This is a genomic window from Paracoccus methylarcula, from assembly GCF_003007735.2.
GTDB classification, from domain to species: domain Bacteria; phylum Pseudomonadota; class Alphaproteobacteria; order Rhodobacterales; family Rhodobacteraceae; genus Paracoccus; species Paracoccus methylarcula.
Window position 1 is genome coordinate 1 of the sequence record NZ_PXNQ02000010.1, and the last position, 57671, is coordinate 57671.

Annotated in this window: 49 protein-coding genes, 1 tRNA gene, 1 other RNA gene and 6 pseudogenes (1 of these 57 running past the window's edge); 33 read left to right on the forward strand and 24 right to left on the reverse strand. The window is 63.6% G+C overall.

Annotated features, from left to right (window positions below; translation table 11 throughout):
- A partial coding sequence (locus A7A09_RS21110) for an OmpA family protein (protein WP_211341146.1) occupies positions 1-1898 on the forward strand: 1898 nt, incomplete at its 5' end.
- A gap of 134 nt (positions 1899-2032) precedes the next feature.
- On the opposite strand, the gene A7A09_RS15315 is transcribed toward A7A09_RS21110, so the two are convergent.
- From A7A09_RS15315 to ffs, 3 genes are all read right to left on the reverse strand, one after another.
- A complete protein-coding gene (locus A7A09_RS15315; protein ID WP_106692226.1) occupies positions 2033-2905 on the reverse strand; it encodes a phosphoribulokinase in 873 nt (290 codons plus the stop codon).
- 15 nt (positions 2906-2920) lie between these two features.
- Complete coding sequence (locus A7A09_RS15320; protein WP_106692373.1) at positions 2921-3928, reverse strand: class 1 fructose-bisphosphatase; 1008 nt, start codon at positions 3926-3928, stop codon at positions 2921-2923.
- Between the two features lie 540 nt (positions 3929-4468).
- Positions 4469-4565, reverse strand: an RNA gene (gene ffs / locus A7A09_RS15325) — signal recognition particle sRNA small type.
- A 357-nt stretch (positions 4566-4922) separates the two neighbouring features.
- Here ffs and A7A09_RS15330 point away from each other — a divergent pair.
- Positions 4923-5378, forward strand: coding sequence for an SRPBCC family protein (locus tag A7A09_RS15330; RefSeq protein WP_106692227.1), 456 nt, complete (start codon positions 4923-4925; stop codon positions 5376-5378).
- 21 nt (positions 5379-5399) lie between these two features.
- On the opposite strand, the gene A7A09_RS15335 is transcribed toward A7A09_RS15330, so the two are convergent.
- Positions 5400-6245, reverse strand: a complete 846-nt coding sequence (locus A7A09_RS15335) for a prephenate dehydratase (protein WP_106692228.1) — start codon at positions 6243-6245, stop codon at positions 5400-5402.
- Between the two features lie 120 nt (positions 6246-6365).
- Here A7A09_RS15335 and A7A09_RS15340 point away from each other — a divergent pair, with 120 nt between their 5' ends.
- The 9 genes and pseudogenes from A7A09_RS15340 to A7A09_RS15375 all read left to right on the forward strand — a co-directional run bounded on the left by A7A09_RS15340 (position 6366) and on the right by A7A09_RS15375 (position 16236).
- Entirely contained in the window at positions 6366-6902 is a 537-nt protein-coding gene (locus A7A09_RS15340; protein ID WP_106692229.1) for a c-type cytochrome, read from the forward strand.
- Positions 6903-7049: 147 nt separating this feature from the next.
- Positions 7050-8138 (forward strand): extracellular solute-binding protein, encoded by a 1089-nt coding sequence (locus A7A09_RS21875; RefSeq protein WP_281277607.1) that lies wholly within the window; start codon positions 7050-7052, stop codon positions 8136-8138.
- On the forward strand, positions 8135-8905 hold the full coding sequence (locus A7A09_RS21880) for an ABC transporter substrate-binding protein (protein WP_281277608.1): 771 nt from the start codon (positions 8135-8137) through the stop codon (positions 8903-8905). The genes A7A09_RS21875 and A7A09_RS21880 overlap by 4 nt, the downstream gene beginning before the upstream one ends.
- 107 nt (positions 8906-9012) lie before the next feature.
- The gene (locus A7A09_RS15350; protein ID WP_106692230.1) at positions 9013-10089 is read left to right on the forward strand and encodes a microcin C ABC transporter permease YejB; all 1077 of its coding nucleotides are present in this window, start codon (positions 9013-9015) and stop codon (positions 10087-10089) included.
- Complete coding sequence (locus A7A09_RS15355) at positions 10089-11192, forward strand: ABC transporter permease (RefSeq protein ID WP_106692231.1); 1104 nt, start codon at positions 10089-10091, stop codon at positions 11190-11192. The genes A7A09_RS15350 and A7A09_RS15355 overlap by 1 nt, the downstream gene beginning before the upstream one ends.
- A pseudogene (locus tag A7A09_RS15360) lies at positions 11189-12837 on the forward strand (ABC transporter ATP-binding protein). Before A7A09_RS15355 ends, A7A09_RS15360 begins: the two are co-directional and overlap by 4 nt.
- Entirely contained in the window at positions 12834-14057 is a 1224-nt protein-coding gene (locus A7A09_RS15365; protein ID WP_106692232.1) for a glycosyltransferase, read from the forward strand. The pseudogene A7A09_RS15360 and the gene A7A09_RS15365 overlap by 4 nt, the downstream one beginning before the upstream one ends.
- A gap of 29 nt (positions 14058-14086) precedes the next feature.
- A complete protein-coding gene (gene cysS / locus A7A09_RS15370; protein WP_106692233.1) occupies positions 14087-15469 on the forward strand; it encodes a cysteine--tRNA ligase in 1383 nt (460 codons plus the stop codon).
- A complete protein-coding gene (locus tag A7A09_RS15375) occupies positions 15466-16236 on the forward strand; it encodes a squalene/phytoene synthase family protein (protein WP_106692234.1) in 771 nt (256 codons plus the stop codon). The genes cysS and A7A09_RS15375 overlap by 4 nt, the downstream gene beginning before the upstream one ends.
- Before the next feature lie 229 nt (positions 16237-16465).
- Here A7A09_RS15375 and A7A09_RS15380 read toward each other — a convergent pair whose 3' ends face one another.
- Positions 16466-16906: a GNAT family N-acetyltransferase gene (locus A7A09_RS15380; RefSeq protein ID WP_106692235.1), complete on the reverse strand. Its 441-nt coding sequence runs from the start codon at positions 16904-16906 to the stop codon at positions 16466-16468.
- Positions 16907-17065: 159 nt separating this feature from the next.
- On the opposite strand from A7A09_RS15380, the gene A7A09_RS15385 reads away from it, so the two are divergent.
- The 4 genes and pseudogenes from A7A09_RS15385 (at position 17066) to A7A09_RS15400 (ending at position 20298) form a co-directional block, all read left to right on the forward strand.
- A complete protein-coding gene (locus tag A7A09_RS15385) occupies positions 17066-17938 on the forward strand; it encodes an ABC transporter permease (RefSeq protein ID WP_106692236.1) in 873 nt (290 codons plus the stop codon).
- Positions 17935-18754 (forward strand): annotated as a pseudogene (locus tag A7A09_RS15390) (ABC transporter permease). Before A7A09_RS15385 ends, A7A09_RS15390 begins: the two are co-directional and overlap by 4 nt.
- Before the next feature lie 17 nt (positions 18755-18771).
- Positions 18772-19872: an ABC transporter ATP-binding protein gene (locus tag A7A09_RS15395; RefSeq protein WP_106692237.1), complete on the forward strand. Its 1101-nt coding sequence runs from the start codon at positions 18772-18774 to the stop codon at positions 19870-19872.
- A 69-nt stretch (positions 19873-19941) separates the two neighbouring features.
- Entirely contained in the window at positions 19942-20298 is a 357-nt protein-coding gene (locus tag A7A09_RS15400; RefSeq protein WP_211341147.1) for a DUF1640 domain-containing protein, read from the forward strand.
- A gap of 1 nt (position 20299) precedes the next feature.
- Here the strand turns inward: A7A09_RS15400 and A7A09_RS15405 are convergent, their stop codons facing one another.
- From A7A09_RS15405 to A7A09_RS15415, 3 genes and pseudogenes are all read right to left on the reverse strand, one after another.
- The gene (locus tag A7A09_RS15405) at positions 20300-20635 is read right to left on the reverse strand and encodes an MmcQ/YjbR family DNA-binding protein (protein WP_106692239.1); all 336 of its coding nucleotides are present in this window, start codon (positions 20633-20635) and stop codon (positions 20300-20302) included.
- Positions 20632-21978, reverse strand: coding sequence for a cytochrome P450 (locus A7A09_RS15410; RefSeq protein ID WP_106692240.1), 1347 nt, complete (start codon positions 21976-21978; stop codon positions 20632-20634). The genes A7A09_RS15405 and A7A09_RS15410 overlap by 4 nt, the downstream gene beginning before the upstream one ends.
- Positions 21975-23167 (reverse strand): annotated as a pseudogene (locus tag A7A09_RS15415) (hypothetical protein). The gene A7A09_RS15410 and the pseudogene A7A09_RS15415 overlap by 4 nt, the downstream one beginning before the upstream one ends.
- 243 nt (positions 23168-23410) lie before the next feature.
- Here A7A09_RS15415 and A7A09_RS15420 point away from each other — a divergent pair.
- Genes A7A09_RS15420 through A7A09_RS15435 form a run of 4 tightly spaced genes read left to right on the forward strand, consistent with a single transcriptional unit; the run spans position 23411 to position 24966 of the window.
- On the forward strand, positions 23411-23731 hold the full coding sequence (locus tag A7A09_RS15420; protein ID WP_106692241.1) for an ArsR/SmtB family transcription factor: 321 nt from the start codon (positions 23411-23413) through the stop codon (positions 23729-23731).
- Positions 23728-24135: an SRPBCC family protein gene (locus A7A09_RS15425; protein ID WP_106692242.1), complete on the forward strand. Its 408-nt coding sequence runs from the start codon at positions 23728-23730 to the stop codon at positions 24133-24135. Before A7A09_RS15420 ends, A7A09_RS15425 begins: the two co-directional genes overlap by 4 nt.
- Before the next feature lie 10 nt (positions 24136-24145).
- A complete protein-coding gene (locus A7A09_RS15430; protein WP_106692243.1) occupies positions 24146-24349 on the forward strand; it encodes a hypothetical protein in 204 nt (67 codons plus the stop codon).
- Positions 24346-24966: a YdeI/OmpD-associated family protein gene (locus A7A09_RS15435; RefSeq protein ID WP_106692244.1), complete on the forward strand. Its 621-nt coding sequence runs from the start codon at positions 24346-24348 to the stop codon at positions 24964-24966. The genes A7A09_RS15430 and A7A09_RS15435 overlap by 4 nt, the downstream gene beginning before the upstream one ends.
- A gap of 153 nt (positions 24967-25119) precedes the next feature.
- Here the strand turns inward: A7A09_RS15435 and A7A09_RS15440 are convergent.
- The 4 genes from A7A09_RS15440 to pdxH form a co-directional block, all read right to left on the reverse strand.
- Positions 25120-25196, reverse strand: a tRNA-Pro gene (locus tag A7A09_RS15440).
- A gap of 134 nt (positions 25197-25330) precedes the next feature.
- Entirely contained in the window at positions 25331-25852 is a 522-nt protein-coding gene (locus tag A7A09_RS15445; RefSeq protein WP_245999388.1) for a DUF192 domain-containing protein, read from the reverse strand.
- The gene (locus A7A09_RS15450) at positions 25839-26444 is read right to left on the reverse strand and encodes a cold-shock protein (RefSeq protein WP_106692246.1); all 606 of its coding nucleotides are present in this window, start codon (positions 26442-26444) and stop codon (positions 25839-25841) included. Before A7A09_RS15450 ends, A7A09_RS15445 begins: the two co-directional genes overlap by 14 nt.
- Before the next feature lie 191 nt (positions 26445-26635).
- Positions 26636-27247, reverse strand: a complete 612-nt coding sequence (gene pdxH, locus A7A09_RS15455) for a pyridoxamine 5'-phosphate oxidase (protein ID WP_106692247.1) — start codon at positions 27245-27247, stop codon at positions 26636-26638.
- A 78-nt stretch (positions 27248-27325) separates the two neighbouring features.
- Here pdxH and fabI point away from each other — a divergent pair, with 78 nt between their 5' ends.
- Positions 27326-28153 carry an enoyl-ACP reductase FabI gene (gene fabI, locus A7A09_RS15460; RefSeq protein ID WP_106692248.1) on the forward strand — a complete coding sequence of 276 codons (828 nt, stop codon included), beginning with the start codon at positions 27326-27328 and terminating at the stop codon, positions 28151-28153.
- A gap of 169 nt (positions 28154-28322) precedes the next feature.
- Here fabI and A7A09_RS15465 read toward each other — a convergent pair whose 3' ends face one another.
- The gene (locus A7A09_RS15465; RefSeq protein WP_106692249.1) at positions 28323-29591 is read right to left on the reverse strand and encodes an acetylornithine deacetylase/succinyl-diaminopimelate desuccinylase family protein; all 1269 of its coding nucleotides are present in this window, start codon (positions 29589-29591) and stop codon (positions 28323-28325) included.
- 123 nt (positions 29592-29714) lie between these two features.
- Here A7A09_RS15465 and A7A09_RS15470 point away from each other — a divergent pair, with 123 nt between their 5' ends.
- From A7A09_RS15470 to A7A09_RS15495, 6 genes and pseudogenes are all read left to right on the forward strand, one after another.
- The gene (locus tag A7A09_RS15470; protein WP_106692250.1) at positions 29715-30788 is read left to right on the forward strand and encodes a hypothetical protein; all 1074 of its coding nucleotides are present in this window, start codon (positions 29715-29717) and stop codon (positions 30786-30788) included.
- A gap of 3 nt (positions 30789-30791) precedes the next feature.
- Positions 30792-31925 (forward strand): hypothetical protein, encoded by a 1134-nt coding sequence (locus A7A09_RS15475; RefSeq protein ID WP_106692251.1) that lies wholly within the window; start codon positions 30792-30794, stop codon positions 31923-31925.
- Positions 31926-31973: 48 nt separating this feature from the next.
- Positions 31974-33898 (forward strand): annotated as a pseudogene (locus tag A7A09_RS15480) (AAA family ATPase).
- Positions 33899-33919: 21 nt separating this feature from the next.
- On the forward strand, positions 33920-35299 hold the full coding sequence (locus A7A09_RS15485; RefSeq protein ID WP_106692252.1) for a DUF6638 family protein: 1380 nt from the start codon (positions 33920-33922) through the stop codon (positions 35297-35299).
- Positions 35296-35577, forward strand: coding sequence for a hypothetical protein (locus A7A09_RS15490; protein WP_106692253.1), 282 nt, complete (start codon positions 35296-35298; stop codon positions 35575-35577). Before A7A09_RS15485 ends, A7A09_RS15490 begins: the two co-directional genes overlap by 4 nt.
- Before the next feature lie 10 nt (positions 35578-35587).
- Positions 35588-36259: a DUF1523 family protein gene (locus A7A09_RS15495; protein WP_106692254.1), complete on the forward strand. Its 672-nt coding sequence runs from the start codon at positions 35588-35590 to the stop codon at positions 36257-36259.
- Positions 36260-36351: 92 nt separating this feature from the next.
- Here A7A09_RS15495 and A7A09_RS15500 read toward each other — a convergent pair whose 3' ends face one another.
- From A7A09_RS15500 to A7A09_RS15515, 4 genes are all read right to left on the reverse strand, one after another.
- Entirely contained in the window at positions 36352-37347 is a 996-nt protein-coding gene (locus A7A09_RS15500; protein ID WP_106692255.1) for an ABC transporter permease, read from the reverse strand.
- The gene (locus tag A7A09_RS15505) at positions 37340-38347 is read right to left on the reverse strand and encodes an ABC transporter permease (RefSeq protein WP_106692256.1); all 1008 of its coding nucleotides are present in this window, start codon (positions 38345-38347) and stop codon (positions 37340-37342) included. Before A7A09_RS15505 ends, A7A09_RS15500 begins: the two co-directional genes overlap by 8 nt.
- Positions 38348-38412: 65 nt before the next feature.
- A complete protein-coding gene (locus A7A09_RS15510; protein ID WP_106692257.1) occupies positions 38413-40131 on the reverse strand; it encodes a peptide ABC transporter substrate-binding protein in 1719 nt (572 codons plus the stop codon).
- A 109-nt stretch (positions 40132-40240) separates the two neighbouring features.
- Entirely contained in the window at positions 40241-41944 is a 1704-nt protein-coding gene (locus tag A7A09_RS15515) for a peptide ABC transporter substrate-binding protein (RefSeq protein ID WP_106692374.1), read from the reverse strand.
- A 265-nt stretch (positions 41945-42209) separates the two neighbouring features.
- On the opposite strand from A7A09_RS15515, the gene A7A09_RS15520 reads away from it, so the two are divergent.
- The 3 genes and pseudogenes from A7A09_RS15520 (at position 42210) to A7A09_RS15530 (ending at position 46620) form a co-directional block, all read left to right on the forward strand.
- A complete protein-coding gene (locus tag A7A09_RS15520) occupies positions 42210-44042 on the forward strand; it encodes an ABC transporter ATP-binding protein (RefSeq protein WP_106692375.1) in 1833 nt (610 codons plus the stop codon).
- The gene (locus A7A09_RS15525) at positions 44039-45382 is read left to right on the forward strand and encodes an NAD(P)/FAD-dependent oxidoreductase (protein ID WP_106692258.1); all 1344 of its coding nucleotides are present in this window, start codon (positions 44039-44041) and stop codon (positions 45380-45382) included. Before A7A09_RS15520 ends, A7A09_RS15525 begins: the two co-directional genes overlap by 4 nt.
- Positions 45383-45454: 72 nt before the next feature.
- Positions 45455-46620: pseudogene (locus A7A09_RS15530) on the forward strand (M20 aminoacylase family protein).
- A gap of 179 nt (positions 46621-46799) precedes the next feature.
- Here the strand turns inward: A7A09_RS15530 and A7A09_RS15535 are convergent.
- The 4 genes and pseudogenes from A7A09_RS15535 to A7A09_RS15550 all read right to left on the reverse strand — a co-directional run bounded on the left by A7A09_RS15535 (position 46800) and on the right by A7A09_RS15550 (position 51328).
- Entirely contained in the window at positions 46800-48014 is a 1215-nt protein-coding gene (locus A7A09_RS15535) for a winged helix-turn-helix domain-containing protein (RefSeq protein WP_106692376.1), read from the reverse strand.
- 50 nt (positions 48015-48064) lie between these two features.
- Complete coding sequence (gene aroQ, locus A7A09_RS15540) at positions 48065-48496, reverse strand: type II 3-dehydroquinate dehydratase (RefSeq protein ID WP_106692259.1); 432 nt, start codon at positions 48494-48496, stop codon at positions 48065-48067.
- Positions 48497-48527: 31 nt separating this feature from the next.
- Positions 48528-49693, reverse strand: a pseudogene (locus A7A09_RS15545) (nucleotide sugar dehydrogenase).
- A gap of 96 nt (positions 49694-49789) precedes the next feature.
- Positions 49790-51328, reverse strand: coding sequence for an asparaginase (locus tag A7A09_RS15550; RefSeq protein ID WP_170167127.1), 1539 nt, complete (start codon positions 51326-51328; stop codon positions 49790-49792).
- Between the two features lie 191 nt (positions 51329-51519).
- Here A7A09_RS15550 and A7A09_RS15555 point away from each other — a divergent pair, with 191 nt between their 5' ends.
- The 3 genes from A7A09_RS15555 to A7A09_RS15565 are packed head-to-tail and all read left to right on the forward strand — an operon-like array spanning position 51520 to position 54734.
- Entirely contained in the window at positions 51520-51981 is a 462-nt protein-coding gene (locus tag A7A09_RS15555; protein WP_106692261.1) for a (2Fe-2S)-binding protein, read from the forward strand.
- 3 nt (positions 51982-51984) lie between these two features.
- Positions 51985-54123, forward strand: a complete 2139-nt coding sequence (locus A7A09_RS15560; protein WP_106692262.1) for a xanthine dehydrogenase family protein molybdopterin-binding subunit — start codon at positions 51985-51987, stop codon at positions 54121-54123.
- A gap of 14 nt (positions 54124-54137) precedes the next feature.
- Positions 54138-54734, forward strand: coding sequence for an Isoquinoline 1-oxidoreductase subunit (locus tag A7A09_RS15565; RefSeq protein ID WP_106692377.1), 597 nt, complete (start codon positions 54138-54140; stop codon positions 54732-54734).
- A gap of 46 nt (positions 54735-54780) precedes the next feature.
- Here the strand turns inward: A7A09_RS15565 and A7A09_RS15570 are convergent, their stop codons facing one another.
- From A7A09_RS15570 to A7A09_RS15580, 3 genes are all read right to left on the reverse strand, one after another.
- Positions 54781-55128, reverse strand: a complete 348-nt coding sequence (locus tag A7A09_RS15570; protein WP_106692263.1) for a hypothetical protein — start codon at positions 55126-55128, stop codon at positions 54781-54783.
- Between the two features lie 107 nt (positions 55129-55235).
- Positions 55236-55565, reverse strand: a complete 330-nt coding sequence (locus A7A09_RS15575; protein WP_106692264.1) for a GNAT family N-acetyltransferase — start codon at positions 55563-55565, stop codon at positions 55236-55238.
- A 1-nt stretch (position 55566) separates the two neighbouring features.
- Positions 55567-57084, reverse strand: a complete 1518-nt coding sequence (locus tag A7A09_RS15580) for a VOC family protein (protein WP_106692378.1) — start codon at positions 57082-57084, stop codon at positions 55567-55569.
- A gap of 168 nt (positions 57085-57252) precedes the next feature.
- Between A7A09_RS15580 and A7A09_RS15585 the strand changes: the two genes are divergently transcribed.
- Positions 57253-57671, forward strand: partial view of a pirin family protein gene (locus A7A09_RS15585; RefSeq protein ID WP_106692265.1) — the 5' end (the start) only. It continues 517 nt past the right edge of the window; 419 of the gene's 936 nt are visible here — the first part of the coding sequence; the start codon lies at positions 57253-57255; the stop codon falls past the right edge of the window.

Consider the following 57671-nt stretch of genomic DNA (forward strand, 5'->3'; position numbering starts at 1 on the left):
ATCAGGAGGATGCCGAAGCCGCAGCGCCGGTCGAAGGTGAGACCGCGGATCAGGCGGATGCCGAGACCGCAGCGCCGGTTGACGCCGAGGCGCAGGCGGAAGAGCCGATTGCTGGCGAAGAGGCTCCGGTGGAACAACCGGTCGACGCGACCGAGCAGCCGGTCGAACAGGAAACCACGCAAGATGATACCCTCCCCGCACCCGGGGACGACCAGGCCCAGGAGACCGCGCCGGAGAGCCAGCCGAAGCAAGAGGTGATGGAGCAGGACGCGCAGGCACCGGCCGAGGATGCCGCTCCGGCACCGGAAACTGGCGAGACCGCCGATGCCGGGGCCGCCGATGCCGAGGCCACCGATGAGGATGCGCTGGCCAAGGCCCTGGCCGAGCAGGAGGAAACTTCCGACGATGCCCCGGAATCCGGCTCGCAGCAGGAGGTCGGCACGGAGGCCGAAACCGAGGTCGAAGCGGAAACCAAAACAGAGGCCGAAACGGGTGCCAGCGATGGCGTCCGCCTGACCGATTCGGAAACTGCGGCGCAAAGAGCCGGGAACATGAGTGGTCTCAGCAAGGTCCTGCAAGGTGAACTCGATGCGGGGATCCGTGCGGATCAACTGACCTGCCTCTCCGGTGCGGCCTATCCCTGCACTGATGGCGGGCCGGTGATGACCCCGAAAGGTGTCGTGCTGGAAGCGCAGGCCGACGGAAGCTTCATGCTGGCCCCGGCAAGCGACCAGATGTATCGCGTGAACGGGGAGGGCGAGCTGGTCGAGCGTGCCGCCGAAGAGGGCAGCACGGAAACCGAGGCCGCCAAGGAAGCGGCCACCGTCACCGAGGCACCCACCGCCGCGGCCCTGACCGCGGAAAGCGGCGAGGGTGAGGTCGTTGAACAGGAGGTGACCGAAGAGAACCGCCGGTCTTCCGCAGAGGATTTCGAAACCAGCCTGCACGACGCATTGTCGGGGATGGCCGGTCAGGACTCGCAGGAACAGGCGGCCAGCGCCGATGAGGACGATGACGACAATGACCTGACCAAGGCCCTGCTGCTGGGATTGGGGGCGGTTGCGGTCGGCTCGATGCTGAACAACAACCGCGAAGTGGCGCTCAGCTCGCCGGACCGGGTTGTCGTGACCCGCGCCGATGGCAGCCAGGAAGTCATCAAGGACGAGGTTGCCTTGCTGCGCCAGCCCGGTTCGACCGTCACCACCGAGAATTTCGACGACGGCTCATCGCGCACGATCGTGACGCGGGCCGATGGCAGCAAGGTGGTGACGATCCGCGATGCCGATCTGCGCGTCCTGCGCCGGACGCTGGTTTCGGCCGATGGCAGCTCGACGCAGCTGATCGACGATACCACCGGGGTGGAGCCGGTCAATATCGCGGAACTGCCGGAACCGGCGGCCCCGGTCCGGAGCGGCGACAGCCCGCTGAACGAAGAGCAGCTTCGTGCCGCCCTGGAGCGGGAAGCCAATATCGATCGCCGCTTCACCCTGGGCCAGATCCGCAATATCCCCGAGGTGCGGGCTTTGGTCGCGCCGGTCAATATCGACGCGATCACCTTCGAGACCGGCTCGGCGGCGATCAAGCCGGATCAGGCCAAGCAATTGTCGACGCTTGGCGATGTCATCCAGGACGCGATCAACGAGAACCCGCGCGAGATTTTCCTGATCGAGGGGCATACCGACACGGTGGGGGATGGGGCGATGAACCTTGCCCTCTCGGATCGGCGCGCCGAATCGGTGGCGCTGGCGCTGAGCGAATATTTCGACGTGCCACCCGAGAATCTCGTCGTCCAGGGATATGGCGAGCAATATCTGAAGATCCGCGCAGAGGGTGATATTCGCGCCAACCGGCGCGCCTCGGTCCGGCGGATCACGGATCTGCTGCAGACGTCCCAGTAAGCCGTTCGGACAGGTATCGCAGTGAAAGCGTCCCGGGCAATCCTGCCCGGGCGAGACCGCCCAACCCCGGCCCAATAGCACCCGGCACCTGCGACCATCTTGTCGTTCGGGGCTCTCCCCTCTTTTCGGTGACTTCAGGCGCGCCTGGCGTCGTTGACGAGGCGCAGGATCATCGGCGTCAGGATCAGTTGCATGGCCAGGTCCATCCGCGGCCCCGGGATGACGATCGAATTGGCCCGGCTCATCCACGACCCCTGGATCATCGAGATCAGGTAGGGAAAATCGATTCCCTTCGGATCGCGGAACCGGATCACCACGAGGCTTTCATCCGGCGTCGGGATCCAGCGGGCGATGAACGGGTTCGAGGTATCGACCACCGGAACGCGCTGGAAGTTGATGTCGGTCTGGGTGAATTGCGGGCAGATGCAATGCGCATAGGCATGCATGCGGCGCAGGATCGTGTCGGTGACGGCCTCGGTCGTATAGCCCCGGCTGGCCTTGTCGCGATGGATTTTCTGGATCCATTCCAGGTTGATCACCGGGACCACGCCGATTTTCAGATCGGCCAGTTTTGCCAGGTTGACCCGATCGTTGACGACCGCGCCATGCAGCCCCTCGTAGAACAGCAGGTCCGATCCGTCCTCGAAAGGCGCCCATTCGGTGAAACTGCCCGGAGGGGCGCCCCATTTCTCGGCCTGGGCATCGTTATGGACATAGTGCCGGGTCTTGCCGCGGCCGGTCTGGCCATAGATGCGGAACACCTCTTCCAGTTTTTCCAGCTCATTGGCGTCATAGCTGAAATGGCTGAAGGTCTGGTCGCCCTCGGCCTGGCGGCGGGCGAGTTCCTCTGTCATCGCCGCGCGGTCATAGCGGTGAAAGGCGTCTCCCTCGATGCTGACCGCATTGATGCCCTCGCGGCGGAAGATCTGGTCGAAGGTGCTCTTGACCGTGGTGGTCCCCGCGCCGGAAGAGCCGGTGACCGAGATGATGGGATGTTTCCTGGACATGGATGTTCCTTTGGATCAGACGCGGAACAACCCGCGATTGCCGAAAAGGGCGGACACTTCCGGTTCGGGAAGATCGTGATAGGTGGCCACGCGGCCGACCTTGTCGGGCGTGCCGAAGACGAAGGGGGCCGGGGCATGCAGGCTGGCCGGCACCCGGTCGAGTATCCGGTTGATGCCGTCGGTGGCCCTGCCGCCCGATTGCTCGACCAGGAAGGCGATGGGCGCGCATTCATGGACCAGCCGCAGCCGCCCCTCGGCATGGCCGATCCGCGCATCGCCGGGGTCGAGGAAAATCCCCCCGCGCAAGATTATGCGATGCGTCTCGGCCACCAGCGAGGCGGTCCAGCGCATGTTGAAATTCTTGCCATGCGGCCCGTCTATGCCCGCAAGGCAGTCGTCGATATAGGCCCGGATCGGCTGCGACCAGTGCCGGTAATTCGAGACATTGATGGCGAATTCCCCCATCTCGCACCGATCCGGAAGCGGGGGGGCGGGGAACTCGCGGAAAATCCCGGCCTCGCGGTCAAGGATGAATTTGCGCAACCCGTCGCCAAGGCTGACCATCAGGAGGGTCTGCGGCCCATAGATGAAATACCCTGCCGCCTCGATATGACGGCCTGCCCGCAGGAAAGTGGCCCCGGGGGCGTCCTGAGCCTGCTGGATGCTGAAGATCGTGCCGGTCGGGATATTCATGTCGATATCGGAGAAGCCATCCAGCGGATCGATGGCAAGGGCGAGACCACCCGCCGGATCGATCTCGACCGCGCTGCCGCGCGCCTTCGAGGCGTACCAGCGGATTCCCGCATGTTTCACGGCGGCACGGAATTCGGCATCGGCGATCAGGTCCGGGGCTTTCCGTGCCCCGCCATCCACGACCGTTCCGGCAGTTCCCGGGAAATTCCCGGTCAGCCCGCCCATCGAGATGCGCGAGGACAGGGCATGGGCCACCCGGCACAGCGCAACGACCGGCTTTTCCAGATGCGCGGGAAAGGCGCGCCCGGCCAGTTGCTGGATCTGCGTCATGGACTGAACCTCCCCTTTCATGCCCGCTTCGCAACTCGCTATTTCATTCCGGGATGATAGGAAATTTTAAAATTTTGTCGCTACCGGAAAGAAAACAACGCGTCTTCTGGACAGGATCACGCCGAAACAGCCGCGCGCGCTTTGGGAGCAGGATGATCGCGGAACGGTTGTGGCCGTCGCCAGGGCGATCGGACTTGCGTGCCGGCGGCGCATATCCAGCTGGAAAATCTTTAGGGAACAGTTGGCTGCGCGCTTGCTGACCGTGATATGGCGGGGACTGGCAGACGTCGCGGGGCAAGACCTTGCTGCGCGCCCATGACCGGATCGACGCCGCGACGATCCTGCCTTGGCCGACCTGGATTCGCTGAACCGCGGGGCCTGCGGCAATTTGACGCTAGGGCAGTGGCCACCAGCAAATATCTCGCGCCCGGATCGATACCTCGTCACCATTCACGGTTCCGGCACCCCCTCGGGACATCCGGTGAACATGATACGGAGCCGCTTTCGGCGGCCGGGCGCGATGAAATCGGGGGAGATGCAAGTGAGAGGCTGGACAACGACCCAAGCGGGACTCGTTACGGCTGCTTCCTTCCGGACCTGACCGGGTTGGCGAGGCGCCTGCCCGCGCCAACCTCTCGCCCTCTATCTAAGCGGCGATGCGTCGCGATGCAACCCCGCCGGAGACCGGCGGAAAGGTGGATTTCCTGCCCGGCCGGAGGGCAGTCCCGCCTCCTAGTGCCGGTTGTTCCGGCATCGGGAATATCCGCGCCGGGGATCGGCGGGAAATTGCGATGGAACCAAAGAACCCCGTGAAACATGCCGTAAAGGACAGGCTCCCAAGGGGGCTGAAACGAGTCATAAACGGATTATTAACATATCGTGGATTGTGGCTATGCTGACGACGTGGTTGAACAGTTCGCCGGGAATGGATTATCAGCACTCGGACGCGGCATATATGCCGCTATATTCCGGTAGGCGATCTGGACGGTTCCTTATGAAATTTTCTACGCGCATCGATGCGGAGATGCCCGCTTCGCGATTGTTTGACAAGGTCAATGATTTCAATCGGCTGGAGCAACTGCTGATCCAACGCGGCGCCAGCGTGACGCGGATCGACCCCGCCGATGAGCCCGGAACCGGGATGGGTTGGAACATCGCCTTCGACTGGCGCGGGAGGGAACGGGCCCTGCGCCTGGAAGTGGTGCGGTTCGACCGGCCCGAGCATGTGACCATGACAGGGCTGTCCGAGGCCCTGGAACTGACGATCGATTCGAGCGTCGTCGCACTGAGTCAGACCCGCTCGCGCCTTGTTTTCGAAGCGGATATCCGTCCGCGCAACATGCGCGCCCGGCTGATGCTGCAGACCGCCAAGCTGGGCAAGGCGCGGCTGGATCGCCGCTTCGAGACGCGAATCAGGGAACTCGTGGGTGAATTGGGAGGGTTGGGCTGACGCCCGGCCTCGGCTTCGCGATCACTGTTCCTGTGTCTTCCGCAATGGATCGGCCGGGTAGACGCCCAGAATTTCCAGCATCGACGTGAAATAGCTCAACTCGTCCAGGGCGCGCCGGACGGCCGGATCCTCGGGATGTCCCTGGATATCGGCATAGAACTGCGTCGCGGTAAACACGCCATCGACCATGTAGCTTTCCAGCTTGGTCATGTTGACGCCATTCGTCGCGAACCCGCCCATGGCCTTGTAGAGCGCGGCGGGAATGTTGCGGACCCGGAAGACGAAACTGGTCAGCATCTCTTCGGCGCGGCGGCTGTGGTCGGGTTCGCGCGACATGAGCAGGAAACGGGTGGTGTTGTTCTGCCGGTCCTCGATCTCGTCCGCCAGACGGTCCAGCCCGTAGATCTCGCTGGCCAATGGGGCGGCAAGCGCTGCCAGCGACCGATTGTCGCGGGCGGCCACCTCCTTTGCCGATCCGGCGGTGTCGGCGCCGGTGATCCCGTGAATCCCTTGTTCGCGCAGGAAATTGCGGCACTGTCCCAGCAGGACGGGATGGCTCATCGCCTCGCGGATCGCGGTAAGCGGCGTGCCGGGCAGGGCGAGCAGGCTGATATGGACCCGGACGAATGCCTCGTCGATGATATGCAGGCCGGATTCGGGCAGCAAATGGTGGATATCCGCAACGCGGCCATAGGTCGAATTCTCGACCGGCAGCATGGCCAGATCGGCCTTTCCGGCGCGCACCGCCTCGATCACGTCCTCGAAGGTCCGGCAGGGCAGCGCCTCCATCTCGGGGCGCGCCTTGCGGCAGGCCTCGTGGCTATAGGCGCCCGGTTCGCCCTGGAATGCGATGCGGTTGGTGGTCATGTCGGCGCTCCGATGTCCGAATTTTAGCTGTCGGCAGGGTAACTATACCTTGATCCCGGAAAGCGAAAGCGGATAGACAAAGCCGGAATTGACGAGCTTACCAATCGGGGACCGCACGCGATGTTCGATACCATGACCGTGACGAAGGCAGCCGGGGCGCTGATCGGCGCACTTCTGTTTCTGCTTCTGGCTAACTGGGCGGCGAGCAGCCTTTATCACGTCGGTTCCGGCGGTCACGGCGAAGGGGAGGAGCATGCGCAGGCATATTCCATCGAGGTGCCGGAAACCGAAGAGGGCGGCGGGGCCGCCGAGGAAGAGCAGATCGATTTCGCCGCGCTGATGGAGGCTGCCGATCCCGCCGCCGGTGAAAAGGGATTCGGCAAATGCAAGGCCTGCCACAAGCTTGACGGCACCGACGGCACCGGCCCGCATCTGAACGGCGTGGTCGGGCGCGACGTGGCCTCGGTCGGAGGCTTCGGCTATTCCGATGCGATGGTCGCCCATGCCGAAGAGGCGCCGCAATGGACGCCCGAGGCGCTGCAGGAGTTCCTGGCCAATCCCAAGGGCGTCGTCAAAGGCACCAAGATGTCCTTCGCCGGCCTGAAAAAGCCCGAGGACCGCGCCGATCTGATCGCCTATCTGCAAAGCGTCCAGTAAGCTTTTCCATTGCATGTATCGAAGGCGCGGCTTTGCCCGCGCCTTTTTTCTTTGCGCTCGCGGAATGTGTTCACGAAAACGCGGCTTGATTACCGGGAGGCTACTCGCCTAGCGTGACGCTCAACCATTCGTTGTTGGAGTCCGTCTATGCGCCATCTCGCCCTGATTGCCGCCTTCCTGCTTGGAGCAGCTCCGGCTGCGTTGTCTCAGGAGGCTTCTGCCAATGGCGAGAAGATCATCAAGTCCCACGGCATCACCTATTTCGGCGAGCCGCAACTGCCGGCGGATTTCAAGCATCTTCCCTATGTGAACCCCGATGCGCCCAAAGGGGGCGAATTGTCGCAATACGGGATAGGCGGTTATGACAGTTTCAATCCATATACCTTTCGCGGCCGGGCGACCGCACCAAGCGTCATGGCGATCGAAGACCTGATGATATCGGTGGCGGACGATCCCCTGGCCAGCTATTGCCTGCTATGCGAGACCATCGAATATCCCGAAAGCCGCGATTGGGTGATTTTCAACCTGCGGCCCGAGGCGAAGTTCAGTGACGGCACACCGCTTACCGCGGAGGATGTCAAGTTCACCCATGACTTGCTGCGGGAGAAGGCCTTCTCATCCTATCGCACCATGCTGCAGGAATATGTCGAGAAGGTCGAGGTTCTCGATCCGCATCGTGTCCGGTTCTCCTTCACGCCAGAGGCTCCGCGCCGCGACGTGATCTCGCAGATGGGGGGCATGAGCGTCTTCTCGAAGAAGGATTTCGAGGAAAACGAATATGATCTGACGCAGCCGACGAAGAAACCTTTCCTTGGTTCCGGCCCTTATGTTCTTGAACGGCAGGATTTCGGGCGCTCGATCACCTTGCGGCGCAATCCGGATTATTGGGGCAAGGATTTGCCGATCAATATCGGGCGGCATAATTTCGACAGGTTGCGCTTTGAATATTTCGACGATTACGATGCCGCCTTCGAGGCCTTCAAGGCGGGCGTCTACACGTTCCGGGTCGAACAATCCGATCAGCATTGGGCAACGCGCTACAATTTTCCCGCCTTCAATAACGGAGATGTCGTCAAGGCTGCGCTGCCCAATGGCAGTATCGCCGATGCCGATGCCTGGGTGTTCAACCTGCGGCGCGAGAAATTCCAGGATCCGCGCGTGCGCGAAGCCATCGGGTTGATGTTCAATTTCGAGTGGAGCAACTCTTCGCTGTTCTACGATTTGAACAGCGGGTGACCTCGCTGTGGGAAAACACCGATCTGAAGGCCACAGGTGTGCCGTCAGAGGCGGAACTGGCCCTTTTGGAACCCTTGGCGGATGATTTGCCCGAAGGGGTGCTGACCGGTGAGCCGGTGATGCCACCGAAATCCGGCGACCGTCAGTTGGACCGCAGGAACATGCGCAAGGCAGCGGCCCTGCTGGATGAGGCCGGATGGAAAACCGGCAGCGACGGGATGCGCCGCAATGACAAGGGCCAGACATTGAAGGTCGGGTTCCTCTATCACAACCAGAGCATCGAGCGTTACACGACTCCGTTCGTCCAGAACCTGCGCACGCTTGGCGTTGACGCGGTGGCGGAACGGGTCGATCCGTCCGAGGTGACGACCCGCACCCGCTCCCATGATTTCGACGTGATCGAGACGACACTGGGCGGCGCCTATGTCTTTGCGGGTGGCATGGAACAGCATTACGGTTCGGAGGATGCGGATGACGTCTTCAATCCGATGGGGCTGAGAAACCCGGCGGTGGATGCATTGCTCAAGACCGGGCAGAAGGCGACCACCCTGGAAGAGACCAATATCGTCATCAGCGCGCTTGACCGGGTGATGCGGGCGCTGCGGTTCTGGATTCCGCAATGGTACAAGCCCGATCATCTGGTGGCCTATTACGATTACTACGAACATCCCGAGGAATTGCCGCCCCTGGCTATCGGCGTGACGGATTTCTGGTGGGCGAATTCCGAGAAACTGGAAGAACTCAAGCAGAAAGGCGCGCTCCGATAACGGGCAAGTGGCTTGATTTTCGAGGCGGTATTGCCCAGAAGACGTGACAACCGAACAGGACCGCCAAGGTCCGCAATGTCCCAAGGGGCGGGCAGAAGGACAGGCTGATGGGTGCCTATATCCTGCGGCGTTTGCTGCTGATCATCCCCACGCTGATCGGCATCATGCTGGTCAATTTCACGCTGACGCAATTCGTGCCCGGCGGCCCGATCGAACAGATCGCGGCGCAGGTGCAGGGCGAGGGCGACGTTTTCGCCAATATCTCCGGCGGCAGCAGCGAGACCGGCGGCGAGGAGCTTTACAAGGGCGCCTATGGCCTGCCGCCCGAATTCATCGCGGAACTGGAAAAGGAATTCGGCTTCGACAAGCCCCCGGTCCAGCGCTTCCTGATGATGATGGGCAATTACCTGCGCTTCGATTTCGGGGAAAGCTGGATGCATGGCCGGGACGTGATCGATCTTGTGATCGAGAAACTGCCGGTCTCGATCACGCTCGGCCTGTGGTCCACATTGCTGGGCTATCTCATCTCGATCCCGCTCGGGATCCGCAAGGCGGTCAGGGACGGGTCGCGCTTCGATAGCTGGACCTCGGGCGTGATCATCATGGGCTATGCGATCCCGGCCTTCCTGTTCGCCGTGATCCTGATCGTTCTGTTCGCAGGCGGCAGCTATTGGAAGATCTTCCCGCTGCGCGGCCTGACAAGCGGCGAGGCTATCTTCTCGGAGCTGTCCACCTGGGGCAAGATCAAGGACTATGCCTGGCACGCGGCGCTGCCGGTGATCGCGATCTCGATCTCGGCCTTCGCGACCCTGACGCTTCTGACCAAGAACAGCTTCCTGGACGAGATCAACAAGCAATATGCCATGACCGCCCGCGCCAAGGGCCTGACCGAGCGGCGGGTGCTTTACGGGCATGTCTTCCGCAACGCGATGCTGATCGTGATCGCGGGCTTTCCGGCGACCTTTCTGGGCGCGTTTTTCGGATCCTCGATCCTGATCGAGAATATCTTCACGCTGGACGGTCTTGGCCTGCTGGGCTTCGAGGCCGCGGTCAGGCGAGACTATCCGCTGATCTTCGGGACGCTCTACGTGTTCGGCCTTCTCAGTCTGATCGTCGGCATCCTGTCCGACCTGACCTATGTCCTGGTCGATCCCCGGATCGATTTCGAATCGAGGGACGGCTGATGGCAATTTCGGAACTCAATCGCCGCCGGTTGCGTAATTTCCGGCGCAATGGCCGGGCCTTCTGGTCGCTGGTGATCTTCTCGGTGCTGTTCGTCGTCGCGATGTGTGCCGAGTTCGTCGCCAATGACCGGCCCATCGTGGTGAGCTACCGGGGCGATCTGTATTGGCCGGTGACACAATTTTACCCCGAAAGCGCCTTTGGCAGCGATTTCCAGACCGAGGCGATCTATAGCGACCCTGCGGTGCAATGCCTGATCGTGACCGGCGGGCGCGAGGCCTGCTGGGACGAGCCCGAGGAACTGATCGCATCGGTGAAGAACGGCACCAGCGACATTCCCAAGGCCGAGCAGGGCTGGATGATCTGGCCACCGATTCCATATCACTACCGGACGATCAACGATGTCGGCACCGTGCCGAGTGCACCGGACGGGGATCACCTGCTTGGCACCGATGACACGTCGCGCGATGTGTTGGCGCGGGTGATCTATGGGTTCCGGACCTCGATCCTGTTCACGCTGATCGTGACCGTGATCGCCTCGACCCTCGGTATCGCGGCCGGGGCCATACAGGGCTATTTCGGTGGCCGCACCGACCTGATCTTTCAGCGGTTGCTGGAGATATGGGCCTCGACGCCGGGACTTTACGTCATCATCATCCTGTTCGCGATCCTCGGGCGAAGTTTCTGGCTGCTGGTCTTCGTCACCATCATCTTCGGCTGGCCCGCGCTGGTCGGCGTCGTGCGGGCCGAATTCCTGCGTGCCCGGAACTTCGAATATGTGCGCGCGGCAAGAGCGCTTGGCGTTTCCGACCGCAAGATCATGTTCCGCCATATCCTGCCCAATGCCATGGTCGCCACGCTGACCATGCTCCCCTTTGTCGTGACCGGCACGATCAGCGGTCTTGCCGCGCTGGATTACCTGGGTTACGGGCTGCCCGCCTCGGCGCCCTCGCTCGGGGAACTGGCGCTACAGGCCAAGCAGAACCTGCAGGCGCCGTGGCTGGCATTCACCGCCTTTTTCACCTTCACAATCATGCTGTCGCTCCTCGTCTTCGTCTTCGAGGGCGTGCGGGATGCGTTCGATCCCCGGAAGACCTTCAAATGAGTGCCGCCACGGAAACCCTCTCGTCCCCTGCGCAATCCACGGCGCATCCACCGGATGCGGTGCTGAGCGTGCGCGACCTGCGCATCGGCTTTCGGCAAGAGGGGCAGCTCGTGCCTGCCGTGAAGGGCGTCAGCTTTCACATAAAGCGGGGCGAAACGGTGGCTCTGGTCGGCGAATCCGGCTCGGGCAAGTCGGTGACGGCGCTGTCCACGGTGCGGCTTCTGGGGCATGCGGCAGAGGTTGAGGGTTCCGTCAACTATGCCGGACGCGAATTGATCGATGCCCCGGACAAGGTTCTGCGTGATATCCGGGGCAACGATATCAGCTTCATCTTCCAGGAGCCGATGACCTCGCTGAACCCGTTGCACACGTTGGAAAAACAGCTTTCCGAAAGTGTCAGGCTGCATCAGGGACTGACCGGCGCCAAGGCGCGGGCGCGGGTGGTGGAACTGCTGAACCGCGTCGGCATCCGCGATCCCGAAACGCGGCTGGCCGATTATCCGCATCAGCTTTCGGGCGGGCAGAGGCAGCGGGTGATGATCGCCATGGCACTGGCCAATGGTCCCGATCTGCTCATCGCCGACGAGCCGACGACGGCATTGGACGTGACCATCCAGGCCCAGATCCTCGATCTGCTGGCCGAGCTGAAGGAGGCAGAGGGCCTCAGCCTGCTTTTCATCAGCCACGACCTTGGCATCGTGCGCCGCATTGCCGACCGGGTTTGCGTGATGAAGGATGGGCTGATCGTCGAGCAGGGCCCGGTCGAGTCGATCTTTGCTGATCCGCAGCATGATTATACCAAGAAGCTGCTGGCAGCCGAGCCCGTCGGTGTCGCCGATCCGGTCGCAAGCGATGCGCAGGTAATGGCCGAGACGAAGGATCTGAAGGTCTGGTTCCCGATCCAGCGCGGCTTGCTGCGCCGCACCGTGGGGCATGTGAAGGCCGTGAACGGCGCGACGCTGACGGTCCGCTCGGGCGAGACCCTGGGCGTGGTCGGCGAATCGGGCAGCGGCAAGACAACGCTGGCGCTGGCCATCATGCGGCTGATCGAAAGCGATGGCCCGATCCTGTTCATGGGGCGGGACATCGCGCTTGGGACGGCAGGCGACTCCGGCCCTTGCGCCGCGATATGCAGATCGTCTTTCAGGATCCCTTCGGCAGCCTCTCGCCGCGCATGACAATCGAGCAGATCATCGCCGAGGGGTTGGGTGTGCACGGGGTGGAACCGGGCCGCAACCGCCGCGAGATGGTCTCCGAGATCATGGTCGAGGTGGGGCTGAACCCCGAGACGATGCACCGTTATCCGCATGAATTCAGCGGCGGACAACGGCAACGTATCGCCATCGCGCGCGCGATGATCTTGCGGCCCAAGCTGGTGGTGCTGGATGAGCCGACATCGGCACTGGACATGACGGTGCAGGTCCAGATCGTGGATCTGCTGCGCGGATTGCAGCAGAAATACGGGCTTGCCTTCCTGTTCATCAGCCACGACCTGCGGGTGGTGCGCGCCATGTCGCACCAGATCATGGTGATGCGCGCCGGAGAGGTGATCGAACAGGGCAGCGCCAGCGATATTTTCGAGCGCCCGAAAAGCGATTATACCCGGACCCTGTTGAAAGCCGCCTTTCCAGACCGAGATCCATGAAGATATTGTTCGTTCACCAGAATTTTCCCGGCCAGTTTCCCCATCTCGCCCCCGCGCTGGTCAATCGCGGGCACGAGGTCCTGGCGTTGACGGATGTCAACAACAAGAATTCTTCACCGGTCAACACGGTCTGCTACAAGGAGCCGAAGCAGATCGAGAGCGACGGCATCCTGGGGCGAAGCTATTCCATCCATGCCGAACGGGGCCTGATGGCTGCGCGCGGGGCGCGGGCGCTGCGCGACGATCACGGCTTTGTTCCCGATGTCATCATCGGGCATTCGGGCTGGGGCGAGACGCTGTTCCTGCGCGAGATCTGGCCCGAGGCGAAATTGCTGATCTATGCCGAGCTGATGTATCGCACCCACGGGGCGGATGTCGGTTTCGATCCTGAACTGGCGCCGGACAGCCTGGAGGCGCGTTTCATGACCGTGGCGCGCTCGGCGCATCTGATACAGGGTATCGTGCAGGCGGATGCCGCCATCGCGCCCACGCAATACCAGGCTGACAGCTTTCCGCCCGAATTGCGACAGAAGATCACCGTCATCCATGACGGCATCAATACGCAGCGCGCCCGCCCCGATCCCGATGCACGCCTGACATTGCCGAATGGCAGGGAGTTGAAGGCCGGGGACGAGGTGCTCAGCTATGTCTCGCGCTCGCTGGAACCCTATCGCGGTTTCCACGTCTTCATGCGTGCCCTGCCCGAAGTGCTGGCCGCCCGCCCCGAGGCGCAGGTGGTGCTGGTCGGCGGTGACGGGGTCAGCTATGGCAAGGCGCCGGGGGATGGGAAAAACTGGAAAGAGGTGATGCTGGCCGAACTGGGCGACCGGCTTGACCTCGATCGGGTGCATTTCGTCGGGCGGGTGCCTTACGGGCAATACATGTCCCTGATCCAGCTCGCCCGGGTGCATTGCTACCTGACCTATCCTTTCGTGCTGTCATGGTCGCTGACCGAGGCGATGTCGGCCGGGGCCTATATCGTCGCCTCGGATACCGATCCCGTGCGCGAACTGATCCGCGACGGCGAGAACGGGCGGCTGGTGCCGTTCTTCGATGTGCCGGCGCTGTCCTCGGCCCTGATCCACGGGCTGAAGGGCGATCCCGAGGCCGAAGCCCTGCGCAGCGCGGCTCGGCAGACGATCCGCGACGGCTATGATCTGCAGCTTCAAAGCTTGCCGCGGCAAATCGAGTGGGTGGAAAGCTTTGATCCGATGCGCTAAACCCTGCCGGCTGGCAGATGAGGCAAATCATGGTCGAGATCAGGTTGACGAATACCCGCACGCGGAAGAAGGAAATCTTCACGCCGCTGGATGACCGGAATATCCGTCTCTATCTCTGCGGGCCGACGGTTTATGACCGGGCGCATCTGGGTAATGCGCGGCCGGTGCTGGTCTTTGACGTGCTGGTGCGGCTGCTGCGCCACGTCCATGGCGCGGGCCATGTGACCTATGTGCGCAACTTCACCGATGTCGAGGACAAGATCAACGACCGCGCCGCGGCGACTGGCCGAACCATCCATGACATCACCGAAGAGACGATTGGCTGGTATCACGACGACATGGACGCGCTTGGCGCCGACCGTCCGGATCACGAGCCGCGCGCGACCGATTATATCACGCAGATGGTCGCGATGATCGAAACCCTGATCTCGCGCTGCCACGCCTATGTGGCCGAGGGGCATGTGCTGTTCGACGTGCGCTCCTTTCCTGAATACGGGCGGCTGTCCGGACGCTCGGTCGATGACATGATTGCGGGCGCGCGGGTTGAGGTGGCGCCCTTCAAGCGCGACCCGATGGATTTCGTGCTGTGGAAACCGTCGGATGCCGATACGCCGGGTTGGGACAGCCCCTGGGGTCGCGGTCGTCCGGGCTGGCATATCGAATGCTCGGCCATGTCGGCGGCGCTGCTGGGGCCGTCATTTGACATTCATGGCGGCGGCATCGACCTGCAATTCCCGCATCACGAGAACGAGGTCGCGCAAAGCTGCTGCGCCCATCCCGATGGCGATTTCGCGCGTGTCTGGCTGCATAACGAGATGCTGCAGGTCGAGGGCAAGAAGATGTCCAAGTCCCTGGGCAATTTCTTTACCGTGCGCGACCTGCTGGATCGTGGCGTGCCGGGCGAGGTGATCCGCTTCGTCATGCTCTCGACCCATTACCGCAAGCCGATGGACTGGACCGAGACCAAGGCGCAAGAGGCCGAAGCGGTGCTTCGGCGGTGGCGTGGGCTTGTCGCGGATGTCGAACCCGCGTCAAGCCCCGCACCCGCCGTCATCGATGCGCTTGCCGATGATCTCAACACGGCGGGCGCCATCGCGGTTCTGCACGAACTGGCCGGGCAGGGGGATGGGCCTGCACTGCTCGCCTCGGCCCGCATGCTGGGGCTGTTGCTGCCGCAGATGGGAGCATGGGCCGAGGCGGGCGAGGATGCGGCGGATCTGATCGAGGCGCTGCTGGCCGCGCGGGCCGAGGCCCGCAAGGCGCGTGATTTCGGGCGGGCCGATGCGATCCGCGACGGTTTCAAGGCGGCGGGGGTCGAGGTCAAGGATACGGCGCAAGGCGCGGAATGGTCGCTGACGACTGGCTATGACGCGGCGAAATTGTCCGAGCTTGCCCGTTCGGTCGGCGCGTGACACTGGAAGCCTGCACCGAGACCCTGCGCGAGCACGATCCCGACCGTTTCGGGGCGGTGTTGACGGCCGCGCCGGAAAATCGTCCCGCGTTGATCACGCTTTACGCGCTGAACCTCGAAATCGCCCGGGCGCCGTTCCAATCCGCCGAACCGATGCTGGCAGAGATGCGCCTGCAATGGTGGATCGACCGGCTGGCCGAGATGGGGGATGGCACCGCTCCGCCCCTGCATGACGTGTTGACGCCGCTTTGGGATGCTTGGGGGGCGCGCGCGGGCGACCTGGCCGCATTGGCCGAGGCGCGGCGGCGGGATTGCGAACGGCAGGCTTTTTCGTCGCCGGCGCAGGTCGTCAGTTATGTCGAAGCGACGGCGGGGGCGCTGATGTGGCAGGCTGCTTCGTGGCTCGGGGTGCCGGAAAGCGCCCGTGGGATCGTGGCCGATCAGGCGCTCGGGGCTGGGCTGGCCGCATGGCTGCGGGCTTTGCCGCAATTGCAGCCATTGGGCTTGGGCCTTGCCGGAGCGCAAGAGAGCGATGCGCGGGAGCTGGCAGGGTTGGGCCGCGAGGCGCTGCGCCGGGCGGCGCGTGGCCGCCGCGCCATCCCGAAATCGGCGGCGGCGGCGCTTTATGCCGGTCCTCGCGCATGCATGTTCCTGACCGAGATTGCCGACGGCAAGATTAATTGTTTTAGTGATACGGTTGAAATAACGCCATTTCAGCGCCGCGCATCACTGGCGTGGTTAGCCTTGACAGGCCGCTGGTGGCGGTGAAGGGCAAGCCCCAAGGTCCGGCTCTTCATATGGAAAATCGGTGTTCTGCTCTTCACAGTGAAACCCTCTGTTCCTTCTTCTTCATGCAAATATCCTCGGCGGGGTTGCCGGTTGGGGCGCGACTGGTTTGAGAACCAGCCGGCGGCGGGGCAGACAGCCCACCGGCCATCACGGAATGCAATCACCAATCCCTTCCGACAATACAGGGCAATCATTCCCCCCGGCTGCATCACCGCATATACTTGATGAACCGTGTCTGCTTCCCGATCCTGTCATAGAGCAGCCGCGCCGTCGCATTGCTGTCCTCCGTCAGCCAATAGGTCTGCGCCGCCTCATGCCGGTCGGCCTCGGCATAAACCGCCTCGATCAGCACCCGCCCGACGCCTATGCCGCGGGTATCCGGATCGGCGAAGAGATCCTGCAAGTAGCAGCGCGGGTTCCAGTCCGAACTGGAGGATTGAAAGAAATAATGCGCGAATCCGCGAATCCGGCCGTCGATCTCGGCTCCGAAACCGAAAGGCTCACCCGTGCCGGCGATCAGCCGGTCCCAGAGCCGCTCCGTCACCCGATCCTCGACGCTACGCTTGTAGAACCGGTTATAGCCCTGCCAGAGCGCTTCCCAGTCTTGCCTGTCCTCCGAGGAAAGGCGACGGATGTCGATAGCTGCCATGTCTCCACCACCATGCTCATTGATGCGCTGCCGAGGCTATCCCTGAATGGGCAAAGGCCGCAAGTTGCCTCATATCATTCACAAACCCCCTTTCCATCCCGGCATCCATGTGGAAGGAATTGGAGCAAGACCCCGAACGGGCGCAACAGGGACGGCGCAATGGCGAAACGCGGATCGAATGCCGAAGCGAGACAGGGCTTGACCCTGATCGCGCCGCCGTTCCTTTATGCATTGGCGATCCTGGCCGTGCCGATCCTGACGATCCTCGGTTACAGCTTCCTGACCGATGGCTATCTTGAGGTCGTCCGCGACTTCACGCTCGACAATTACCGGCAGGTCTGGACCGATCCGATCGTGCGCACCATCATGCTGCGCTCGCTGATGGTCTCGGCTCTGGTGACGCTGGTCACGGTCGTGCTGGCCTTTCCCGTCGCCTATTATGTCAGCTTCATGGTCCGGCCCGAGCGCAAATCCATGTGGCTGTTCCTGATCACCATTCCCTTCTGGACCAGCTACCTGATCCGGGTGTTCCTGTGGAAGGTGATCCTTGGCTATAACGGCGTCATCAACTCGTCGCTGACCGGTCTCGGCATCATCGACGAGCCGCTGACCTTCATCCTCTATAACGTCAATTCCATCGTGCTGACGCTGGCCCATGCCTATGCGCCCTTCGCGATTCTGCCGATCTTCGTGGCGCTGGAGAAGATCGACCGCTCGCTGCTGGAGGCGGGCAGGGACCTGGGCGAGAACCGGCTGATGACATTCTGGCGGGTGACGCTGCCGCTGGCGATGCCGGGGGTGATCGCGGCGGTGCTGATCGTCTTCATCCCGACCATCGGCGATTACGTGACGCCCGAACTGATCGGCGGCGGCAAGATCCCGATGATCGCCAACCTGATACAGGTGCAGATGCTGGCGCTGGACAACCGGCCGCTCGGCTCGGCGCTGGCGGTGACGGCGATGCTGGTCGTGGCGGTGGTCAGCCTGCTGTTCCTGGCGCTGAACCGCCGGTTCCTGAAGGTGAAGCAATGAGCGCGGGGCGGTTCCGTGGCGGCGGGCTGCGTGCCTATACGCTGCTTTACCTGCTGTTTCTTTACGCGCCGATCCTGCTGCTGCCGCTGTTTGCCTTCAATTCCGGCACGATCATCGCCTTTCCGCTGAAGGGCTTTACCACCGACTGGTTCGTGCAGATGTGGGGCAATGCGACGCTGCGCCGGGCGCTGACGAATTCGCTGACCATCGCCGTGTCGGCCTCGGTGCTGGCGACCTGTTTCGGTGTTTTCGCCGCCCGCGCCTCCACCCGCTACGCCTTTCCGGGCAAGACCGGCATCATCGGATTCATCATGCTGCCCATGGTCCTGCCCGAGATCATCGTCGCCATGTCCCTGTTGGTGGTGCTGCTGGGCACCGGCGTGGAACTGTCGATCCTGACGGTGATCATCGGTCATACGCTGATCTGCATGCTACGGGATCGCCATCCTCTCCACCGCCTTTTCCAGCCTCGACCGATCGCTGGAAGAGGCGGCCTATGACCTGGGCGAGACGAAATGGAGCGCCTTCCGCCTGATTACCCTGCCGCTGGTGATGCCGGGGATCATCTCATCGCTGCTGATCTCCTTCACCATCAGCCTGGACGAATTCATCATCGCCTTCTTCCTGGCGGGGAACGAGCCGACATTGCCGACCTATATCTTCAGCCAGCTGCGTTTCCCTAAGCAGATCCCGATGATCATGGCGCTTGGCACCGTGCTGGTGGCGCTGTCGATCATCCTGCTGGCGATCGGCGAATATTTCCGCCGCCGGGGGATTGCCCGGATGGGCGGCAAGGATAGCGGAGGCTTTCTGTGAGCGACGATTCAAGCCCGATGATCGAATGCCGCGAGGTGCAGAAATATTACGGCGATTACCACGCCCTGCGCGGCATCAACCTGAGCATCCGCGAGGGCGAGTTCTTTTCGCTGCTGGGACCGTCGGGCTGCGGCAAGACCACGCTTCTGCGCGTGATCGCGGGTTTCGAGGATATTTCCTCGGGCGCGGTGCTGATCGATGGCAGGCATATGGAGGATGTGCCGGCGAACAGGCGGCCCACCAACATGGTGTTCCAGTCATATGCCATCTTTCCGCATCTGAGCGTGGCCGAGAATGTCGCCTTCGGTCTGCGCCGCGATCCCCGCCCGAGGCCCGAGAAGGCCGCGATGGTGGAAGAGGCGCTGGAGATGGTCGGCCTCAAGGGCTATGGCGCGCGGGCGGCCCATGCGCTGTCCGGGGGGCAGAGGCAGCGGGTGGCGCTGGCGCGCGCGCTGATCCTCAAGCCCAAGGTCCTGCTGCTGGACGAACCCCTGTCGGCACTTGACCGCAAGATGCGCGAGCAGATGCAGGTGGAGCTGATCAAGCTGCAGCGGCAGGTCGGCATCACCTTCGTGCTGGTCACGCATGACCAGGAAGAGGCGCTGGTGATGTCCGACCGTATCGCGGTGATGTTCGAGGGCGAGATCGCGCAACTCGATGAACCCGAGGCGCTTTATGCCCGTCCGGCCAGCCGCCGCGTGGCGGATTTCATCGGCGTGATGAATTTCCTGCCCGCGCGGATCCTGGACGAGGCCGATGGCGGTGCGCAGGTCGATATTCCCGGGCTCGGCGTCGTGGACTTGCCCGAAGGACAGGTGAGCCGGGCCGATGCAGATGACAGCGGTCCGATGATCGGTTTCCGTCCCGAGACAATGACCCTGCTGGGACCCGGCCAGGCCAGTCAGCAGGCCCGGGAGACCGGAGCGGTGATCGACGAAGTCGTCTATTACGGAGACATGACCTATTACGACCTGCGCCTGGACGGCTCGGCCCGCCTGAATGGCAACGCAAGGACCGTGCGGATCTCGATGCGCAATGTCTTTGGCCGTGAAGTCCCCTGTGTCGGCACGGCCGTGCGGCTGGCATGGTCGCCCGGCTCGCTGGTGCTGTTCCGTTAACCCGGTTTCAAGCTTTTGGTCCTATCGTCGGCGGATGGCGATATACTGGAGGTGGATTGATACGGGATGATGAGTGCCTTGCATATCGACACGCTGAAATTCTCTCGCAAGCTGGTCGCAGCGGGTATGGAACCCGCCGCGGCAGAAGCGATTGCCGAGACCTTCATCGATGTGGATACCAGCGAACTGGCGACGAAGCAGGATCTGGGCGTGGTAAAGCAAGAATTGAAACGGGATGTTGACGAGGTGAGACAGGAACTAACCGCCTTCAGGCAGGAGCTGAAAGCGCAAATCCACGCGCTGGAGGTGACGACAAAGGCCGATCTGCGCGATCTGGAAAATCGGCTGGTTATCAAGATGGGTGGGATGATCGTCGGGGCGCTTGCCATTCTGACCGCGCTGATGCGGGTGCTGCCGCCGGTTTAGATCAACCTAGATTGTTCTGAATTTTCTTCGGCAAGGCCTTGCGAATGATGTGATAACTGGCTTCGATCCGGTGGCGCAGCTCATCTTCGGAACTGTCCAGCGGCAGGGCGACCCAGCTTCGATGCAGATAGCGGGCGTGCTCTGCTACCCCCGCCTCGATCAGCATTTCGGCCGTCTCGACTCCATCGGTCTTGACTGAAACGGAAGGATCGACGGCCCCGGTCACCGCGAACATCTTGCCACCGACCTTCCAGCAATCATGCCCGCCGCCCCAGGGGTCGGAATGCTCGGCCCCAGGCAGGGCGGCGCAGATGCGGTTGACGGTCTCGCGGCTCATTCGTTGTCCTCGCGGCGCTCCAGCCGGATCAGGATGCCGTCACGGCCGCGAACGGTCAAGCGGGCAACGGGAACCGGGGGCACGCGCCCCGGTGACAGGCGGAATGCCGCGACGATCCGGGCCAGCATGACGACCCCTTCGAGCATCGCGAAACCCGCACCGGGGCAGACCCGCTGGCCTGCCGAGAACGGGATGAAGGCGTCACGGGCGCTGGCCTTGCCCTCGGGGGTTTTCCATCTGCCGGGATCGAAATCGTCGGGCCTCTGCCATAACCGCTCATGGCGATGCAGATGCCACGGGGACAGCACCAGTTGCGCGCCCTTGGGAACCCGGCGCTCCCGGAAAATCTCGGGCCGGGTCGCCTCGCGCACCATCATCGGCACTGGCGGATAAAGGCGCAGCGCCTCGCGAAAGACCGCCCGCGTCACCTTGAGCGTCGAAATTGCGCTGAACTCCCCGGGCAGTGCGCGGCCCTCGGCGGCGACGCGTTCCTGCCATTCCGGATTGGTGGCAAGCAGCCACAGCGCCCAGCCAAGGGTCGAGGCGCTGGTTTCGTGCCCGGCCAGAAAGAAGATCGCCACCTGATCGACCATTTCCGAGGCGCTGAAACAGTGCCCGGTGTGCGGATCCGGCGTCGTCATGATCTTGGTCGCCAGGTCGTTCGGCGCGGTACCGGCCTCGATCGCGGCCATCCTCTGGGCAACCAGGCTCTCGATCAGCCCGCGTATCTCGGCGGCTGTTCGCCGGGTCCGCGCCGAATGCGGGCGCGGCAGCCAACGGGGCAGGGGCACCAGGGCCGCGAGGTTCACGATGGGCTGTGCGTCCTGATGCGCCCTGAAGGCGCGAAAGACGCGCGACGCGATCTCGTGCTCGATCGGCAGGGAAAACAGCGCGCGAAAGATCACGTCGGCGGCGGCATGGCTGGCCTCGGGCTCGATATCAATCTCGCCTTCGGTCAGCCGCGCCAGCGTGGCATCGGCGGCGGACCAGATGGCGGGAAAGCTTTCCCGCAGCCGCCCGCCCTCGAAAGCGGGGTCGATGATACGGCGCTGATGCTTCCATTGCTCGCCATTGGTCACGAAGATGGATTCCCCGAGCAGCGGCGCCAGACCCTCGCGCAGCCGGTCGGATTTCGGAAAATCGTCGGGGCGTTCCTGCAGGATCAGCTTGACCAGACCGGGATCGTTGCAGACGAAACTATGGATCAGCGGGTTGCGATATTCGGCCATCCAGGCCCGGTAGAATCGTTCGGGCAGGGCAGAGAGCAGGTCCCGCCGAAACCCGCGAACAAGGCGGAGAAGGCCGCCGCGCCCTCTGGTGCTGTCCGGTTTTGGGGGCTTCATCTCCGGACACCCGGGCCAGCCGCGAGGGTGATCCTGCCCGGCGAGGGGGCTCGGTCCGCGAAACGTTCCGACAATGGCACCGGACCTCCGGTGATGGCGAAATAATCGTAATCATGCGGGTGGTCGAAAGCGCAGAGATACTGGAAATGCCGCCGGAACCAGCGCCAGCGCATCGCCTTGCGGCGCTGTGGGGACAGGGTCTGGGTGAAGGCGGCGGAAATCACCAGCGGCCAGCGTTGTTCTGGCCCCGCGACCCCGGTCACCGCGACGGGATCACAAAGGCCGAAGCAGCAGGCGTCACCGGGCGCGCTGACATCCAGCCAGAAAATCTCGGGCCTTTCCGACAGATAGGCAAGATCGTCATGCAGGCGCTCTGCCCGAGGCAGGAAAGAAGCCATCGGCACGACATGGCCAAGGCTCAGCAATGCCAGCCTGGGGCCATCCGCTGGCAAGCGCCCGGCCCTGATGACATCGGCCAGCAGAGACACGGCCAGATAGGCACCCGAGGAATGGCCGACGACCAGCACCTCGTCCACATCCTCGTTCAGGCTGCCGCCAGCCGGTCACCGAATTCCGCCAACCGCGTTTCCAATTCGGCGGGATAGGCGCCGTGATGCTGGGCGGTAAAGGCATAATCATGCATCAGGTAATAGGCGAAGAGGCGATTATCGAGCCGCCGGAATCCCAGAAGGACGCCCCAGATCACCGCCAGCGCCAGCGGCAACCCGCCCCACCAGCCCAGCAGATGCGATACCAGCCAGCCCGCCAGCACTCCGATCAGGATGGCCAGCAGCGCTTGCAGCAGCAGCACCACGATCGGATAGAGCGCCGCCAGCACCGGCCCGCGCCGAAGCCGCATCAGCCTGAAGAGCGCGCCCGTGCCGATATAGGCCCATGCGGTGGTGAAAAGCTGCCCATATGTCCCGATGATTCCGCGACGCATCGAATCCTGGACCAGATCGGCCCAGACCAGCACTTCGAACCGCGTCTCCGCCGGGCCCTCGGGGAAGCTGCCGCGGGATTGCCAGCCGAATCCGGTCTTTTGCGATTGCGGCACGATCTCGATCCCATAGCCGGAGATTGCCGCCTGCGCCGCTGATTCCTTGCGAAACAGTTCGCGGTAGCGGCGGGGCGGGACAGGATCGAAACCCGGAATATACAGGACTTTGCGACGGAATGGTCGGGACATGATCTGGCCTTGCAAAACCAGCGCAGAATAAGCGAATTCTGCTGTGCGGCAATCCGCCCCTGCGCGAGAATCCGCTATCGTTGATTCGGCAAGGGGACGGATCCGGCGCCGTCGCGCAGGCGGTTCCGTGGCGTCGAGCGTCTCGCTCCTGTCCCTGGCCGGGATGCAGGAAGAGCTACTATTGACCAACTAATAGCCATTCGGTTATATGTCCTCCATGAACAACTGGCTATCGGATGGACAATGCTTCAGAACGACACACTCTTCAAATCACTGGGCGACCCGACACGGCGGCGGCTGTTCGAGCATCTGTGCCTGGAAGGCGAACAGACCGTCAGGGCACTGACCGAGCGCGCGGGGATTTCGCAGCCGGCCGTGTCCAAGCATCTCGTTGTGCTCAAGGGTGCCGGACTGGTTGCGGGGCAGCAGCGGGGCCGTGAGACGCTCTATGCCGCGCAGGCCGGTGCGCTGCGCCCGCTTGTCGAATGGGCCGACGAGATGACTCGTTTCTGGGAGGTCAGGTTCGACCGCCTCGATGACCTTCTGAAGCGGATGGACCAATGACCGGCGGGCAAAACGAAACCGTCAGCGTCGTTGTGGAGCGCGAATTCGCGCATCCACCCGAGCGGGTCTGGCGGGCGCTCACGCAGCCGGAGTTGCTCGCGGACTGGTTGATGAGAAACGACTTTCGTGCGGAGCAGGATCACCGGTTCCAGTTCCGGGCGGAATGGGGCGAGGTCGATTGCCAGGTGCTGGAGGTGCGGCCCATGCACAGCCTTTCCTATACATGGAGCGCCTTTGACGTCGATACCGTCGTCACCTTCACGCTGGAGCCCATGGCGGAAGGCACGCGATTGAGGATGGAGCAGACCGGTTTCCGCCCCAACCAGAAACAGGCGCTCGGCGGTGCGAAAGGTGGCTGGGCGGCCTTCCTTGTCAATCTCGAACGCACGCTCGGCAAATTTTGAGGTATCAATCATGAAGATCAGCCATTTCATCCGCCAGTTCCACCGCTGGATGTCGATCATCTTCACCGCGCTGGTGATCGTGGTCACCATCGCCAATATCCGACCCGCAGCACCCGAATGGGTCAATTACACGCCGCTCCCCCCACTGTTCCTGATGCTCGTGAGCGGTCTCTACCTCTTCGCCTTGCCCTACATTCGGAAGAGCCGCGCATGATCGAGGATGTCGAGGATTACTTCACCAAGGGATGCGGGCGGTGCGCCCGGTTCGATACCGAAGCCTGTTCGACAAAGCTCTGGGCGGCGGGACTGGCAAAGCTGCGGGGCATCTGCCTGTCCGCCGATCTGGAAGAGGTTGTCAGATGGGGGCATCCATGCTTTCGGCACGCAGGTCGCAACATCGCCATCATCGGCGCCTTTCAGGACAGTTTCGTTCTCGGTTTCTTCAATGCGGCCCTCATGAAAGACCCCGAGAACGTGCTGGTAAAACCGGGGCCGAACACGCAGCACGCGGATACGATCCGGTTCACCGGTGCCGATCAGGTCGCGAAGATGGAGCAGACACTCCGGGCCTATCTGGACGAGGCCAAGGGTTACGCGGAGGAGGGCAGGACAGCACCGAAGACCGCCAGCACACCGGACCTGCCCGAAGAGCTGGTGGAGGCGCTGGATGACGATCCCGAACTGGCCGAAGCGTTCCATGCTCTCACACCGGGGCGACAGCGGAGTTACGTCATCAACCTGAATGGCACGAAGAGACCGGAAACACGCCGGAACCGCATCGCGAAATTCCACGACAGGATCCTGGCAGGCAAGGGTGCCAACGAGTATTGATTGGAATGCCCAGGGCAGACCTTCAGCCAAAATCAGCCCCGCCTGCAGTCGTTCGAGCAACCCATCGCGAATGACCACCTCCGGCGCGCCAGCAGGATCGGGGGAGTTCTTTGCCGGAAAAGGCAAGGTTCCGGACGCTTTCCATCCTGAAACTGGTCGGGGCGAGAGGATTCGAACCTCCGACCTACGGTACCCAAAACCGTCGCGCTACCAGGCTGCGCTACGCCCCGACGAGCGTGCTTGTACCCGATCATCGTGGCGGGGGGAAGGGCTGCCGCACTACAACTTGCCATCGCATCACGGAAGAACTCCGGTTCATGGCCATTGCGCATTTCAAGGGGCGATACCGGGTGCCGGAACCGCTTTAACCGCAGGGCCAGGCGGCCTTTTCCTGGTCCAGTTGCGAGGTCGCCATCGGCTGTCCCGGCGCCAGGCCAAGGCGGGTGGCTTCGCCGCCGCCGATCTCCAGGATCAACTGTCTTTCGGGATGCGGATCCCCGGTGACCGCGCCCGGTATGGGCGTCTCGTCGAAAGGACGCGCATCCGGATGGATATGGCGAATCGTTCCGGTCGCATCCATGAAGACCAGATCGAGCGGGATGAATGTGTTCCGCATCCAGAATGCAACCTGCCGCGGCTTGTCATAGACGAAGAGCATGCCGCTGCCGGAAGGCAGCGTCTTGCGGAACATCAGGCCTCGTGCCCGTTCTTCGGAGCTGTCGGCGATCTCGACATCGAAATCGACGATTCCGCGCCCGGTCAGGATCGCCGCGCGATCATCGGCGCAGGCGAAAGAAGGCTCCGCTGCCGCTGGCAGGTGAAATGCCAGCGATGCAATGAGGCAGGCGAGCGGTAGCGGCGCGGCAGTAGTTCTATTCGGCCGCACGCGACAGGACCCAGTCCCGCAGATCGTCGGTCTGTTGCGCGGAACTTGGGAATAGCTCGACATTCGCCGGCTGGATCGCCTTGTCCCAACTGGTTACCTGCGCGGCCATGAGTCCCCGCGGGCCTTCGACCACACGCAGGCCGATCGCCTCGCCCAGCACCAGGTCGGAGAAGCCGGAATGCCGCAGGACCTCGATATGGACGAACACGTCGTCGGAATGGCCGAAGATATTCGCAAAGCCGAAGCCCTTGGCCTTGTCGAACCATTTCACGCGCGCGGGTTGCAGCGGAAGCGAGTCGAGCTGCCGGATGATATCGGCGTCGAGATCCTCGATCGGCGGGGTCCCGTCGCCTTCGGGCGGGTTGATCTCAAGCACTTCCGTGGCCTGCAGGCCGCGCGTGGTCGATTGAACCTGCACGACGACGCGCGAATGATCTGCCACGGAGCTGCGGCCGAAATTGCGAAGTACATTGGCGTGCAGAAGGATATCGGCGCCACCGTCGTCATTTACAATGAAACCGTATCCCTTGGTCGGGTCGAACCATTTGACCAAACCCGAAACAAGCATATTCTCCATCTCGTCCGTCTTCATATTCTACACCGTTTCCGCGACATTGGCAGGATTGTCGCACAGCCACTAGTTGCGCGCAACATGTATGGATTTCAGATTTCAACCGCGCGCCAAGCTGTTTCAGCCTAACGCCATGTTTTGAAATCACGTTTCTGCAACTCTTGGCAGAATATCGCAACTCATATTTCGCGGTTTGAACGGGTTGGTCAAGTTCAGGGGGATAATCGGGTAATCGTCCAAGCGGTTTTTTGCTTGCGCCAGCAAAACCGGTCATGCAGGCGGAAGGCCCCGTCCGCCCAGAATTCGATCTGGCTGGGCGCGATGCGGAAGCCTCCCCAGAATGGCGGACGGGGGGGATTGGTGCCGTGGACAAGCCCCTGTTTCGCCGTTGCCGCCATCAGGCTGGCCCGGCTGTCGAGGGGCCGCGACTGCGCCGATGCCCAGGCCCCCAGCCTGCTTTGCAGGGCGCGGCTTGCGTAATAGGCATCGGCCTGCGGTCCGTCTTCGCGGGTGACCGTCCCGCGGACCCGGATCTGGCGGCGCAGCGATTTCCAGTGCATGACGAAGGCGGCCTTGCTGTTGACCGCGAGCTGCTGCCCCTTGGCGCTTTCGTAATTGGTATAGAAAACAAAAGATCCGTCCAGTCCTTCGCCGTCGATATCCTTGAGCAGCACCATGCGGACATCCGGCAACCCGTCGGCATCGGCGGTCGCAAGCGCGATGGCGTTGGGATCGTTCGGTTCGCTGGCCTCGGCCTCGGCCAGCCAGCTGCGGATTATGGCAAACGGGTCATCCCCGGCAAAGATTCCCTCACGATCAGCCATCTTCGCCTCCTTGCGCTTGATGCTGCCAGACCTTTGGCCTAAGCACGGAAGGCAATTTGAAACCGCGAGGGACGCCTCATGTCAAGCGAACATGCAAGCGGGCTGATGGCCGGAAAACGTGGCCTGATCATGGGTCTGGCCAATGACAAATCAATCGCATGGGGGATCGCCCGGGCTTTGGCCGGTGCGGGAGCCGAGCTTGCCTTCTCCTACCAGGGCGAGGCGCTGAAGAAGCGGGTCGATCCCCTGGCTGCGCAACTTGGATCGCAGCTTGTCCTGCCTTGCGATGTCGGCGACGGCGCTTCCATCGATTCGCTGTTCGAGCGGCTGAACAAGGAATGGGGCAAGCTGGATTTCCTGGTTCATGCGATCGGTTTCTCCGACAAGGAGCAATTGCGCGGCCGCTATGCCGAGACCACGCGCGAGAATTTCCTGATGACCATGGATATCTCGGTCTATTCCTTCACCGCGGTCGCCCGGCGCGCCGCGGCGATGATGCCCGATGGCGGCAGCATGGTGACGCTGACCTATTACGGCGCCGAACGGGTCATGCCGCATTACAACGTGATGGGCGTCGCCAAGGCCGCGCTGGAGGCCAGTGTCCGTTATCTCGCCGAGGATTTCGGCAAGGACGGTATCCGTGTCAACGCGATTTCGGCCGGGCCGATCAAGACGCTCGCCGCCTCGGGGATCGGCGATTTCCGCTATATCATGAAGTGGAACGAGCTGAACTCGCCCCTGCGCCGCAATGTCAGCCAGGAGGATGTCGGCAATTCGGCGCTGTACCTGCTGTCGGATCTCGGGGCGGGCGTGACCGGTGAGACGCATCATGTCGATGCCGGTTATCATGTCGTCGGGATGAAGGCGGTGGACGCTCCGGATATCGAGACGGTCAAGCGGGACTGATTCCTCTGCTTCTGTGTTCGAGAGGGGGCTGTCTGCCCCCGCCGCGCGTGCCGCGCGACTCCCCCGAGGATATTGGTATGAAGAAGAAGGCGCGCGCCGGGCCTGATGGTTCAGCCGGATGCGGCGCGTCTTGCGCCGGAGGGGAGGATCCCCTGTCGCATCGGGCAGGCTAAGACCCTGTCAGCAGTTCCTCCAATACCAGCGCCATGACCTTGGCGCTGTCGGACATGTCCTGCACGCCGATCCACTCATCCGGTTGATGCGCGAGATCCAGGACGCCCGGCCCATAGGCGATGCAGTTCTTCAGCTTGCCGATCCGGTCGATATGTTTCTGGTCATAGGTGCCGGGGCTGACGACATAGCCCGCCTCGCGCCCCAGGACATCCTGGATCGCGGCGGCGGTCGTGCGCACGACCGGGGCCCCCTTGTCGGTCATCGAGGGGATGACCTCGAAGAGATCGCGGATCTCGTAGCGGAAACTGGGGCGTTGGGCCTTGACCCGCTCCATGAGCGCGGCGATCTCGGCCTTGACCTCGGCCAGATCCTCTTCGATCAGGAAACGGCGGTCGATCACGATGCGGCAGCGGTCGGGCACGCAGGGGGCGGGCAGGCCGGTATAATCCGCCGCCTGTTCCACCGCGCCGCCATGGATCGAATTGATGTTCAGCGTCGAGGACCGCGCGCCTTCCGGGATCACCGGCATTTCCGTGTGTTTCCCGGCCAGCAGTGGCCATAGCGCCGCCTCCATTTCCTCCAGCACGGCGCCCATGTGGCGGACGGCGCAATCGCCCAGGAAAGGCATCGAGCCATGCGCGATGCGGCCCTGGGTCTCGATCTCGGCCCACCAGACGCCGCGATGGCCAAGGCAGATGCGGTCCTTGTGCAGCGGCTCGGGGATGATGACGTGATCGACATGGGCGAATGCGCCCAGTTCCGCCAGATGGGCGACGCCGCCATAGCCGCCGGATTCCTCGTCCGCGGTGGCACTGATTTCGACGCTGCCGGCATGGTCGGGATGGGTGGCGACAAAGGCCTCGGCGGCGATGATGCTGGCCGCCAGTCCGCCCTTCATGTCGCAGGCGCCGCGGCCATAGATGCGATCGCCGTCCAGTTCCGCCCCGAAGGGATCGCGGCTCCAGCCATGGCCGATCTCGACCACGTCGTGATGGCTGTTGAAATGCACGAAATCGCCCGGCTTGGCACCCTGCCGCCGCGCGACGATGTTCCAGTGGGGAAATTCCTCGCAATCGCCGGGGGCGCCATGGGCGCGGATCATCTCGCAGCGCCATCCCTGCCGCGACATGCGCGCTTCGAGATAGTCGCAGATGTCGCGGTAATGGCGTCCCGGCGGGTTCAGCGTCGGGATGCGGATCAGGTCCTGCGTCAGCGCGATCAGCTGGTCGCGGCGGTCGTCGATGGCATCTTTGAGGCGGCTCATGGGGCAAGGCTAGGCGCATGGTCAACCGGTGGCAATATGGATCATTCACTCTTTACCGATCCCGGGCTTGCGCGTGGCGGCTGATGGCCTAAGATCCCCGCAAGTTGAATTGGGAGATTTGAAATGGCATCGCTGGAACAGCAGATTACCGACAGCCAGAAACAGGTGGCAGAGGCGCAGGGCAAGATCGCCGAGATGTCCAGGGTCCTGGACCGCGCCACCGCCAAGGCGGATGTGAAGGACCTGCCGCTGGATGTGGCCAATGCCACGCTGGCCGACGTTCACGCCCATACCGACGCGATGAACGCCAATATCGCCGAACTCATCATGGGGCTGGATGACGTGACATCCGGCTTTTCCAAGGATTTCGACGAACTGCGCAGCAAGACCGGGTGGGAGAAATTCGTAGGCGTCTTTGCCAGCGGCAAATCCGAGGCGATGCGGCAGGAACGTCTGCGCGCCGCCAGCATCGACGACAAGCTGCAGGACCTGATTTCCAAGTCCGACACGATCACCCGTCTGCTGGAAGGCCAACTGGGGTTGCTGAACGAGCAGAAGGACAAGGTCGAGGCGAATCTGGGCCAGACCCTGACCGAGCGCGAGGAGGTGGTCGCGACGCTGGAAAGCCTGCGCGAGCGGATCGCGGCGATGGATCCCAAGCTGATCGAGCTGGAGAACAAGGTCGCCTCGACCACCGACGCCTCGGAACGCACCGGCTACGAGACCGAGCTGGCCAATGCCAACAAGGATCACAATGCATTGGTGCAGGAAGAACAGGTCGCACTGGCCAAGTCGCAAACGCTGGAACGTTACATCGAGGCTGGCAAGACCTGGGTGGACAGCTTGCAGAACCAGGCGGCAACGCAGATGGTGCTGATCAACAAGCTGCAGACGGATACGCGCCAGCGCGTGGTGCTGTATGATGCGCTGACCAAGTCGCTCAAGACCGCGCAGCAGCAGGACGTGGCCCATCGCATCAACGAGATCGGCGTCAAGACCGACCAGGAGGCGCAGGCCGCCATGGCCGCCATCGGCACCGCCACCAATGATCGCATGGCCGACATGCTGGAGGCCCATGGCGATCACATGGTCTTCGCCCGCAAGGTGCTGGAGGAGAAGGCCAAGGCAGACGAACGCTTTGCCCGCCGCTTCGCCCAGATCGTCGAGAAGCATGACAGCAACCTGTATGGTGGCTAGGCAGTGGCCGAGACGGACAATCTTGACGCCGACCACCGCCGCTTCGATGACGAGGCGAGCGCGCGGGCCTTTTTCGACCAGACGCGCCGGATCGCCACCGTGCTGCCCGCCGCGCTGGCCGAGATGGTCCGCGACCGGCTGTTCAACCGGATCGAAACGGATGTCATCGGCGGCTATCTCTCGGCGCTGAAGGCCAGCATCGACGCCTTGTCGATGAAATACCTGATTTCGAACCGGATCGACGGTCCGCTCAGGCAGCATGTCACCATCGACATCCATGAATCCGGCCTGCCGGTCTGGTCCGAGATCGCACAGACCGCCGCCGATGCCGCCCAGGCAGGCGAGGAGCTGGCCCGCACGGCGGATACGCAGGTCATCAAGGATAGGATGATCCGCGAGATCGTCGGCGAATTGTCCATCCCGACCCGGCTGCAATACGCCATGTCGCAGCGGCTGTATTACGAGGCGCTCGCCAGGGGCGGGCTGTTCTGGCCGCAGATGCATCCGCAGGGTTTCTGGCTGTCGGGGCAGGAAGGGGGGCGGCGGCGCTGGCTGTTGCATTGGGCGGTTTATGACAGCCAGCTCAACGTGCCGGTTCTGTATCTGATGGAGGTGGACGATACCGGCCGCCACCCGCTGATCGAGGATGCCAAGCGCTGGCCCGAGGTGCGGGCGCATCTGCTGGCGCAATCGGTCACCTCGCTGCAATTGCTGACCATCGCGCAGGGCTTCGATCACGATTTCGACCGGCTGCATCCGCATCGGCTGCGCCGCATCGTGCTTGGCCCGGTCTATTCGCACAGTTTCACCGTGCAGGAAGGGCCGATCCGGCAGGTGCTGGAAAACGCCCGCGCTCCGACGGGTGAGGATTGGGCGATGGCGATGACGGTCGAGGATTTGCGGGCCAAGGGCGCGACGGTCGAATCCAGCGGCTTCTTCAGCGTGGTCGAGCGGCAGGTTTTCCATCTCGACCCGTTGGATACATATGGCGCGGGGCAGGGGGCGACCAGCGCCACCCGTGCCCTGATCCTGCCGCAGCGGCCCTATCAGGCGCTGGCGGCGCTGGACCCGGCGGGCTTTCGGGAGATCCGCAAATATGTGCCCGGACCGGATGGCCGGGTGGTCGGATATCGCTGACACGCATTATTGACATGTTCAGGCAGGCATTGGTCGAGAGAGGATTGAATGGACGCGCGTAACGAAATGGAACTGCCCGAGGCCGAGATCCGGGCTCATTACCCCCAGGCCCTGTCGCTGCTGACCGGGTTCGAGCATGCGCCGCGCCTTGGCAAATCCGCCCCCGCAACCCAGGTCGAGCGGTCTCCGGGGATACGCACGACCCGCCGTTTCCGCTCGACCACGCCGGGGCTTGCGGGGCGCTCCACGGCGCGGGCAGAGGGCACCCAACTGCTCCAGCGGATCGAGGATGCCGGTGGGGACGAATTGCCGACCCCTGCCGCCGCGACCGTAACCCGCGCCCTGCGCCGCGCCATCGCCATCGCGCTTGCCGTGGCCGGTGAGGTGGCGGCGCGGTCGGGTGCGGCGGAATTGAAGCGCACCAATCTGGAAAGCCGCCTACCCGCCGACCGGCACCGCGAATTCGCGGAATTGCTGGCGGTGGAATCGCTGGCGGCGCTGTCGGTCATGGCCAATGCGGCGGCTTTCCTGCTGGCCGAACATGCCGGATCGCATGGTATCGAGGGTATCACCAGCGACGAGGTATTGACCGATAACCCGCTGGCCGCCCTGCAAGGTGCCTTGTGGGAACTGGATCAGAACCTCGCGCGCCACGCAAAGGATGACGAGACGCTGATTGCCACCGTGCTGGGCTGGGCCGAGGCGCTGTCTTCCGCCACCGCCTCCCGGGGGGAGACGGCGGCGCGTATCGGTGCCTTCACCGGCGCAAGCTGGCGTGTCGAGGCGGATGATTTTCCCATCGCGGGTTTCTCCCCGGCCACGAAATCCCGTGGCCCGGCCCTGACCATGGCCTTCAAGAAACCCGAAGAGGTGATCGGCAACGCCATCGCCAAGCATCAGGCGATGCGGCTGGCGCGGATGGTCGTCGCCTATGATTTCGAACGGATGAGCAATCCTTTCGTGGAACTGGGCGGCTTTGTCTTTACCTTCCTGGGCGATGGCCGCCCCGGCACCGGCAAGACGACGCTGATCCAGATGATGGCCGGGATGATCAATGATTACTGCATGGTCGCGGGCTATCCCTTTCGCTATCGCAACCTGTCGGTGGACAATATCGACAGCTACCAGGCAAATCCGGCCAGAATGCCCGCGCCTTCATCGACGCGGTGATCGATCCCAAGGCGATCGGTTTCGGCACCATTGACGATATCGACCAGATCGCGGGCAAGCGCGGCGACCGGCAATTCTCGTCGGGCCAGCAGGAGATCACCGCCGTGTTGATGGAGGCTTTCGCCGGCGCCTCGACGGTGGTGCGCGGCAATTGCACCTTCGGGATGTTCAGCAACCATGCCGAGAATATCGACGATGCCCTGCGCCAGCGCGCCGCCGCCCGCTTCCTGATCGACGGGCCGATCACGCAGGACGATTATATCGACATTCTCGCCCTGCTTCTGGGCAAGCGTCACCAGATCCCGGTGGGCGATCACGATCTGATGCGCGCGCAGGCGATGCAAAAGGCCGTGGCGGACAGCTATGCCGGCCATTCCCGCCCGGCCGAGGCGGGGCTGGCGCGTGTTTTCGACGAGGTCACCCGCGATTTCGGCAAGCTGGAGACATTGGCCGAACTGGGCAGTTACCTGCACGCCATCGCCATGGCCGAGCCGCGTTTCACCGGCCGTGCGGTCAAGAACATCACCGATGCGGTCAAGGCCCGCGCGATGGATTTCGACATGCCCGACGAATGGTTCGAGACGCCCGAACCCTTCCTGCACCAGCCCTATGCGTGCAAGCTGGAGATGATCGAAGCCTTGCGTCAGCCGATCACGACAGAGATGGTGGTGCAGGAGATCAACCGCTATGCCGATAGCGAATGGCGTTATTCCGACAGCGCCGACGAGGCCGCCATCGAGGAAACCGTTCGCGGGATGGAGCGGATGGCAGAGGCCAAGCGGCGTTTCGCGGGGGAAGCTTGACGTGACAAGGGGCAGCGCGACATGAAACGCCTCATCGAGAAGGGCCTGATGTTCGGCAACCTGATCCGGGTGGATTCGTCTGCCTGGATAGGTCTGTATAATCGCGCGCTCAAAAAGCTGATCGGGCGGGAAACCGCCTTGACGGAGTTCCATATCGACATCTCGGGCTATTCGCCCGAGATCGGGGACGAGCTTGGCGATATGGATTACCTCGCCCCGGACGGGGGAAATCGGTATTTCATCCTGCTCACGACCGAGCAGAAGACCGCGCCGATGCTGAATGCCGATCTGTCGGTCCTGCGCGACGTGCTGCGCCGCTTCATCACCGAGAACGAAAGCCAGCTTTTCAGCCTGACCGCCCGTGACGCCGTCATAGGCGAGATCGACGACCAGGTCTGGCAATTGCGAAGCCCTGCCGATCTGCCGGCCATCCGCCACCTTCGCGTCAGTGCCGATACCACTGGCAACCACGTGGCCGAGGCCGACAAGCTGACCGCGATGATCGAGCAATTCCGCTCTGACCCGGATGCCTGGTGGGATGATGTCCTGATCGCCCGGATGATCGAACAGGCGAAGAAATCGGGCGATGTGCTGCGTCACCCGATCCGCCTTGACCATACCGATTTCGAGGTACCGGATTTCTGGACCGACAGGTTTGGCGGCACCTATGTCATCCGCTCGGCGCAGGAACCGGCGGTGATCTTCGCCGATCCGGATCACGAGATCGAAGTAGAGGGATTCCTGACGCTGACCATCTCGGACCGTCACGCATTGGCGGCGTGGCTGGCGCGAAATGCCCTGGCCGAGCCGATCATCAATGCGCGCGGTGCCGACGCCGCCGCGATCCTGCGCCAGAAGATCGATTTCATCCTCGCCGATGCTGCGGTCTGGCTGTGCCTCGACACCGGCAATGGCACAAGGGCGGAATTGCGCCGCGCCGCCGCCCGGATGGGGGATGATCTGCCCGCCGAGATCCGGGGATTGTCGGCGCTGCAACGCTATGCCGAGCAGGGCGGCGACTGGCCAGTGATCGATAGCGGCGATCCCGCCTATTTCCATGCGCTCCGGGCAACATCAGGTCCGGCTCGTGACCTGGTCAACCGGCTGCTCTCGGAACTGGCCCCACAGGATGTGCGGCAATTGTTCATCACCCATAAGCCGCTCTTCTATCGCCTCTACCAGGACTGGCCGGATGCCAAACGCGCCTATGTCGCGAACATGCTGGCCCGCGAATACGCCATGGACAAGCAGGGCACGCGCGAGGCGCTGTTCGGCCCGGAACCGGATATGGCGGAACCGGAACCCGCGCCCGCCTCTGCGGATCCATGGGGCATTCCGCGTGTCAGCCTGTCGAAAGGAGTGGTCGGACCCTGGGGCCGCGCTTCGGGAGGGGCGGGGTGATCAAGTTTTTCCGCCTGATCGTGATCGTGCTGGCGGTCGAGGCGCTGTTCTTCGTCCTGCTCCGCATCTATATCCGGTCGCTCCGGTATGAAAAGCTGGAACGAATCTGGGACGAACGCCATCCCGACAGGACCGGAGACAGCCCGGCCCGGGACGAGTTCGTCCGCAAATCGATGGTCGGTTACGAGAAATCGCTGAAGGTCAGGCTGACCTGGGCGGTTTTCATCATTCCGAACCTGGCGATCATGGGGATCGTCTATTGGGTGAACTGGCAGTAGGAGCCGCCGCATGTATTATATCAAGCTTGTCCTCGGGGTGCTGCTCGGAATCGCGGTCTTCATGTTCCTCGACTACGCGTTGCCGTCCAAGAACACGGTGCGGATCACCAATACCTATAACCGGCTGACCTCGGTTACCTCGTCCAACGCGATCTTCTACGCCTCCGAGGATACCGGCACGGTCGAGAATGCCTCGGGCCAGCGCGATGTCCGCTTCATCGATACGGTGCGGCCCAATGGCAAGGTCTTCGTCTATCGCAACGAGGATACCGGCTGGATCTGGCCGCCCTATCTCAAATATGACAGTGCCAACCTGCATTCCGAGGCGACCAACCTGAAATCCGGCGCGGGCAATCCGCAATGGGTCAGCATCACCGCCTATGGATGGCGGATTCCGTGGCTGACCGCCTATCCGAACGCCATCTCCATCGACACGCTGTCCGGCCCCAATGAGCGCCCCCGCAACTGGCCCGCCATGATCATCCTCGGCGTGCTCTTCCTGCTGCTTTTGCTGGCCTGGCGCATGTGGGCGCAGTTCCGGCAGCGCACCATCGATCCGGCGATCCAATCCGTCGATGACACATGGGACAATGCCACCGACCGTGTCAGTTCCGAGGCCGCCGAGGTCCGCGGCCGCTTTAGCCGCTGGCTGGACACGTTCAGGGGCAAGCCCCGCAAATGACGAAAGGGCGCGGTGAAACTTCTCCCGCGCCCCTTCTTCTTCATCCAAATATCCCGGGGAGTCGCGCGGCAAGCGCGACGGGGCAGAGCCCCTCAACGCCCCCGGATCCGCGGATCCATCGCGTCACGCAGACCGTCGCCGATATAGTTCACGCAAAGCACCGTCAGCGAGATGAATACCCCCGGCAGGATCACCCTGCTGGGATAAAGCGCCATCTGGTCTACCGCATCAAAGAGCAGCCGCCCCCAGGTCGGGAAATCCGGCGGGAAACCCAGCCCCAGGAAGCTCAGCGCACTTTCGGTGATGATCGCGGTGGCGATACCAAGGGTCGCGGCGACCATGATCGGCGACAGGACATTGGGCAGGACATGACGCAGGATCATCCGGCGCGGCGGCGTGCCAATGGATTTGGCGGCCAGGATGAATTCGCGCTCTTTCAGCCCCAGCACATCGCCGCGCACGATCCGGGCCGATTGCATCCAGCTTGTCGCACCGATGGCCGAAACGATCAGCAAGAAGATGCCCATGGCCGGGCCGAAGGATTGCGACAGCGGCTCGCGGAACAGCGTCACCATCAAGAGCAGCAGCGGCAGCAGCGGCAGCGCCAGGAACAGTTCCGTCAACCGCATCAGCGGCGCGTCGAGCCGGCGGAAATAGCCCGACAGAACCCCGATCGTGCTGCCTAGGAAAATGGCGATCAGCATCGCCGTCAGCCCCACCGCGATCGAGACGCGCCCGCCCGCCATCAGCCGGGCCAGCATGTCGCGGCCAAGCTGATCGGTGCCCAGGGGATGGGCTGCGGTAAAGCCGGTATTGCGGGCCCGGATATCGACATAGCCCGGATCGATGGTCCAGAGCCACGGCCCCACCGATACGAAAAGCAGCACCCCGACGAACAGCACCAGCGCGACCATGGCGCCCCGGTGGCTGCGGAATTGCCGCCAGACATCGCGCCACTGGCTGCGGGTTTCGCCACCCGCGACCTGCGGTTCATCAGGGGGCAGGGCGCTTGTGGCCGCTGCCGCCCCGGCGGTTTCCTCGATCAGTTCCTCGGTATTCATCCGTTGCTGGCGTTCTGTCTCAGTCATAGCGAATCCTCGGGTCCAGCACGCCATAGAGAATATCGGCAATCAGGGTGAATGTGACGATCAGGATGGCGAAGATGAAGGTGAGCGTCAGCACCATCGGGATGTCATTGGCGTGGATGGACGAGATGAGCAGCTGCCCCAACCCGTTCACCTTGAACACCTGCTCGGTGATGATCGCGCCGCCGAAGACCGTGGGCAGGCCGAGGGCGATGACCGTCACCACCGGGATCAGGCTGTTGCGCAGGACATGTTTCAGCACGACCTTGCGTTCTCCCAACCCCTTGGCGCGGGCGGTCCGGACATAGTCCTGCCCGAGATTGTCCAGCATCGAGGCGCGCATGAAGCGGCTGATCTGCGCGGCGTTATACAGTGCCAGAACCGTCACCGGCATGATCATCTGCCGCACCTGCACGAGGAAGCTGTCCCAGTCCTGGACCTCATGCGTGGTGTCATAGACCGATGGGAACCATTGCAGCTTGACCCCGAAGATGATGATCAGCACCACCCCGGTAAAGAAGGTCGGCATCGAGAAACCGACCATCGAGACGAAGGTGCCGATCTGGTCGAACCAGCTATATTGCTTGTAGGCCGACAGGATCCCGATCGGGATCGCGATCATCACGCCGACGATATAGGACATGCCCACCACAGTCAGCGTCTGCGGCACGCGCTGCGCGATCACGTCAAAGACCGGGCTGCGCGACTGGAAGCTGATGACCCGCTGCATCCCGTCGCTGAAATATGTGCCCAGCAACTGGTCGGTCCAGTAAAGCGGCTCGACCCAGAAGAACTGCTTCAGCCATAACACGTAGCGGATAAACCACGGCCTGCCGAGCCCGAGCGCCTCGCGCATCTTCTCCTTGACCTCGGGGGGTACAGTCAGCGGCACATCGCCCAGGGGATCGCCGGGGGAAGCCTCCAGCAGCAGGAAGATCACCAGCGAGATGAACAGCAGGGTCGGGATCGCCAGCAATACTCGGCGGATCGTGAAATTCAGCATCCGGAACCTCTTTGACGCCTCGGGATGGAACTGGCCCGGCCGCTAGCAGCCGGGCCGGATTGCGGTCATTCTTCGGCGCGATGCCAATCGGCCACGTTCCAGAACTCGCTGTCCCAGGGGTTCATGTGGACGCCGCCGAGACGGTTCGAGCTGACCGAGACGCGGCCACGCGCGATCAGCGGCAGATGGGTCATCGAATCGCGGGTGATCATCAGGTTCATCTTCTTGGCCAGTTCGGCCCGCGCCTCTATGCCCGATGTCTGCGCCATCTCGGCGATCAGCGCCTCGTACTCCTCGTCACAGTAGCGCGCGTTGTTTTCGCCCTGCCACTGGTTCTCGGGGCTGGGGATCGCCTCGCAAGAGCGCTCGGCCAGGAAGCTGCCCGGATCGGTGCCGTCATAGACATCCGTATACATCTCGACATCGGCATAGAACTTGACGATCGTATCGGGCGAACCGGGATCCGAGCCGAAATAGACGCTGGCATCCACGGTCTTGAGCTCGGTTTCCACGCCGATCTCGGACCACCATTGCTTGATGAGGGCCTGGAAATCCTGCCGCACGGCATTGACCGAGGTCTGGAACAGCAGTTTCAGTTTCCTGCCGTCCTTCTCGCGCACACCGTCGCCGCCGAGTGTCCAGCCGGCTTCCTCCAGCAGGGCATTGGCCCCCTCGATGTCCTGCGTCAGGCAATCGTCGTTATCGGATGCGTAAATCTCGGGGTTCGGAACCATGTTGCATGTCGCCTCCCCGGTCTCGCCATAGCCGATCTCGTTCAGCAATTGCCGGTCTATGGCCATGGACAGGGCCTGCCGGACCTTGAGATCCGAGAGGATCGGGTGCGGGTGCTTGAGCGTCGAGCGTTCGCCCTCGGGCAACTCCGGTGACGGATCGGACATGTTCAGCAGGATATGTTCGACCGTCGAGCCGAAATCGACCTCCAGCTTGCCCTTGCCCGCCGCGAGCATTCCCTCCAGCACATCGGGGGCGAGCTGGATGTTCCAGGCGTAATCATATTCGCCTGTCTCCAGCACCGCGCGGGCCGCCGAGGTCGAATCGCCGCCGCCCTTCAGGGTGACATTCGCAAAGGCGGGCTTGTCCGCCTCGCGATATTCCGGATTGGCCTCCAGCGTTACGACGTCATTGGTCTTGAAGCCGGTCGCGCGGAAGGGGCCGGTGCCGATCGGGCCGAAATTCTCGTCGGTGCAGGTCGCGGCCTTCGCGCCGGTGCAGTTCTCGAACTGGGCCTTTTGCAGGATCGGCGCCTGAGCCCCGATAAAGGCGGAATAAGGGTAGGGGCGCGGCGAGTCGAAGCTGATCCTGACCGTCAGCGGATCGACCACTTCGACCGATGTCACGCCTTCGAACTTGGCGGCCTGCGCGCAGCCGCCTTCGTCATTCATGCAGTAATCGGCGGTGAATTTCACGTCCTCGGCGGTCAGGGGCGTGCCGTCGGACCATGTGATCCCGTCCTTGAGCGTCCAGGTGATCGAGGTCAGATCCTCGGAAATACCGCCATTCTCCACCGTGGGGATATCGGCGGCCAGCCGGGGAACGATCTCGCCATCCGGCGCGAAAGTCGCCAGCGGCTCCAGGATCAGTGACGAGGCCAACATCTCCTTGACGCCGGTCGAAAGGTAGACATTCAGCGTGGACGGAGCCTGCCAGAGCAACAACTTCAACTCGCCATCCGTGCCGCGTTCGGCGAATGCGGGGGCGGCTGCCAGCGCCACGGCTGTCGCGGCGCCGGTCAGCAGGCCGGTCTTGAGCGTCTTGATAGACATTGAATTTCCCTTCCCGTTGCAATCTTGCGGATTTTCCCGTCCCGCGAGGCCGCTTGCCGTTTCGGCGCATGCCCGCCAGGAAGGCAGGCATGGCCATGTTTCCAGAGGCTTATTCCTCGACGCGATGCCAGTCCGCGACGTTCCAGAGCTCGGTGTCCCATGCGTTCAGCTCGACCCCGCCAAGCGAGTTGCTGACCGCCGAAGCCGTGCCGCGATAGACCAGCGGGATGATCCCGTTGCTCTCCTTGGTCAGCATCTCGTTCATCTTCTGACCCAGCTTGCCGCGTTCCCCGGGATCGGCGGTCTTGCCCAGTTCGACGACCAGCTTGTCATATTCCTCGTCGCAATACCGGTTGGTATTCTCGCCCTGCCACTGGTTTTCGGGGCCCGGCGCCTTCTCGCAGGTGAACTTGGCCAGGTAGGGCTCCGGGTTGTTGCCCTCGAAATTGTTGGCATACATCTCGATATCGGCATAGAACTTGTGCAGCGTATCGGGTGAGCCCGCGTCGCTGCCGAAGAACACCGAGGCATCGATGGTCTTCAACTCGGTCTCGACGCCGATTTCCGACCACCACTGCTTTATCAGTGCCTGGAAATCCTGGCGCACGGCATTGACCGAGGTCTGGTAGACCAGCGACAGCCGCACACCGTCCTTTTCGCGCACGCCGTCACCGCCGGGCACCCATCCGGCCTCGTCGAGCAGGGCCTTGGCGCCCTCGATATCCTGCGTCAGGCATTCGGTATTGGGCGAGGCCCATGCCTCGGGCGCTGGAACCAGGTTGCAGGTCGGCTTGCCCGCGGTTCCATAGCCGATCTCGACCAGCAATTCGCGGTCGATGGCCATCGACAGGGCCTTGCGCACCGCCGGATCGCTCAGGAACGGATGCGGATGCTTGACGGTCGAACGCTCGCCCTCGGGCAAATTGGGGGAGGGATCGGTCAGGTTGACCATGAGCCGCTCGACAAGGCTGCCGAAAGCCGCATGGACCTTGCCCTTGCCTTGCGCTTCCATGCCCTCGATCACGTCGGGGGCAAGCTGCGTGTTCCAGGCGTAATCGAACTCGCCCGTCTCCAGGACCGAGCGCGCCGCCGCGGCCGCGTCGCCGCCGCCCTTCATGGTCAGCCTGGCGAAGGCCGGTTTCTCGGGATCGCGATATTCGGGATTGGCCTCGAAGACGATCACGTCATTGGTCTTGAACGAGACGACCTTGAACGGGCCGGTGCCGATCGGGTTGAAATTCTGCTCGGTGCATGTCGGGGCGGCTGCGCCGATGCATTGCTCGAACTGCGCCTTCTGGATGATCGGCGATTGCGCGCCGACGAAGGCGGCGAAGGGATCGGGGCGTGGCTCGGTGAAATTGACCTTCACGGTCAGGTCATCGACCGCCTCGACGCTCTCCACCCCCTCGTATTTCGCAAGCTGCGCGCAGCCGCCTTCGGGATCCATGCAATATTCGGCGGTAAAGACCACATCGGCCGAGGTGACGGGCGTGCCGTCGGACCATTTCAGGCCTTCCTTCAGCTTCCAGGTGATGGAGGTCAGGTCTTCGGCAATGCCGCCGTTTTCCAGCGATGGAATTTCCTCGGCGAGCCGGGGGAACAGTTCGCCTTCGGGCGTGAAACCGGCCAATGGCTCAAGCGACATGCTGGATGCGATGATATCCTTGGTGCCGCTGGACAGGTACTGGTTCATCGTCGATGGCGCCTGCCACATGATGACATTCACCTCTCCGTCGCTGCCGCGTTCGGCCATGGCGGCGGGGGCCAGGGCCAGCGATGCGGCGGCGCACATCAGCAAGGTCTTCAGTTTCATGACATTCTCCCGTTGGATTTGGAAAGCCGCACGGGTCGGAGCCATTCGAAATGGTAATCCATTGTTCGGATTGCTTTTATCATTTCCTGTCCCGTATTTTTCGGGTCTTTGTTATGGATCCGTTTCCCTGCGGAATGTTTGCAGTTTCAAACGATCCACCCCGCGATGGCAAGCCCTATCCACATCCCCGGGGCGAAAGTTTCGGCTTTGACATTCCTTCGCCTGCCGCTAGCCTTCCTCCGGGACAGATGATCGGGGGCGCATGATGCTGGACGAGAAACCGCTTGTTTCCTTTGAGAACCTTCGGGTCGAGTTCGAGACCAATGACGGCACCGTGGTGGGCGTCAAGGATATCAGCTTCAACATCAAGCCCGGGGAATGCGTCTGCGTCGTGGGCGAATCGGGCTCCGGCAAATCGGTCAGCTCGCTTTCGCTGATGCGGCTGGTCGAATTCGGCGGCGGCACGATCACCAATGGCCGGCTGATGTTCGATCCCGGTGACGGCAAGCCGATCGACCTTGCGCATCAGGGCGCGCCCGTCATGCGCGACATTCGCGGCAACCGGATCGGGATGATCTTCCAGGAACCGATGACGGCGCTGAACCCGGTCTTTACCGTGGGCGACCAGTTGACCGAAGGGCTGATCGAGCATCGCGGGATGAACAAGTCACAGGCACGTGCCCGCGCGCTGGAAATCCTCAAGCAAGTCCGCATTCCCGAGCCCGAGCGGCGCCTTGATCAATATCCCCATGAGCTGTCAGGCGGCATGCGCCAGCGGGTCGTCATCGCCATCGCCATGGCCTGCGAACCCAGCCTGTTGATCTGCGACGAGCCGACCACCGCGCTGGACGTGACCATCCAGGCGGAGATCCTTGCCCTGATCGACCGGCTCAAGCGCGAAAAGCGGATTGCCGTGCTGTTCATCACCCATGACATGGCCGTGGTCGCGCAGATGGCGGATCGCGTCGTCGTCATGTATCGCGGCGACAAGGTCGAGGAAGGCCCGGTCGAGCAGATCTTCGAGGAACCGCGCGAGGATTACACCAAGATGCTGCTGGCCGCCGTGCCGCGCTTGGGCGAGATGACCGGCAAGCCCGCGCCCGAACGCCTGCGGCTGATGCGCGACGGCAGCTTGGGCGAGCCCGAGCCGATCATCGTCAAGGATCCCAAGCCGTTGCTAAGGGTCGAGAATCTCGTCACCCGCTTCGCCGTCAAGGGCGGGGTGCTGCGCCGCACCGTCGCCAATGTCCACGCGGTCGAGGATGTGTCCTTCACCATCAATTCCGGCGAAACCATGTCTCTGGTGGGCGAATCCGGTTGCGGGAAATCCACCTGTGGCCGCTCGATCCTGCGCCTGGTCGAGCCGGAAGCGGGCAAGGTCTCGATCGACGGCACCGACATCCTTGCGCTGTCGCAATCGGGGCTGCGCAAGGCCCGCCGCGACATGCAGATGATCTTCCAGGATCCCTTTGCCAGTCTCGATCCGCATATGAAGCTTTATGATCAGGTGGCCGAGCCGATGCAGAACTACGGCATCGGCAGCCGGTCCGAGCGCGAGGACCGCATCGCTGCCCTGTTCGACCGGGTGGAACTGCCGCGCAGCTTCATGCGCCGCTACCCGCACGAAATGTCGGGCGGTCAGCGCCAGCGGATCGCCATCGCCCGCGCGCTCGCGCTGAACCCCAAGCTGATCATCGCCGACGAGGCGGTCTCGGCGCTGGATGTCTCGGTGCAGGCGCAGGTGCTGAACCTGCTGATGGAGCTGCAGCAGGATCTGGGCATCTCGATGTTGTTCATCAGCCATGACATGGCGGTGGTCGAACGGGTCAGCCATCATGTGGGCGTCATGTATCTGGGGCGCATCGTCGAGATGGGAACGCGCCAACAGGTCTTCGAGAACCCGCAGCACAGCTATACCAAGCAGTTGATGCTGGCCGTCCCGGTCGCCGATCCCCGGCAGAAGAAGATCAACGAGGATCTGAATTTCAGCCCGATCCCCTCGCCGATGCACCCGGTCGATTACCAGCCCCACCCCTCCGTCTACCAGGAGGTCGCGCCGGGTCATCGCGTGCTGGTCGATCCGGTGACCCATTCGTGAGGGCCGATCCTCCTGTCGCTCCGGGCCAAGCGCCGCAATTCCGTGCCGATCTGCCCGAAGCCGCGGATGTGGTCGTCATCGGTGGCGGCATCGCGGGCGTGACCACGGCGCTTTATCTTGCCCGCGACGGATTGTCGGTGGTGCTGTGCGAAAAGGGCCTGATCGCGGGCGAGCAATCCTCGCGCAACTGGGGCTGGGTCCGGGCGCAGGGCCGGGACGAGGCCGAATTGCCGATCATGATGATGGCCCGGCAGCTCTGGCGGGGGCTGGCGCAGGAGATCGGCGAGGAACTGGGCCTGACGACCTGCGGGGTCAGCTATCTCGCATCCGACGAGGCGGCACTGGCGCGATACGAGGCATGGCTGGTGATCGCCCATGCCCATGGGCTGGACAGCCGGATCATGGGGCGGGCGGAACTGGACGGGCTGCTGCCCAATGATGCGGGCTGGCAGGGCGCGCTGGTCACGCCTTCGGATATGCGGGCCGAGCCGGGCGTCGCCGTTCCGGCCATCGCGAGGTTGGCGGCAAGCGAGGGCGTCACGATCCGGGAACATTGCGCGGTCCGGGCGTTGGAGGTTTCGGCCGGGCATGTCTCGGGCGTGATCACCGAGGACGGACCCATCCGCGCCGACCGTGTACTGCTTGCCGGAGGGGCGTGGTCGGGATTGTTTGCGGGCAATGCCGGGCTGTCCCTGCCGCAGCTTTCGGTTCGTGCGACCGTTGCGGCGACCGAGCCGCTTCCCGAATTCTGGTCGGGCGCAGCCGCCGATTCCAAGTTCGCCTTCCGCCGCCGTGCCGATGGCGGCTATACGCTGGCCCCCGGCACCACGCATGATTTCTGGATCGGTCCCGCCGCGTTTCGCCACCTGCGCAGCTACCTGCCGCTGATCCGCCGCGACCTTGGCCAGACCCGGCTGCAGCTTCGTGCCCCGAAAGGCTATCCGGACGCTTGGGGGACGCCGCGCCGATGGGCGGCCGACCGCGCCTCTCCCTTCGAGGCGATGCGCATGCTCAACCCCGAGCCCAACGCCGCCGCGCTGACCCGGCTGCAAGAGGATTTCGCCGCGACTTTCCCGGCGATAGGGCGCCCCCGGCTGCGGGCGGCATGGGCGGGGATGATCGATACCACGCCCGACCAGGTGCCGGTGCTGGATGAAACCACGATCCGGGGTTTCTTCATCGCCACGGGCCTGTCCGGCCATGGTTTCGGCATCGGTCCCGGCGTTGGGCGGGTCATGGCCGATCTGATCCGCGGCGGAGAAACCGGCTTTGACCTGGGGCGCTTCCGCTTCGCGCGCTTCTCGGATGGCTCGCCGGTCACGCTCGGCCCCGAATTGTGATACGATGGTGCCGCATCGGCCCCTTGCAGACTCTGCACAAAATCCGCATCCTATGTGCCGAAGGAGAACATCATGCCAGTCAAGAACCGCTTTGCAGAGCTTTTGCCCGAAATCACCGCGTGGCGACGCGATTTCCATGAGCATCCCGAACTGCTTTACGACGTTCACCGCACCGCCGGAAAGGTCGCTGAACTGCTGCGCGAATTCGGCTGTGACGAGGTGACCGAGGGCATCGGCCAGACCGGCGTGGTCGGCGTCATCAAGGGCAAGACCGACAGCAAGGGCCGGGTGATCGGATTGCGCGCCGATATGGACGCCCTGCCGATCAATGAGCAGACCGGGGTGGAATATGCCTCGAAAACGCCGGGCAAGATGCATGCCTGCGGCCATGACGGCCATACCGCGATGCTGCTGGGCGCGGCAAAATACCTGGCCGAGACGCGCAATTTCGACGGCACTGCCGTGGTCATCTTCCAGCCCGCCGAAGAGGGCGGGGCGGGTGGCGACGCGATGATCAAGGACGGGTTGGCCGAGCGTTGGGGGATCCAGGAATTCTACGGCATGCATAACATGCCGGGCATTCCGGTCGCCAGTTCGCCATCCGTCCCGGCGCGATGATGGCCGCCGCCGACCAGTTCGACATCACCGTGACCGGCAAGGGCGGCCATGCCGCCAAGCCGCATGAATGCATCGACACGACCCTGACCGCATCCCAGATCATCGTCGCGCTGCAATCCGTCGTGTCGCGCAATATCGATCCGCTGAAGAACGCGGTGATCTCGGTCTGCGTGGTCTCGACCGATTCGACCGCGCATAACGTCATCCCGCAGGTGGTCCAGCTCAAGGGCACCGCGCGCAGCCTTGCGCCCGAGGTCCGCGACCAGCTGGAAGAGGGGATCAAGCGCGTCGCCACCAATGTCGCCGCCGCCATGGGCGCAACCGCCGAGGTCGATTACCAGCGCGGCTACCCGGTGACGATGAACAATGAAGAGGCGACGGTCTGGGCCGCCGATGTGGCGCGCGGGATCGCCGGAGACGTGGACCTGACCATGCAGCCGATGATGGGCGGCGAGGATTTCAGCTTCATGCTGAACGAACGTCCCGGCGCCTATATCTTCGTCGGCAATGGCGATACGGCGATGGTTCACCACCCGGCCTATAATTTCAACGACGACACGATCCCCGCCGGCTCCAGCTGGTATGCCGGCATGGTCGAGACACGGATGCCCGCCGCCTGAGCGGGCAAACGGATTGCGTCCCGCGATGGCCGGGGGGTTGTCTGCCCCCCGTCGCCGGCTGGTTCTCGAACCAGTGGCGCACCACCCGACAACCCCGGGGATATTTGCATGAAGAAGAAAATGCGCGCGGGATCGCGCATTTCGTTGAAACCGAACCACCATGGCGGTCGGATCATGCCCTATCCCGGCATCGCCTCGCGCAGCCAGCCATCGGCATAATCGACGCGCGTGCAGTCCGAGAACCGAGCCAGCCGGTCGAGTTCCGCCTCCAGCCGGGCGAGCCGGGCCTTGCCCATGCGCAGGCCGGGCTCGGGCCAGAAGGCGCGGACGGAAAGGCAACCGGTCTCGCGCATTGCCTTGGCATCGAGACGGCCGATCAGGCGCGCGCCTTCCATGACGGGAAAGACGTAATAACCGTATTTGCGCCTGGCCTCGGGGACGAAGATCTCGATCCGGTAGTGGAAACCGAACAGCCGCTCGGTCCGCTTGCGGTCGCGCAGGGCGGGATCGAAAGGCGACAGGATGCGCGCGCGTCCCGAGGGTGGCTCGGGGGTGTCTTTCGCCGTCTCGATCATCTCGGGGCGGGCATAGGCGCGATAGGCACGGCCATCCGCCCCCTCGATCCGTCCTTCGATCAAGCGCCCGGCGGCCATCTCGGCCAGGCACCAGTCGCGGGCCTCTGCCGGAGAGACCAGATCCCAGAAGGCCGCGATCTCGCCATGAGTGGCAAAGCCGAGCCGGTCCAGCGCCGCATGGCAGGCCCAGTCAATCGCGTGCTCCGAAGGGCTGGGCGCGCGATGCGTCTCGGGGATTACCTTTTCGGTGAGATCGTAGATCTTGCGGAAAGCCTCGCGCCGGGCGATGGCCAGATCGCCGCTGCGCCACAGATATTCCAGCGCCGCCTTGGCGGGCTGCCATTCCCACCAGCCGCCGCCATTCCCGGCCTTGCCGTCGCCGGCCTCGCCCGCCGTCAACGGTCCCGCGCGGGTGATCCGCGACAGCACCTCGTCGCATTCGCCCAGGAAGGTATCGCCCTGCCATTTCGGCCAGCGCTCTTCCATCCGCTTGCGGCTGCGGCGGAATTTCTCGTGCCAATGGGGAAAGAACCGGGTCGGGATGATGGCGGCGTCATGGGTCCAGTTCTCGAACAGGCTGCGTTCACGCTCCAGCAGCCGCGACAGCGTGGCGGGGCGGTAACGCTGCCTGCGCGACCACAGGATCATGTGATGGGCGCGGGCGACGGTCTGCACGCTGTCGACCTGCACGAAGCCCAATCGTTCGATCAGGGACTGGATCTCGTTCGGACCGGCGGGGCCGGTCGGCGGTTCCGCAAGCGCGTGACGGTCCAGGAACACCCGCCGCGCCGTCGCATTGTCGAGATGAAAACCGGTCATGGCATAGCGATAGCGCGCCACGGCCGCCGCCGCAATCGCATCCGCGCGTCCTATTCCCCGATCAGCAGGACCGCGCGCCGGACCGCCGCGGCATAACCCTCGATGCCGAGGCCCGCGATCACCCCGTCGGCGCGCAGCGAGACATAGGAATGGTGGCGGAAGGGCTCGCGCTTGTGGACCTGGCTGATATGGACCTCGAAGACCGGACCCTCGAATGCGTTCAGCGCGTCCAGCACCGCCACCGAGGTATGGGTCAGCGCGGCGGGATTGATGACGATGGCGGCGGCCTGTTCGCGGGCTTCGTGAATCCAGTCGACGATCTGGCCTTCCCAGTTCGATTGCAGACAACGGATCTCGTGCCCGCCCGCCGCATCGCGGCACAGCAACTCGACATCCTCCAGCGTCTCGCGCCCGTAGATCTCGGGCTGGCGCTTGCCCAGCAGGTTCAGGTTCGGCCCGTTCAGCACATAGATGATCGCCATTGTCGTTCTCCGCCCCGGTTTCGCCTTGCCGTCAGTCTGACCCGAAAAGATCGCGTGTAAAGACCTTGTCGGCCACATCGGCAAGGGCCTCGGTCCGCCGATTGGCCAGGATCAGATCGGCCTCGGCCTTGAAGGCGTCAAGGTCGCGGATGACCCGGCTGTTGAAGAACAACTCGTCCTTCAGCACCGGCTCGTAGACGATCACCTCGATCCCCTTGGCCTTGATCCGCTTCATGATCCCCTGGATCGAGCTGTCGCGGAAATTGTCCGAACCCGCCTTCATCACCAGCCGGTAGACCCCGACCACGCGCGGCTTGCGCGCGATGATCCGTTCCGAGATGAAATCCTTGCGCGTCGTGTTCGACTGCACGATGGCCGAGATCAGGTTCTGCGGCACGTCCTCGTAATTGGCAAGCAACTGCTTGGTATCCTTGGGCAGGCAATAGCCGCCGTAACCGAAGCTGGGATTGTTGTAGTGATCGCCGATGCGCGGATCGAGCTGACGCCGGTGACGATCTCGCGCGTGCTCAGCCCGTGCTGCAGGGCGTAGCTGTCCAATTCGTTGAAATAGGCGACGCGCAGGGCGAGATAGGTATTCGAGAACAGCTTGATCGCCTCGGCCTCGACCGGGCCGGTGAACAGCACCGGCATGTCCTTGCGGATCGCCCCCTCGACCATCAGACCGGCAAAGCGATGCGCGGCCTCGCCATGATCGCCAACCACGATGCGCGAGGGATGCAGGTTGTCGTATAACGCCCGGCCTTCGCGCAGGAATTCGGGGGCAAAGATGATGCCGTCGAAACCGGTCTCGTGCCGCATCCTTGTGACGAAGCCCACCGGCACGGTGGATTTGACGATTATGGTGGCTTCGGGGGCGATCCGGCGCGCCTCCCTGATGACCGCCTCGACCGTCGAGGTGTCGAAGCGGTTGCTGCGCGGGTCGTAATTGGTCGGGGTTGCGACGATCACGAATTCCGCCCCCTTCATCGCGGCCTCCGCATCTGTGGTGGCCGAAAGCTGCAGGGGTTTTTCGGCCATGAATTCGGAGATTTCGCGGTCCTCGATGGGCGAGCGGCGGTTATTGACCATCTCGACCCGCGCCGGATCGATATCGAAGGCACACACGTCATGGCTCTGGGCAAGCAAGACCGCATTCGACAGCCCGACATAGCCAAGCCCGGCAACGGCGATCGGAATATTCTGGCGCGGAGACATGGTGTTTTCCCGGATTGATCGGATGGCAAGGCGTTCCAGCCGGTTTAGGGATTGCGCGGATTGCTGTCCAGTAACCGCTCAACCTGTGATGGTTGCCGCCGGAACGCCGCCGCCGTCACGAAGTTCCAGCACCGGCTGTCCTTGCGGGTCACAGCGCAACAACAGGCAGGCATCCGCCATCGGCTTTTCCGGCGCGGCCTGTTGCCACAGGACCGCTCTATCCGGGGCGAGATACGAAAGCCTGCCATCGGGATCGAGAACCAGCCGCCCGGGCCGGCCCGAAGCCGGGGACCAGAGGGTTTTTTCATCCGCACCGATCAGTGCAACTCCGTGATCGGGATCATTGACCAGCCGTGCCGCGCCATCCGCGGCGGACAGGGATTGCCCGGGGTTCAGCACCGGGTTCAGGCGGCTGTCCAACCGGTCGGCAAAGCTGCACTCGCCCGCCAGGCTGCGCCGTATCTGCGCGCGCAGCGTGGCCGGGTTCCAGCCGTGATGCCCGGCGGCGGCGGACAGGATCATGGTCTTGGTGAATGCGGCCATCGGGGTCATGTCGCCCGCGCTGATCGCTCCGGCCTCGGATATCCATGCGCCTGCGGCGTAATGGAATTCCCCGACCTGCCCGCCGATGACGCGGGTGCCGTCTACCACCACCACCCCGGCCTGCGTGGCAGCCTTCAGCGCCTTGCGGATCGCGCCCCGGCTGGCATCGCCGGTATCGCCCGAAGGAAAATTCCCCTCGCCATAGGATTCCAGCACGATCCCCCTGATCCCGGCTGCGACGGCATCCCCGATCATGCGGGCGAGGGGGGCGCTGTCCCCCTGGAAGCGTGTCGGAAAGGCGTTCAGCTGGATCACCGGATGCCTGTCCATCGCGGCGTCGATGGCGCTCAGCCGCTCGCGCGCCATCTGTCGCGCCTCCGAATCGTCCAGTGACAGATGCGGCGCGGCGGGGCCGGGCAGGGCGGTTGCATGACCGCGCCAGGCTCCGATCCCGGCCTCGGCCAAGGGCGGCAGATGCGGCGAATCGAAGGCGGCGAAGCGCGTGGTCGAGACCTTGATCGCCCGGTTGCCGCGCAGCAGCTTGCCATCGAAGAACAGCGCCAGTTCGGGGATGCGCAACCGGGCACAGGCCAGCGCCCCGCAGAAATTGGCGAAGGCGTCGCTGCCCGCGTTCAGGACCAGCCCCTCGGGCGTGTCCCGGAACATCGGCAGTTGCGCCCCGGTCAGGATCACCGGCTTGGACAGGACGGCGCGACCGAAACCGTATTCGTCCGTGACGTTCAGCAGGAACGGCAGGGCCGCGCCGGAGAAATCCATCGTATCGGTGCCATGCAGGATCACGAAAGCGTCGTGATCGGCATAGGTGTTCAGCACCGCTTCGGCGATCCGGCACCAGTCGCGGGGCTGCAGATTGGTGCTGTCCAGCGCGCCCGTGCCACGATCGGAGAAGCGCAGGGAACTGTCGAAATGCAGTTCCATTTCCGGCAGGGAAGCCGCGATCATCGGTGTCAGGATCGCCTTGGCGGCTTCGCCGAAACGGGCGGCGGACATGGGCACCAGGGGAAAGCCGACACTACTGATCGTGCCACCGGTATTGAGAATGCAGATCTTCATGGCCGTTTCCCTCGCTGCCGCCTCTTGCCTCATAGGCCGGGGCGGGGCGGGCGTCAAAGCGGGGAGGGGGCAGCCGGCGTATGTGTCGCAAGCATGATCAACCAAGATGGGAGCTTACGCGTTTATTTCAAGAACTCGTAAACCGTCCAGTTTCGCGTTAACCTTTTCCTCGCCAGCAGAGGAATGCCAGCATGACAATCAGCTTTACAGTCAATGGAGAAGAGCGCAGCGTCGATGTCGATCCCGATACGCCGCTGCTCTGGGTTCTGCGGGACGAATTGCGCCTGACGGGAACCAAGTTCGGTTGCGGCATCGCGCAATGCGGTGCCTGCACGGTGCATCTGGACGGCTCGCCGCGCCGTTCCTGCGTGACGCCGGTTTCCATGGTTGAGGGTTCGGATATCACCACGATCGAGGGGCTGAGCGGCCCCGAGGCAGAGGCGGTGCAGGCCGCTTGGCGCGCGCTCGACGTGCCGCAATGCGGCTATTGCCAGTCCGGTCAGGTGATGAGCGCGACGGCGCTCTTGCAGCAGGTCTCCTCGCCGAGCGACGAGGATATCGACAACGCGATGGCCGGGAATATCTGCCGCTGCGCCACCTATGTCCGCATCCGGCAGGCGATCCATGACGCCGCCAAGACATTGGAGGGCTGAGCCATGAATATCCATACCAGCCGCCGCGCCTTCCTGTCCGGGCTGATTGTCGCGGTCGCCCTTCCGGGGCTTGCCCGCGCGCAGCAGAAATCCGGCGCGGCCGCGTTTTTCAACGAGCTTCCCGAGGGCTCGGGCGAGATGTCGGCCAATGCCTTCATCCGCGTGGCCCCCGACAATACCGTGACCGTCCTCATCAAGCATATCGAGTTCGGGCAGGGACCCTATACGGGCCTGACCACGCTTGTCGCCGAAGAGATGGATGCCGACTGGTCGCAGATGCGCGCCGCAGCCGCCCCCGCCGATGTCGAGAAATACGCCAATCTCGCCTTCGGGATGCAGGGCACCGGCGGCTCGACGGCGATGGCCAACAGCTTCATGCAGATGCGCAAGGCCGGGGCCGGGGCGCGGGCAATGCTGGTCGCCGCTGCCGCCGAGCGTTTCGGCGTGCCCGCCGATCATATCACCATCGACAAGGGCATTATCAGCGCCGGCGATCAATCCGCGACATTCGGCGAATTGGCCGAGGCCGCCGCGCAGCAGACCGCGCCCGAGGATCCGCCGGTGAAGGATCCCGCCCAGTTCAAGCTGATCGGCACCGATCTTCCCAAGGTGGACAGCAGCGCCAAGACGGATGGCTCGGCGCAGTTCACCCTGGATGTCTATCGCGACGGCATGCTGACCGTGGTGGTCGCGCATCCGCCGAAATTCGGGGCGAAGGTGGCAAGCTTCGACGACAGCGCCGCCTTGCAGGTCTCGGGGGTGCAAAAGGTCGCGCAGGTGCCGACCGGCGTCGCGGTCTATGCCGATAATACCTATGCCGCGCTGAAGGGGCGCGACGCGCTGGAAATCGAGTGGGACGAGGCCGAGGCCGAGACCCGTTCGAGCGATGCGATGATCGAGGAATGGACCACAGCCGCCAAGGCAGGCGGGAAATGGGAGGTCGTCAAGACCGGCGATGTCGAGGCCGCCCTGGAAGGCTCCGAAATTGTCGAGGCCACCTATGTCTTCCCCTATCTCGCCCATACCCCGATGGAGCCGCTGGATGCTGTGGTCGAGCTGCGCGACGGCGAGGCCGAGGTCTGGATGGGCAGCCAGATGCAGACCGGGGACCAGGGCACCATCGCCAAGATCCTCGGCGTCGAGAATGTCCGCCTGCACACGATGCTGGCGGGTGGCAGCTTTGGCCGCCGCGCCACGCCCGACTCGCATTTCGCCGCCGAGGCGGCCGAGGTCGCCAAGGCCAATGGCAAGGGCGCGGTCAAGCTGATGTGGACGCGCGAGGATGACGTGCAGGGCGGCTATTACCGCCCGCTCACGGTCCATCACATGCGTGCCGCGCTGGATGATCAGGGCGGCATCAAGGCATGGGATCACGGCATCGCCGCGCAATCGGTGGTCATGGGCACGCCATTCGAGGCGATGCTGCAGGGCGGCCCCGACTTCACCGCCTTCGAGGGCGCGAACGAGCTGCATTACGCCATGGCCAATCACCGGCTGCGTTGGGCGCAGATGGAATCGCCGATCCCGACGCTGTGGTGGCGCTCGGTCGGGCATACCCATACCGGCTATGCGGTCGAATGTTTCATCGACGAGTTGCTGGAGAAAGCGGGCAAGGATCCGATCGAAGGCAGGCTTGCGCTGATGGGCGATGACCATCCCCGCGAGAGGGCCGTGCTCGAGCGCGTGGCCGAGATGGCCGACCAGTCGGGCGATTACGGTTATGGCGTGGCGGTGGTCAAATCCTTTGGCACCTATGTCGCGCAAATCGCCGAGATCGAGGATCGCGGCGGCATTCCACATGTCCACCGGGTCTGGTGCGCGGTCGATTGCGGGCTGGCCGTCAATCCCAATGTCGTGCGCGCGCAGATGGAGGGGGGTATCGGCTACGGCATCTCTGCCGCGCTTTACAGCGAGATCACGCTGGACGAGGGCGGCCTGATCCGGCAGCAAAACTGGGACAGCTACCGCATCCTGCGCATCCCCGAGATGCCCGCCATCGAGGTGGTGATCATCCCCTCTGCCGAGGCGCCCACCGGCGTCGGCGAACCCGGCACCCCGCCGATCGCCCCGGCCATCGCCAATGCGTGGCGCCGGATGACCGGCAATGCCACTCGCCGCCTGCCCATCATCCCGGTCGCATGAGAAAGGAGACCCGCATGAAACGCTTCCCCCTTTCGCTTGCGCTGGCAACAGTGCTGGCCTTTCCGGCGATGGCGCAGGATCTGCGCGCGCCCGCCGATTTCGACAGCATCGAGGATCAGACCGAACGCTCGGCGGCGATCTTCGAAGAGATGGGCAAGGTCCTGACCCATCCACGCTGCCTGAACTGTCACCCCAAGGGCGGCCCGACACAGGGCGACGACATGCAGCCGCATGAGCCTCCGGTGGTGCGGGGCGATGCCGATTTCGGCGCGCCCGGCATGACCTGCAACACCTGCCACGGTGCCGAGAATTTCGAGACCACCGGCGTCGGCGGGATCGAGAGCATTCCCGGCCACGAGCCATGGTCGCTCGCCCCGGTCGAGATGGCCTGGGCGGGGCTTGGCCTTGGCGAGATCTGCGAGCAGCTCAAGGATCCGGAACGCAATGGCGACCGCTCGCTGGAGGAGCTGCACGAGCATATGGCCGAGGACGGTCTTGTCGGTTGGGGCTGGGAGCCCGGAGAGGGCCGCACCCCCGCACCGGGCTCGCAGGAACTGTTCGGCCAGCTGACCCAGGCCTGGATCGACACCGGCGCGGCCTGTCCGGGTTAACCGGCGGGCGCCTGCCTGCGGCGTGGGCGGTCCCTCGTCTTCCTGCTCAGGGGTCGCCCATGGCGGGATTATCCATGCCGGGGCGGCGGGTCAGGTAATTGCCCATTCCGGGCGGAGGGACGCTTGCCATCAGCCAGGCAATGGCGAAGGCGAGTATCACCCAGAGACCAGGGGCCCGCCATCGCGGCATGCCGAGTCCGGCCAGAAGCGTGGCGGCCTCATCCGCCTTTTCGGCGGGAACGAAGATCTTCACGCCGCCCACCGCCTGCGACCAGTTCGAAAGGGTCAGCCCGCTATGCCTGTCGGTCGCGATGGGCGAGAAGCCATGCGCCTCCAGCGCCCCAAGCACGAGGGCGACATCCGCCGCCCCCTCCGCGATGGCAATCCTCTGCATCCGCCGTCCCGTTCCTTTTTCCGGCCTGTCAGCCAAACCCGGCTGCCCCATATCATTGCCACGCTGCGGGACGGCGGGAAATAGGTGTTGTTACCTCCTCCCGGACTCTATCCCGGCAGTTTCGGCGTCTCTCCCGGCGCGGTGGTGAAGGCATCCGACCAGTCGGGATGCCTGGCATATTGCGCCTGCACATAGGGGCAGAGCGGGATGATCCGGAACCCGCTCGCGCGGGCATCCTCGACCATATGCCGGACCAGCGCGCCCGCCGCCCCGGTGCCGCGCAACTCCTCGGGGGCGCCGGTGTGATCGGCGCTGATCCGGTTCCCGGCCCGCCGGGTAAAGGTCAATTCGGCCTCGGCATCGATGCCCGCGACGCGCGCCACGTAGCGGCCATGGCGGTCGTCAATTTCCTCGCGGGTGACGGTGATTTCGGTCATCTCATGCTCCTTTCAGCCAGTCCTGCGCAGCGGCCAGATCGGCCTGCGCCAGTTCATGCCCGGCCGGAACGGTCCGGGCGTCCAGATCGGCGCCACTGGCCCGGAGCCAATCATTCAGGCGCGCGGCATGGGGGCCATAAGGGTCATGCGCACCGGCCAGTGTCAGGACCCTTGTGCCGGTCAGATCGGGCTCGGGCAAGTCCTCCAGCACCGCCATGGGCCGGATCAGGATCGCCCGGCGCAAAAGCACCGGATAAAGCCCCATCACCGCCCCCGCGAAATTCGCGCCATTGGAATAGCCCAGCACGGTGATCCGCTCGGGGTCCAGGTCATAGGCGGCAATCGCCCCGCTCATGAAGGCGTCGAAGGCAGTGGCCTCGGCGCGGATATCCTGCTGGTCGAAACTGGTCATCGACAGGCGGCGGAAAAACCGCGCGACGCCCTCTTCGTTCGACCTCCCGCGCAAGCCGAGCAGGGTCGCATTCGGGTTCAGATGATGGGCCAGCGGCATCAGGTCGGCCTCGTTCCCGCCGGTGCCATGCAGCAGCAGCAGGGTCGAGCCGTCGGGTTGATCGGGCCGGTGGATGCGGTGGGTGAAGGGAAGAACTCTCATCGGGAACCTTTCCTCGCCCGGACGGGCGAATTGCGGCAACAAGACGCGCAGATCATCGGCGCGCTCCGCGAAATGCGGCGGGGTCATCAGGATCTCGCCCAGATGGCCGGGGGCCTCGTCGATACCCATGCCGGGGCCGTCCGTGGCCAGCTCGATCAGGATTTCCCCCGGCTCGCGGATATAGAGCGAGGTGAAATACTTGCGGTCATGGACCGTCACCTCGCCGCTGTTCAGACGCGACAACGCGGCGCGATGGGCCTCGATGGCGGGCACATCCGGCATCCGCAGCGCGACATGATCGATCACGCCCGTGCCGGGAATGCCCGCCACGAAACCCGAGGCATCGCGGATGTCCAGCGCATCGCTGTCCGAGACCAGCCGCGTCACGCCGCCCTCGACCGGCCCGGCGCGATAGCCGAAACGGCTCAGGAATGCGGCGGTCTGCTCCGGCAGTTCGGACCAGAGCGTGACGGCGCGCAGCCCATGCGGGGCGGCGGGCCAGCCGGTGTCGGGAACATCCGCGCCGACGAGCTTGACGATGATCCCGTCGGGATCCTTCAGGCGCAGCACCGGTTCGCCGAATTCGCGCGACGGCCCCTCGATCCGCAACTGGCGCTGCATGGCGCGGGTCAGCCAGTCGCCGATCCGGGCGCGGGGAATGGCCAGCGCGATCTCGGCCACCTGCCCATGGCCCACGCGGCCGGTCGCCCCATCCTGCCAGACAAGGAAACTGACCAGCGTTCCGGGATCGGCGGTCGCATTGCCATAAAACAGGTGAAGCTGTTCGGCATCCTCGAAACCGGCGCTCTGCTTGACCAGCGACAGGCCCAGAAAGCCCATCCATAAATCGACATTCGCCTGCACATCGCGGGTGATGGCCGTCACATGATGAATTCCGCTGGTCATGGCATGACTCCTTCCTGTCCGCAAACCAAGATGCGCCTCCGGCCCGCCCGGCACCAGCAAGGCTTTGCCCAACCCGGTGTTCGCGTTTGCCGAACGAATCTTCCCTTGGCGGTTCGGCGGAATCGGACCATCCTGTGAACAGGCCACAGGAGCCAAAGGAGGATCGCCATGAGCTGGAACCCCGCACTCACCCCCGGCTGCCCCGACGAGATCGGCCCGGATGCCATCGAGACCCTGATCATTCCCCGCGCCCGCGATCTCGGCGATTTCGAGGTCCGCCGCGCCCTGCCCGCGCCCAAGCGGCAGATGGTCGGCCCGTTCATCTTCTTCGACCAGGCCGGTCCTGCCGAGTTCCTGACCGGGCAGGGCGTCGATGTGCGCCCGCATCCGCATATCGGGCTGGGCACCGTCACCTATCTCTATCGCGGAGATTTTCATCACCGCGACAGCGTCGGCAGCGATCAGGTGATCCGGCCCGGGGAACTGAACTGGATGGTCGCAGGCAAGGGGGTAACGCATTCCGAACGCACCTCGGCCGAGGCGCGGCAGGGACCGAACAGCCTGTTCGGCATCCAGACCTGGATCGC

Excerpts from the sequence above, each read along its gene's own strand:
- A7A09_RS15315 (WP_106692226.1), bottom strand. The coding sequence starts at position 2,905 with ATGTCCAGGAAACATCCCATCATCTCGGTCACCGGCTCTTCCGGCGCG.
- A7A09_RS15320 (WP_106692373.1), bottom strand. The coding sequence starts at position 3,928 with ATGACGCAGATCCAGCAACTGGCCGGGCGCGCCTTTCCCGCGCATCTG.
- A7A09_RS15330 (WP_106692227.1), top strand. The coding sequence starts at position 4,923 with ATGAAATTTTCTACGCGCATCGATGCGGAGATGCCCGCTTCGCGATTG.
- A7A09_RS15335 (WP_106692228.1), bottom strand. The coding sequence starts at position 6,245 with ATGACCACCAACCGCATCGCATTCCAGGGCGAACCGGGCGCCTATAGC.
- A7A09_RS15340 (WP_106692229.1), top strand. The coding sequence starts at position 6,366 with ATGTTCGATACCATGACCGTGACGAAGGCAGCCGGGGCGCTGATCGGC.
- A7A09_RS21875 (WP_281277607.1), top strand. The coding sequence starts at position 7,050 with ATGCGCCATCTCGCCCTGATTGCCGCCTTCCTGCTTGGAGCAGCTCCG.
- A7A09_RS15350 (WP_106692230.1), top strand. The coding sequence starts at position 9,013 with ATGGGTGCCTATATCCTGCGGCGTTTGCTGCTGATCATCCCCACGCTG.
- A7A09_RS15355 (WP_106692231.1), top strand. The coding sequence starts at position 10,089 with ATGGCAATTTCGGAACTCAATCGCCGCCGGTTGCGTAATTTCCGGCGC.
- A7A09_RS15365 (WP_106692232.1), top strand. The coding sequence starts at position 12,834 with ATGAAGATATTGTTCGTTCACCAGAATTTTCCCGGCCAGTTTCCCCAT.
- cysS (WP_106692233.1), top strand. The coding sequence starts at position 14,087 with ATGGTCGAGATCAGGTTGACGAATACCCGCACGCGGAAGAAGGAAATC.
- A7A09_RS15380 (WP_106692235.1), bottom strand. The coding sequence starts at position 16,906 with ATGGCAGCTATCGACATCCGTCGCCTTTCCTCGGAGGACAGGCAAGAC.
- A7A09_RS15385 (WP_106692236.1), top strand. The coding sequence starts at position 17,066 with ATGGCGAAACGCGGATCGAATGCCGAAGCGAGACAGGGCTTGACCCTG.
- A7A09_RS15395 (WP_106692237.1), top strand. The coding sequence starts at position 18,772 with ATGATCGAATGCCGCGAGGTGCAGAAATATTACGGCGATTACCACGCC.
- A7A09_RS15400 (WP_211341147.1), top strand. The coding sequence starts at position 19,942 with ATGAGTGCCTTGCATATCGACACGCTGAAATTCTCTCGCAAGCTGGTC.
- A7A09_RS15405 (WP_106692239.1), bottom strand. The coding sequence starts at position 20,635 with ATGAGCCGCGAGACCGTCAACCGCATCTGCGCCGCCCTGCCTGGGGCC.
- A7A09_RS15410 (WP_106692240.1), bottom strand. The coding sequence starts at position 21,978 with ATGAAGCCCCCAAAACCGGACAGCACCAGAGGGCGCGGCGGCCTTCTC.
- A7A09_RS15420 (WP_106692241.1), top strand. The coding sequence starts at position 23,411 with ATGCTTCAGAACGACACACTCTTCAAATCACTGGGCGACCCGACACGG.
- A7A09_RS15425 (WP_106692242.1), top strand. The coding sequence starts at position 23,728 with ATGACCGGCGGGCAAAACGAAACCGTCAGCGTCGTTGTGGAGCGCGAA.
- A7A09_RS15430 (WP_106692243.1), top strand. The coding sequence starts at position 24,146 with ATGAAGATCAGCCATTTCATCCGCCAGTTCCACCGCTGGATGTCGATC.
- A7A09_RS15435 (WP_106692244.1), top strand. The coding sequence starts at position 24,346 with ATGATCGAGGATGTCGAGGATTACTTCACCAAGGGATGCGGGCGGTGC.
- A7A09_RS15450 (WP_106692246.1), bottom strand. The coding sequence starts at position 26,444 with ATGAAGACGGACGAGATGGAGAATATGCTTGTTTCGGGTTTGGTCAAA.
- pdxH (WP_106692247.1), bottom strand. The coding sequence starts at position 27,247 with ATGGCTGATCGTGAGGGAATCTTTGCCGGGGATGACCCGTTTGCCATA.
- fabI (WP_106692248.1), top strand. The coding sequence starts at position 27,326 with ATGTCAAGCGAACATGCAAGCGGGCTGATGGCCGGAAAACGTGGCCTG.
- A7A09_RS15465 (WP_106692249.1), bottom strand. The coding sequence starts at position 29,591 with ATGAGCCGCCTCAAAGATGCCATCGACGACCGCCGCGACCAGCTGATC.
- A7A09_RS15470 (WP_106692250.1), top strand. The coding sequence starts at position 29,715 with ATGGCATCGCTGGAACAGCAGATTACCGACAGCCAGAAACAGGTGGCA.
- A7A09_RS15485 (WP_106692252.1), top strand. The coding sequence starts at position 33,920 with ATGAAACGCCTCATCGAGAAGGGCCTGATGTTCGGCAACCTGATCCGG.
- A7A09_RS15495 (WP_106692254.1), top strand. The coding sequence starts at position 35,588 with ATGTATTATATCAAGCTTGTCCTCGGGGTGCTGCTCGGAATCGCGGTC.
- A7A09_RS15500 (WP_106692255.1), bottom strand. The coding sequence starts at position 37,347 with ATGACTGAGACAGAACGCCAGCAACGGATGAATACCGAGGAACTGATC.
- A7A09_RS15505 (WP_106692256.1), bottom strand. The coding sequence starts at position 38,347 with ATGCTGAATTTCACGATCCGCCGAGTATTGCTGGCGATCCCGACCCTG.
- A7A09_RS15510 (WP_106692257.1), bottom strand. The coding sequence starts at position 40,131 with ATGTCTATCAAGACGCTCAAGACCGGCCTGCTGACCGGCGCCGCGACA.
- A7A09_RS15515 (WP_106692374.1), bottom strand. The coding sequence starts at position 41,944 with ATGAAACTGAAGACCTTGCTGATGTGCGCCGCCGCATCGCTGGCCCTG.
- A7A09_RS15520 (WP_106692375.1), top strand. The coding sequence starts at position 42,210 with ATGCTGGACGAGAAACCGCTTGTTTCCTTTGAGAACCTTCGGGTCGAG.
- A7A09_RS15535 (WP_106692376.1), bottom strand. The coding sequence starts at position 48,014 with ATGACCGGTTTTCATCTCGACAATGCGACGGCGCGGCGGGTGTTCCTG.
- aroQ (WP_106692259.1), bottom strand. The coding sequence starts at position 48,496 with ATGGCGATCATCTATGTGCTGAACGGGCCGAACCTGAACCTGCTGGGC.
- A7A09_RS15550 (WP_170167127.1), bottom strand. The coding sequence starts at position 51,328 with ATGAAGATCTGCATTCTCAATACCGGTGGCACGATCAGTAGTGTCGGC.
- A7A09_RS15555 (WP_106692261.1), top strand. The coding sequence starts at position 51,520 with ATGACAATCAGCTTTACAGTCAATGGAGAAGAGCGCAGCGTCGATGTC.
- A7A09_RS15560 (WP_106692262.1), top strand. The coding sequence starts at position 51,985 with ATGAATATCCATACCAGCCGCCGCGCCTTCCTGTCCGGGCTGATTGTC.
- A7A09_RS15565 (WP_106692377.1), top strand. The coding sequence starts at position 54,138 with ATGAAACGCTTCCCCCTTTCGCTTGCGCTGGCAACAGTGCTGGCCTTT.
- A7A09_RS15570 (WP_106692263.1), bottom strand. The coding sequence starts at position 55,128 with ATGCAGAGGATTGCCATCGCGGAGGGGGCGGCGGATGTCGCCCTCGTG.
- A7A09_RS15575 (WP_106692264.1), bottom strand. The coding sequence starts at position 55,565 with ATGACCGAAATCACCGTCACCCGCGAGGAAATTGACGACCGCCATGGC.
- A7A09_RS15580 (WP_106692378.1), bottom strand. The coding sequence starts at position 57,084 with ATGACCAGCGGAATTCATCATGTGACGGCCATCACCCGCGATGTGCAG.